This window comes from Streptomyces sp. NRRL F-4489 (assembly GCF_001509485.1).
In the GTDB taxonomy this organism is placed as follows: Bacteria; Actinomycetota; Actinomycetes; order Streptomycetales; family Streptomycetaceae; genus Streptomyces.
In genome coordinates this window covers 1-46,741 of sequence record NZ_LLZI01000241.1, presented here as the reverse complement: position 1 = coordinate 46,741, position 46,741 = coordinate 1, and the positions used below count along the sequence as shown (strand labels likewise).

At 73.1% G+C, this 46,741-nt stretch carries 39 protein-coding genes, 1 CRISPR repeat array and 1 riboswitch; of the genes, 10 read left to right on the top strand and 29 right to left on the bottom strand.

The features are described from left to right. Nucleotides 1-955 (top strand): PQQ-dependent sugar dehydrogenase (locus ADL22_RS22825; RefSeq protein WP_066982871.1); only part of this gene is annotated, 955 nt, incomplete at its 5' end. Nucleotides 956-1,021: 66 nt separating this feature from the next. Further along, a complete protein-coding gene (locus ADL22_RS22820) occupies nt 1,022-1,234 on the top strand; it encodes a DUF6191 domain-containing protein (RefSeq protein WP_066982854.1) in 213 nt (70 codons plus the stop codon). Nucleotides 1,235-1,253: 19 nt separating this feature from the next. On the opposite strand, the gene ADL22_RS22815 is transcribed toward ADL22_RS22820, so the two are convergent. The 17 genes from ADL22_RS22815 to mnmA all read right to left on the bottom strand — a co-directional run bounded on the left by ADL22_RS22815 (nt 1,254) and on the right by mnmA (nt 24,150). Then, the gene (locus tag ADL22_RS22815) at nt 1,254-4,340 is read right to left on the bottom strand and encodes a helix-turn-helix transcriptional regulator (RefSeq protein WP_066982851.1); all 3,087 of its coding nucleotides are present in this window, start codon (nt 4,338-4,340) and stop codon (nt 1,254-1,256) included. A gap of 208 nt (nt 4,341-4,548) precedes the next feature. Next, the gene (locus ADL22_RS22810; protein ID WP_066982849.1) at nt 4,549-4,749 is read right to left on the bottom strand and encodes a hypothetical protein; all 201 of its coding nucleotides are present in this window, start codon (nt 4,747-4,749) and stop codon (nt 4,549-4,551) included. A gap of 313 nt (nt 4,750-5,062) precedes the next feature. Further along, nucleotides 5,063-5,749, bottom strand: a complete 687-nt coding sequence (locus ADL22_RS22805) for a hypothetical protein (RefSeq protein WP_066982846.1) — start codon at nt 5,747-5,749, stop codon at nt 5,063-5,065. Nucleotides 5,750-5,822: 73 nt separating this feature from the next. Further along, nucleotides 5,823-8,024: an MMPL family transporter gene (locus ADL22_RS22800; RefSeq protein ID WP_066982843.1), complete on the bottom strand. Its 2,202-nt coding sequence runs from the start codon at nt 8,022-8,024 to the stop codon at nt 5,823-5,825. Between the two features lie 279 nt (nt 8,025-8,303). Further along, a complete protein-coding gene (locus ADL22_RS22795; protein WP_066982841.1) occupies nt 8,304-9,230 on the bottom strand; it encodes a TIGR03620 family F420-dependent LLM class oxidoreductase in 927 nt (308 codons plus the stop codon). Nucleotides 9,231-9,434: 204 nt separating this feature from the next. Continuing rightward, a complete protein-coding gene (gatB, locus tag ADL22_RS22790; protein ID WP_066982838.1) occupies nt 9,435-10,943 on the bottom strand; it encodes an Asp-tRNA(Asn)/Glu-tRNA(Gln) amidotransferase subunit GatB in 1,509 nt (502 codons plus the stop codon). Between the two features lie 31 nt (nt 10,944-10,974). Then, complete coding sequence (locus tag ADL22_RS22785) at nt 10,975-11,217, bottom strand: hypothetical protein (protein WP_066982835.1); 243 nt, start codon at nt 11,215-11,217, stop codon at nt 10,975-10,977. A gap of 70 nt (nt 11,218-11,287) precedes the next feature. Continuing rightward, complete coding sequence (gene gatA / locus ADL22_RS22780; protein ID WP_066982869.1) at nt 11,288-12,781, bottom strand: Asp-tRNA(Asn)/Glu-tRNA(Gln) amidotransferase subunit GatA; 1,494 nt, start codon at nt 12,779-12,781, stop codon at nt 11,288-11,290. A 5-nt stretch (nt 12,782-12,786) separates the two neighbouring features. Then, entirely contained in the window at nt 12,787-13,083 is a 297-nt protein-coding gene (gene gatC / locus ADL22_RS22775) for an Asp-tRNA(Asn)/Glu-tRNA(Gln) amidotransferase subunit GatC (protein ID WP_016573597.1), read from the bottom strand. A gap of 441 nt (nt 13,084-13,524) precedes the next feature. Continuing rightward, on the bottom strand, nt 13,525-15,633 hold the full coding sequence (locus tag ADL22_RS22770; RefSeq protein WP_066982832.1) for a putative bifunctional diguanylate cyclase/phosphodiesterase: 2,109 nt from the start codon (nt 15,631-15,633) through the stop codon (nt 13,525-13,527). Between the two features lie 156 nt (nt 15,634-15,789). Beyond that, nucleotides 15,790-18,006 (bottom strand): NAD-dependent DNA ligase LigA, encoded by a 2,217-nt coding sequence (gene ligA, locus ADL22_RS22765; protein ID WP_066982828.1) that lies wholly within the window; start codon nt 18,004-18,006, stop codon nt 15,790-15,792. Nucleotides 18,007-18,035: 29 nt separating this feature from the next. Beyond that, nucleotides 18,036-19,049 carry a methionine synthase gene (locus ADL22_RS22760; RefSeq protein ID WP_066982825.1) on the bottom strand — a complete coding sequence of 338 codons (1,014 nt, stop codon included), beginning with the start codon at nt 19,047-19,049 and terminating at the stop codon, nt 18,036-18,038. Nucleotides 19,050-19,167: 118 nt separating this feature from the next. Further along, complete coding sequence (locus ADL22_RS22755; RefSeq protein WP_066982822.1) at nt 19,168-19,857, bottom strand: SDR family oxidoreductase; 690 nt, start codon at nt 19,855-19,857, stop codon at nt 19,168-19,170. Nucleotides 19,858-19,893: 36 nt separating this feature from the next. Beyond that, nucleotides 19,894-20,436, bottom strand: coding sequence for a TIGR00730 family Rossman fold protein (locus ADL22_RS22750; RefSeq protein WP_066982819.1), 543 nt, complete (start codon nt 20,434-20,436; stop codon nt 19,894-19,896). 104 nt (nt 20,437-20,540) lie between these two features. Beyond that, nucleotides 20,541-21,917: an NADP-specific glutamate dehydrogenase gene (gene gdhA / locus ADL22_RS22745; protein ID WP_066982816.1), complete on the bottom strand. Its 1,377-nt coding sequence runs from the start codon at nt 21,915-21,917 to the stop codon at nt 20,541-20,543. Between the two features lie 194 nt (nt 21,918-22,111). Then, complete coding sequence (locus ADL22_RS22740; RefSeq protein ID WP_066982813.1) at nt 22,112-22,831, bottom strand: VC0807 family protein; 720 nt, start codon at nt 22,829-22,831, stop codon at nt 22,112-22,114. Nucleotides 22,832-22,992: 161 nt separating this feature from the next. Beyond that, on the bottom strand, nt 22,993-24,150 hold the full coding sequence (gene mnmA / locus ADL22_RS22735) for a tRNA 2-thiouridine(34) synthase MnmA (protein WP_066982810.1): 1,158 nt from the start codon (nt 24,148-24,150) through the stop codon (nt 22,993-22,995). 222 nt (nt 24,151-24,372) lie between these two features. Between mnmA and ADL22_RS22730 the strand changes: the two genes are divergently transcribed. Continuing rightward, a complete protein-coding gene (locus ADL22_RS22730; RefSeq protein WP_066982866.1) occupies nt 24,373-25,101 on the top strand; it encodes an N-acetylmuramoyl-L-alanine amidase in 729 nt (242 codons plus the stop codon). A gap of 10 nt (nt 25,102-25,111) precedes the next feature. Here ADL22_RS22730 and ADL22_RS22725 read toward each other — a convergent pair whose 3' ends face one another. Further along, entirely contained in the window at nt 25,112-26,281 is a 1,170-nt protein-coding gene (locus tag ADL22_RS22725) for a cysteine desulfurase family protein (RefSeq protein WP_066982807.1), read from the bottom strand. Nucleotides 26,282-26,411: 130 nt separating this feature from the next. Between ADL22_RS22725 and ADL22_RS22720 the strand changes: the two genes are divergently transcribed. Together ADL22_RS22720 and ADL22_RS22715 are read left to right on the top strand one after the other, a co-directional pair. After that, the gene (locus tag ADL22_RS22720) at nt 26,412-26,666 is read left to right on the top strand and encodes a type II toxin-antitoxin system Phd/YefM family antitoxin (protein ID WP_066982863.1); all 255 of its coding nucleotides are present in this window, start codon (nt 26,412-26,414) and stop codon (nt 26,664-26,666) included. Further along, complete coding sequence (locus ADL22_RS22715; RefSeq protein WP_066982805.1) at nt 26,663-26,914, top strand: type II toxin-antitoxin system RelE family toxin; 252 nt, start codon at nt 26,663-26,665, stop codon at nt 26,912-26,914. The genes ADL22_RS22720 and ADL22_RS22715 overlap by 4 nt, the downstream gene beginning before the upstream one ends. 21 nt (nt 26,915-26,935) lie before the next feature. Here ADL22_RS22715 and ADL22_RS22710 read toward each other — a convergent pair whose 3' ends face one another. Next, a complete protein-coding gene (locus ADL22_RS22710) occupies nt 26,936-27,799 on the bottom strand; it encodes a thioesterase family protein (RefSeq protein WP_066982802.1) in 864 nt (287 codons plus the stop codon). A gap of 114 nt (nt 27,800-27,913) precedes the next feature. Between ADL22_RS22710 and ADL22_RS22705 the strand changes: the two genes are divergently transcribed. Next, on the top strand, nt 27,914-28,549 hold the full coding sequence (locus ADL22_RS22705) for a trimeric intracellular cation channel family protein (RefSeq protein ID WP_066982799.1): 636 nt from the start codon (nt 27,914-27,916) through the stop codon (nt 28,547-28,549). Between the two features lie 4 nt (nt 28,550-28,553). On the opposite strand, the gene ADL22_RS22700 is transcribed toward ADL22_RS22705, so the two are convergent. The 9 genes from ADL22_RS22700 to ADL22_RS22660 all read right to left on the bottom strand — a co-directional run bounded on the left by ADL22_RS22700 (nt 28,554) and on the right by ADL22_RS22660 (nt 39,191). After that, on the bottom strand, nt 28,554-29,963 hold the full coding sequence (locus ADL22_RS22700) for a M1 family metallopeptidase (RefSeq protein WP_066982796.1): 1,410 nt from the start codon (nt 29,961-29,963) through the stop codon (nt 28,554-28,556). A gap of 98 nt (nt 29,964-30,061) precedes the next feature. Then, complete coding sequence (locus tag ADL22_RS22695) at nt 30,062-31,138, bottom strand: ABC transporter ATP-binding protein (protein WP_234430813.1); 1,077 nt, start codon at nt 31,136-31,138, stop codon at nt 30,062-30,064. 14 nt (nt 31,139-31,152) lie between these two features. Then, on the bottom strand, nt 31,153-32,274 hold the full coding sequence (locus ADL22_RS22690; protein ID WP_066982790.1) for an ABC transporter ATP-binding protein: 1,122 nt from the start codon (nt 32,272-32,274) through the stop codon (nt 31,153-31,155). Next, on the bottom strand, nt 32,271-33,281 hold the full coding sequence (locus ADL22_RS22685; protein WP_066982787.1) for an ABC transporter permease: 1,011 nt from the start codon (nt 33,279-33,281) through the stop codon (nt 32,271-32,273). The genes ADL22_RS22690 and ADL22_RS22685 overlap by 4 nt, the downstream gene beginning before the upstream one ends. Nucleotides 33,282-33,359: 78 nt before the next feature. Next, nucleotides 33,360-35,108 carry an ABC transporter substrate-binding protein gene (locus ADL22_RS22680; protein ID WP_066982784.1) on the bottom strand — a complete coding sequence of 583 codons (1,749 nt, stop codon included), beginning with the start codon at nt 35,106-35,108 and terminating at the stop codon, nt 33,360-33,362. Between the two features lie 87 nt (nt 35,109-35,195). Continuing rightward, nucleotides 35,196-36,194 (bottom strand): ABC transporter permease, encoded by a 999-nt coding sequence (locus ADL22_RS22675; RefSeq protein WP_066982781.1) that lies wholly within the window; start codon nt 36,192-36,194, stop codon nt 35,196-35,198. 453 nt (nt 36,195-36,647) lie between these two features. Then, nucleotides 36,648-37,439: an enhanced serine sensitivity protein SseB C-terminal domain-containing protein gene (locus ADL22_RS22670; protein WP_079064350.1), complete on the bottom strand. Its 792-nt coding sequence runs from the start codon at nt 37,437-37,439 to the stop codon at nt 36,648-36,650. Nucleotides 37,440-37,491: 52 nt separating this feature from the next. After that, complete coding sequence (locus tag ADL22_RS22665) at nt 37,492-38,334, bottom strand: enhanced serine sensitivity protein SseB (RefSeq protein WP_079064349.1); 843 nt, start codon at nt 38,332-38,334, stop codon at nt 37,492-37,494. Nucleotides 38,335-38,477: 143 nt separating this feature from the next. Beyond that, the gene (locus ADL22_RS22660; protein WP_079064352.1) at nt 38,478-39,191 is read right to left on the bottom strand and encodes an AAA family ATPase; all 714 of its coding nucleotides are present in this window, start codon (nt 39,189-39,191) and stop codon (nt 38,478-38,480) included. Nucleotides 39,192-39,446: 255 nt separating this feature from the next. Then, a riboswitch (glycine riboswitch) is annotated at nt 39,447-39,542 on the top strand. 150 nt (nt 39,543-39,692) lie between these two features. Here ADL22_RS22660 and gcvT point away from each other — a divergent pair. The 4 genes from gcvT to ADL22_RS22640 all read left to right on the top strand — a co-directional run bounded on the left by gcvT (nt 39,693) and on the right by ADL22_RS22640 (nt 44,298). After that, nucleotides 39,693-40,811 carry a glycine cleavage system aminomethyltransferase GcvT gene (gene gcvT / locus ADL22_RS22655; protein ID WP_066982776.1) on the top strand — a complete coding sequence of 373 codons (1,119 nt, stop codon included), beginning with the start codon at nt 39,693-39,695 and terminating at the stop codon, nt 40,809-40,811. 121 nt (nt 40,812-40,932) lie between these two features. Further along, nucleotides 40,933-41,310 (top strand): glycine cleavage system protein GcvH, encoded by a 378-nt coding sequence (gene gcvH, locus ADL22_RS22650; protein ID WP_066982773.1) that lies wholly within the window; start codon nt 40,933-40,935, stop codon nt 41,308-41,310. 77 nt (nt 41,311-41,387) lie between these two features. Continuing rightward, the gene (glyA, locus tag ADL22_RS22645; protein ID WP_066982771.1) at nt 41,388-42,647 is read left to right on the top strand and encodes a serine hydroxymethyltransferase; all 1,260 of its coding nucleotides are present in this window, start codon (nt 41,388-41,390) and stop codon (nt 42,645-42,647) included. 268 nt (nt 42,648-42,915) lie between these two features. Next, nucleotides 42,916-44,298: an L-serine ammonia-lyase gene (locus ADL22_RS22640; protein ID WP_066982770.1), complete on the top strand. Its 1,383-nt coding sequence runs from the start codon at nt 42,916-42,918 to the stop codon at nt 44,296-44,298. 227 nt (nt 44,299-44,525) lie between these two features. After that, a CRISPR array of direct repeats spans nt 44,526-46,205; the repeat unit is 29 nt; unit sequence GTGGTCCCCGCGTGTGCGGGGGTGGTCCC. A gap of 280 nt (nt 46,206-46,485) precedes the next feature. Here ADL22_RS22640 and ADL22_RS22635 read toward each other — a convergent pair. Beyond that, nucleotides 46,486-46,741 (bottom strand): hypothetical protein (locus ADL22_RS22635; RefSeq protein ID WP_066982767.1); only part of this gene is annotated, 256 nt, incomplete at its 5' end.

Genomic DNA, 46,741 nt, shown 5'->3' with positions numbered 1-46,741 from the left:
TCAGGTAGATGTCCCCGGAGGTGGGGATCTGCTGGTCGGGGAGCGGGATACGGGGCGGATCGTGCGCGTCGCGGCGCGTGGGGGGAAGGTCACCGAGGTCGGGTCGGTGCCGGGGGTGGCGGCGGAGGAGGAAGGCGGGCTGCTGGGGATCGCGGTGAGTTCGTCGTTCGGTAGTGATCACCAGGTGTACGCGTACTTCACCACCGCGTCCGACAACCGCATCGCGCGGATGATCTACGACGAGCGGCGCGGCCCGGGCGATCAGCTGGGCGCGCCCGACACCATCTTCAAGGGCATCCCCAAGGGGCGGTTCCACAACGGCGGGCGGCTGGCGTTCGGGCCGGACAAGATGCTCTACGCGACCACCGGGGAGACCGGCGACAAGGCGCTCGCGCAGGACAAGGCGTCGCCGGCCGGGAAGATCCTGCGGATGACGCCGGACGGCGAGCCGGCGCACGGCAATCCGGAGCCGGACTCGGTGGTCTACGACTACGGGCACCGCAATGTCGAGGGGCTGGCCTGGGACGGCGCGAAGCGGCTGTGGGCCTCGGAGTTCGGGCAGGACGCCTGGGACGAGCTGAATCTGATCGAGCCGGGCCGGAATTACGGCTGGCCGCGGGTCGAGGGGAAGCGGCGGGACGGCGCGCCGGTGCCGCCGGGGTACGCCGACCCGGTGCTGGTGTGGAAGCCCGCGGACGCCTCGCCGAGCGGACTGGCGTACGCCGGCGGCTCGTTGTGGATGGCGTCGCTGCGCGGTGAGCGGCTGTGGCGGATCCCGCTGAACGGGACGAAGCCGGCGGCCGCGCCGCAGGCGTTCCTCCAGGGGCGGTACGGGCGGCTGCGGACCGTGGTGGCGGCCGGGGACGGGGCGTTGTGGCTGGTCACCGGCAACACCGACGGCCGCGGTACGCCGCGGAAGGGAGATGACCGGATTCTCCGGCTGGAGGTGAGCTGATCCCCTTTCCGGGCGGTCTGCTTACACTCGGGGCAGGGGGACGGGTGGACCGCCGAAGGGGGCACCGTGTTCAACATCGTGGAAGAGCTGTTCGCGCCCGGCCGGAAGAACACCGAGGAGGAGCGGCAGCGGATGTCGCTCGTGGTGGATGACGTGGGTGAGGGCGGCCCGGGTGAGGGGCCGATAGATCTCGCTTCGGGGGTGGTGGTGGTCCGGGTTCCGGTCCGGGACGTGGCCCGGGGCGAGCGGCCTGCCTCGGAGGAGCCTGGCGCGGCTTAGGGCGCCTGCTTTACGGGCATTACGGGCGTGCCGCCGGCTCCGCGAACAGGCGGAGGCGGTGGGCGACCGCGCCGGCCTCGCCGCGGCCGGAGACGCCGAGCTTGGCGAGGATGTTGGAGACGTGGACGCTGGCGGTCTTCGGGGAGATGAAGAGGGCGTCGGCTATCTGGCGGTTGCTGCGGCCGTCGGCGACCAGGCGCAGCACGTCCCGTTCGCGGGGTGTCAGGCCCAGGGATTCGGCCGGGGCGGCGGGCGGGGGCGAGCCGGCCGGGGTGGCGCTCTCGGTGCGGTCGGCCGCGCCGGGGAGGGGTATGCGGGCGCGCTGGGCGAGGAGTTCCAGCTCGCCGGTGAGCGGGCGGGCGCCCATCTCGGCGGCGGCCGTGTGCGCCTGGCCGAGCAGCAGGACGGCGGCCTCCCGCGGGGTGCGGCCGGCCAGCCCGGCGGTGGCCCGCTCGGTGCCGTGCAGCAGCGCCTCCGCCCAGCGGCAGCAGCACCAGGCCAGCTCGTGCGGCCGTTCCAGCGGCTCGAAGGCGGCGACCGCGGCGGCCCAGGCGTCCGGCGACTGGCGGCCCTCGGCGCGGCGGAGCTCGGCCTCGACGGCGGTGCCGTAGGCGTCCCATACCGGGGAGAGCCGGGACAGCCGCTTGGCGGCCTCCCGGATGCGGGCCAGGATGGCGGGCCGGCCGGGCTCGGCGGCGGGCAGGCCCCGGGCGTCGGCCTCGGCGGTGGTGGCCGACCACAGCAGCGGCCAGGCGTAGCGGTGCAGACCGGGGCCGAAGCCGGCGGGCGGGACGGTCTGGTCGACGATGGCGCGGGCGTCCAGGATCCGGCCCTGGCGGGCGGCGAGCCGCAGGGCGTGCCGCGCCATGGGCAGGGCGTGCTGCGGCTGCGGGTCGTGGGTGCCGTAGTGCTCCTGGGCGACGGCCAGTTCGCGCTCGGCGGCGGCCAGATCGCCGGTGTCCAGCGCGAGGGCGGTCAGGCGGCTGGCGGCCAGCGCGATGGCGCGGGGATTCTGGGCCAGCTCGCGGGCCCGGTCGGTGGCCCGGCCGGCCTCCGCCCAGCGGCCCAGGGACTGGAGGGATTCGGCGCGGTTGCTCAGCACCCAGCTGGTGGTGTCCTTCAGGCCGTAGCGGGTGGTCAGCTCCACGCCCTGCTCGGTGACCTCCACGGCCTCGCGGGAGCGGCCGACGCCTTCCAGGGTGCCGGGGAGATTGACGTGGCCGCGGCCGATGACGGCGAAGTAGCCGCGGGCCACCGCGCGCTCCAGGACCGTACGGAACTCCGCCAGGCCCTCCTCGACCTCGCCGGCGTCCACCCGCAGGCCCGCCAGCGTCACCCGGGAATTGAGCTCGGCCTCCTCGTCGCCCACCAACCGGGCCAGTTCCACGGCCCGTTCGGCGGTGGTGAAGGTGCCGGGTCCTGGCTCGTGCAGCATCTGCCAGCTGGCGACGGCGGCGGTGACGGTGGCGTGCACGGACGACGGCGGGAGGCCGCGCATCAGCTCCTGGGCCTTGCCCAGGTCCTCCCAGCCGTTGCCGCGGCCGGTGCCCTGGCAGAGCCGGGAGCGCTGCACCAGGAACCACGCGGTGCGCAGCGGGTCCGGCTCGTCGCGCAGGGAGCGCAGGGCGCGCTTGGTGATGGTGAAGGCCCGCTCGCTGTCGCCGGAGAGCCGGGCGGCGACCGCGATCTCGGCGAGCAGGTCGATGAAGCGCAGCGCGTCGCCGTGGCCGCCGTCGCAGGCCGGATACGCCTCGGCGTAGTCGACCGGGCGGACGCCCTGGCGCACCTCGGGCGGCGCGTCGTCCCACAGCTCCAGGGCGCGGTCCAGGAGGCGGAGCTGCTCGGCGTAGGCGTGCCGGCGGCGGGCCTGGACGGAGGCGGCGAGGACGGCGGGCAGTGCCTTGGCGGCGTCGTGGGCCTTGTACCAGTAGCTGGCCAGGCGGGTGGCGCAGACCTCGGAGCGGACCAGGGAGCGGTCGGCCTCCAGGGCCTGGGCGTAGCGGCGGTTGAGGCGGGTGCGCTCACCGGGCAGCAGGTCGTCGACGACGGCCTCGCGGACCAGGGCGTGCCGGAAGCGGTAGCCGGTGCCGTCCTGGGTGGGCAGGAGGGTGTTGCTGCCGACGGCGGCGCGGAGCGCCTCGATGAGGTCGTCCTCGGGCATCTCGCAGACCGCGGCGAGGAGTTCGTGCTCGACGGTGGAGCCGCCCTCGGCGGCGATCCGGACCACCCGCTGGGCGTCCTCGGGCAGCGCCTCGACGCGCACCAGCAGCAGGTCGCGCAGCGGGTCGCTGAGGCCGTAGGCGCAGCCCTCGGCCATGCCGCGGGCCAGCTCCTCGACGAAGAAGGCGTTGCCCTCCGAGCGCTTGAAGACGCGGTCGACGGTGTCCTCGCCGGGCTCGCTGCCCTGGATGCCGGCTATCTGGGAGCGGACCTCGTCGCGGTTGAATCGGTCCAGCTCGACGCGGCGGACGGTGCGCATCCGGTCGATCTCGGCGAGGAACGGGCGCAGCGGGTGGCGGCGGTGGATGTCGTCGGAGCGGTACGTGGCGACGAGCAGGATGGCGGCGTCGTGCAGGGCGCGCAGGAGGTAGGCGAGCAGCTCGCGGGTGGAGCGGTCGGCCCAGTGGAGGTCCTCGATGACGATGACGAGGGTGCGGTGGGCGGCCAGCCGCTCCAGGAGGCGGGCGGTCAGCTCGAAGAGCCGGGCCCGGCCGATCTCCGCGCCCTGGGTCTCGCCGGCGGTCTCCCCCAGCTCCGGGAGGATGCGGGCCAGCTCGCCCTCCTGGCCGGCGACGGCGGCGGCCAGCTCGTCCCGCAGGCGGGCGTTGAGGGTGTGCAGGATCGAGGAGAACGGGGCGAACGGCAGGCCCTCGGAGCCGATCTCGATGCAGCCGCCGAGGGCGACCAGCGCGCCCTGGGCGCGGGCGGTCTCGCCGAACTCCTCGATCAGGCGGGTCTTGCCGACCCCGGCCTCGCCGCCGATCAGCAGCGCCTGGGGCTCGCCGGACGCCGTGGCGCGCGCCAGCGCGCCGCCCAGCTCGGCGAGTTCGGCCGCGCGGCCGACGAATACGGGGCTGATGGGTCTGCTCTCCACGCTGCCGAGCATCGCATACGGGTCTGACAGTGCGGCAGTGGTTTCGGGCACAGGGGGGCGGTGGGGGGTCACTCTTCGAGGTGGCGGGGCGGTGGCCCCGGGGCCGGCCGGGGCGGTGGGCCGGCGGGCCGGGGCGGCGGGGCCGCCTCGTCCGGCCGTTCGCCCGGCTCCCCGCCCTTCGCCCCGTACTCCGGTGGCCGCCACGGTTCTTGACTGAGCGTCAGACGGCGGCGCGGCGGGTGCGTCCGCGCCATATCCGGCCCTCCCTCACCCGCCCTTCGGGCTCATCGCTTCCGGAACGGGCGGCGTTCCGGGCGGCCTCGCGGGCGCCCTCGGTGGCCTCGCGGACCAGGCGGCGGCGGTCGGCCTCGCGGCGCAGTTCCTCGTAGCGGACGCGGATTTCGAGTTCGGAGGCGTACACGGGGTCTCCTCGGGTCGGGGCGGAGGAGCGCCCGGCCGTTCGCCGGGCGCCGATGGCCTCCACTTTCGGCCCCGAGGGGGGTCCGGCACATCGGGAGAGTTCCCGATCTTCGGCCGCGTACGGGCCGTGGAAAACGGCGCGGGGGGCGGCCGGGGGCTTAGAAACCGCCGGTCCGCCGCCCCGGGGACTCAGAAACGTCCCCGGGGAGCGCCGGGAAGCCCGTACCGGCCCGCTTCCCGCACCGCACCGCACCTCAGGGGGCCTCAGACGCCGGCCCCGGGTGCCTTATGCCGCCGGGTACGTGTCCGGCTGCCTATTTGGTGAGGCTGGGCATGCTCGCGAACAGGTCGAGGTACATACCGGCCGATACCAGCAGTCCGAGCAGGCCGAGCACCAGCCCGCCCCAGGCGACGGCGCGCACCCAGGCGGGGCGGCGGCCGGTCAGCACGACCGCGGCGACGAGCAGGGCGAGCACCGCGAAGGCGCCGTTGACCAGGGCGGTGGTGTGCCAGGGGGCGCCGTAGACGGCGGCGATCTGGTCGGTGGCCTTACCGGTCTGGAGCTTGATCTGGCCGACCAGGGTCTGCCGCTCGGCGAGCAGGGTGCCGAGCCAGGTACCGGTGAGGGAGGCCAGGCCCAGTCCGGCGGACACCACGGCCCCGGCACCGGCACCGGCGCCCGCACCGGCCCGGGAGGGGGCGGGGGCGCTCTCGTCATCGGCGCTGAGGTCGGCTTCGTCCTCGGTGTCGGGGGCGGTGTCGGCGGCTGCGCCTGCGTCCGCGTCCGCGGCTGCCTCCGCCGCGGGCTTGTCGGCGGCCTTGTCGGCGGCCTTGTCGGCGGCCTTATCCGTGGCCTTGTCGGTATCGGTGGTAGCGGTGGCCTCGCCCTCGGCGGACGCCCCCTGCACGGCCCCGCCGTCAGTCCCCTTCACGGCCCCGCCCTCGTTCGCCGCTTCCTCGTTCGTCGTGTCATCGGTCCGCTTGTCTGTCGTCGTTCCCATGGGCGCGACCGTAGGGGCCGCGTCTGAGAGTCCGATGAGAACGCCGGGCGGCGCCGGGAGCGCGGTCCGGGCCTCAGACCCCGGCCGGCTCCCGCTCCCCGTCCCCGGGGGCCGGCGCGGCCGGCTGCGACGGCGGCGGTTCGATGCTCAGCCGGGGCAGATGCCGGTCCAGCCAGCCCGGCAGCCACCAGTTGGCGCCGCCCAGCAGGTGCATCAGGGCCGGGACCAGCAGCGTCCGCAGCACGAACGCGTCCAGGGCGACGGCCGCGGCCAGGCCGATGCCGAACATGGCGATGAGCCGGTCGCCGCTGAGGACGAACGCCCCGAACACCGCGATCATGATCAGCGCGGCCGAGTTGATCACCCGGCTGGTCTCGGCGAGCCCGGTCCGCACCGCCCGCCGGTTGTCGCCGGTCAGCCGCCACTCCTCGTACATCCGGCTGACCAGGAAGACCTGGTAGTCCATGGAGAGCCCGAAGAGCACCGAGACCATGATCACCGGCAGGAACGGTTCGATCGGCCCGGCCCGGCCCAGCCCCAGCGCCTCGCTCCCCCACCCCCACTGGAAGACCGCCACCACGATCCCCAGGGACGCGGCGACCGCGGCGAGGTTCATCAGCGCGGCCTTCAGCGGGATGCCGATACTGCGGAAGGCGAGCAGCAGCAGGAGGGAGCCGAGGCCGATGACGGCGCCCAGGAAGAGCGGGAGCTTGCCGACGATGACCGCGGCGAAGTCGTCGTACCCGGCGGTCACGCCGCCGACCCGGACCCGCAGGCCGGTGCCGTCCGCGGCCGCCGGCAGCACCTGGGTGCGCAGCCGGTTCACCAGGTCGGAGGTCTGCCGGGACTGCGGGGCGCTGTCCGGGACGACGGTGATCACGCCGGTGGCGTGGCCGCCGTCGAACTCCGGCCCGCTGACCCGCGCGACGCCCGGCGTGGTGCGGAGCGTACGGGGCAGCTTGTCGAACGCGAGCCGGTCGCCGGCGCCGTCGAGCGAACCGACCAGGGTCAGCGGCCCGTTGGAGCCGGGCCCGAAACCGTCCGCGAGCAGGTCGTACGCCTTGCGGGTGGTGGCGGTGGCCGGGTCGTTGCCCTGGTCGGAGGTGCCCAGGCGCAGGCCGAGGGCGGGCAGTGCGAGGACGAGCATCACCGCGGCGGCGAGGGCGCCCAGGAGCCGGTGGCGGCGTTCGACGAAGCCGGACCAGCGGGCGGCCGGCCCGGTGGCGGCGGCGTCGGGCCGGGGCCCTTCGGCGGCCAGCCGGCGCCGCTCCCGGCGGCCCAGCGCCCGGTCGCCGATCAGTCCGAGCAGTGCGGGCAGCAGGGTGACGGCGGCGGCGACGGTGAGGACGACGGTCAGCGAGGCGGCCAGCGCGACGCCGTTGAGGAAGCCCAGCCGCAGGGTGAGCATGCCGAGCAGGGCGATGCAGACGGTGGCGCCGGCGAAGACCACCGCGCGCCCGGATACCGCGACCGCGCGGGCGGCGGCCTCCGGGACGGGCAGGCCGGCGCGCAGTCCCTTGCGGTGCCGGGTGACGATGAAGAGCGCGTAGTCGATGCCCACGCCCAGGCCGATCAGCACGCCCAGCATGGGCGCGAAGTCGGCGACGGTCATGACGTGGCCGAGCAGGGTGATCCCGGCGGCGGCGGTGCCGACCGCCGCCAGCGCGGTGACCAGCGGCAGCAGGGTCGCGGCGAACGAGCCGAAGGCGAGGAAGAGCACCACGGCCGCCGCGCACAGCCCGATGACCTCCGGCAGCCGGTCGTGCGGGGCCTGGGTGACGGCGATCCCGGAGCCGCCCAGCTCGACCTGGAGGCCGTTCCCGGCCGCCGCCCGCGCGGTGCGTACGACCGCCTGCACCTCGTCCGCCGGCAGGTCGTCCGGTGAGCCGCGGAAGGCCAGCTCCGCGTACGCGGTGTGCCCGTCGCGGCTGATCCGGTCGGCGCCGCCCCGCTCGTACGGGCCCTGGACGGACGCGACGCCGGGCAGCCGGGCGGCCTCGGCGAGGGTGCGCTCCATCGTCGTCCGGACGGCGGTGGCGCGGACCGAACCGGCCGCGGTGTGCCAGACGAGGGTGTCGGTGTCGCCGGCCCGGTCCGGGAACGCCTTGGCCAGCAGGGCGCCGGCCTGTCCGGACTCGGTGCCGGGGACCGCGTAGTCGGTGGAGTACGCCGATCCGGCCAGTCCCGCGGCGGTGGTGGTCCCGGCGAGGGCCGCGAGCCAGAGGACGATCACCACGAGGCGGCGCCTGAGGCACCAGCGAGCCAGAGCGGTCACGGGCTGCTTCCCGGTTGTGCGCCGAACTCCCGGGAGCGGGTGGTGCCGAACGCGGACGGACAGGGGGCACTGCACTCGGCAGACCCTTCGCACGCATCGGGGTTTGCCGAGTGCAGGCTGCCAGCCCGGAAAGATCCTTTGTCCCCTTTGTGGACTTCCCCACAAAGAGAGCCGAGGAAGCAACCACCGCCATTTATCGGGCAATTAAGGCACCCAAATGCCCCTTAAGCGGACTTTCCGCCGCACTCCCGTGGCGGGCCGGGCGGCCGTGCGGGACCCTCACCCCCCGATCAACGCCGGTGCCAGCTCCCGGAGTTGGCCGAGGCCCAGGTCGCCGCCGGCGGCGATCGGCTGGAGCGCCACATGGTCCGCGCCCGCGTCGTGGTGCTCCCGCACCCGGCGCCGGATCGCGTCCACGTCGCCCCAGGCCACGATCGCGTCCACCAGCCGGTCGCTGCCGCCGCCGGTGAAGTCGCCGTCCTCGAAGCCGAGCCGCCGCAGGCTGTTCACGTAGTTCGGCAGCGCCAGATAGGAGCCGAGGTGGTGCTCGCGGATCAGGGCGCGGGCGGTCGCCGGGTCGGTCTCCAGCAGGACGGCCTGCTCGGGGGCGAGCACCGGGGTCGCGCCCAGCGCCGCGCGGGCCCGGGCGGTGTGCTCGGGCGTGACGAAATACGGGTGCACGCCCGCCGCCCGCTCGGCGGCCAGCTCCAGCATCTTCGGGCCCAGCGCGGCGAGCACCCGGGCCGGCGGTGTGGGCGCCGGGCCTTCGTACGCGGCCTCGTCCATCGCCGCCAGGTAGGAGCGCATCGCGGCGAGCGGTTTGGCGTAGGCGTGGCCGCGGCCCTCGACCTGCGGGGCGTGGCTGGCGCCCAGCCCCAGCAGGAACCGGCCGCCGTACGCCTCGGCGAGGGTGTGCGCGCCGGCGTTCATCGCGGTGGCGTCGCGGACCCAGATGTTGGCGATGCCGGTGGCGACGGTCAGCCGCTCGGTGGCGGCCAGCAGCAGCCCGGCGTGCGCGAACGCCTCCTTGCTGCCCTTCGCCTCACCGAACCACAGCGCCCCGTACCCCAGCCGCTCGGCCTCGGCAGCGAACTCCCGCGCCGCCGCGGCCGCCGCCCGGCCCAGCCCGCCGTGCCAGACCCCGACCCGCCCGATCCGCGCGGCGACCTCCCGGCCGCCCGGCGCGACCCCGTCCTGCTGCGTCATCGCCACTCCTCCACTCTCCGGTGCCGTCACCGGCCCGGGTCCCGTAATCGGCGGCCATCGCCCCGATGATCTTGATCCTTCACGGGTGACAGCAACGGGACGCGCCGCGGCATTCCATCGCGGCGGAGGAAATTCCCGGTCCCCCTGATACGGCGAAGCGGCCGCCCCCTCCGGAGAGGGAACGGCCGCCTCGCGGGCAGGGGTTCAGCCCTCCACGCCCAGCTTCTCCAGGATGAGTTCGCGGACGCGGGCGGCGTCGGCCTGGCCGCGGGTGGCCTTCATGACCGCGCCGACCAGGGCGCCGGCCGCGGCGACCTTGCCGCCGCGGATCTTGTCGGCGATGGCGGCGTTGGCGGCGATCGCCTCGTCCACCGCGGTGCCGAGCGCGCCCTCGTCGGAGACGACCTTCAGGCCGCGCTTCTCGACGACCGTGTCCGGGTCGCCCTCGCCGGCCAGCACGCCCTCGATGACCTGGCGGGCCAGCTTGTCGTTGAGCGAGCCGTCGGCGACCAGCGCGGTGATCCGGGCGACCTGCTCGGGGGTGATCGGCAGCGCGCCGAGCTCCACGCCGTCCTCGTTGGCGCGGCGGGCCAGCTCGCCCATCCACCACTTGCGGGCCGCGGCGGCGTCCGCACCGGCCTCGGTGGTGGCGACGATCAGGTCCACGGCCCCGGCGTTGAGGATGGCCTGCATGTCCAGCTCGGAGATGCCCCACTCCTCGCGGAGGCGGTTGCGGCGGACCCGCGGCAGCTCCGGCAGACCGGCCCGCAGCTCCTCGACCCACTCGCGGGACGGGGCGACCGGTACGAGGTCCGGCTCGGGGAAGTAGCGGTAGTCCTCCGCCTCCTCCTTGACCCGGCCCGGGGTGGTGGAGCCGTCGTCCTCGTGGAAGTGGCGGGTCTCCTGGACGATCTTGCCGCCGGAGTCGAGCACCGCGGCGTGCCGCTGGATCTCGAAGCGGCAGGCCCGCTCCACGGAGCGCAGCGAGTTGACGTTCTTGGTCTCCGAGCGGGTGCCGAACGCCTCGGTGCCCCGGGGGCGCAGCGAGAGGTTCACGTCGCAGCGCATCTGGCCCATCTCCATCCGGGCCTCGGAGACGCCCAGCGCCTTGATCAGCTCGCGCAGCTCGGCGACGTACGCCCGGGCGACCTCGGGGGCCCGCTCGCCGGCGCCCTCGATCGGCTTGGTGACGATCTCGATGAGCGGGATGCCGGCGCGGTTGTAGTCCAGCAGCGAGTGCCGGGCGCCGTGGATACGGCCGGTGGCGCCGCCGATGTGGGTGGACTTGCCGGTGTCCTCCTCCATGTGGGCGCGCTCGATGTGGACGCGGAAGATCTCGCCGTCCTCCAGCTGCACGTCGAGGTAGCCGTCGAAGGCGATCGGCTCGTCGTACTGGGAGGTCTGGAAGTTCTTCGGCATGTCCGGATAGAAGTAGTTCTTCCGGGCGAAGCGGCACCAGTCGGCGATGGTGCAGTTCAGGGCCAGGCCGATCTTGATCGCCGACTCCACGCCGGTCGCGTTGACGACCGGGAGGGAGCCGGGCAGGCCCAGGCAGGTGGGGCAGGTCTGCGAGTTGGGCTCGGCGCCCAGGGTGGTCGCGCACCCGCAGAACATCTTGGTCTTGGTGCCCAGTTCGACGTGGACCTCCAGACCCATCACGGGGTCGTAGGCGGCCAGCGCGTCCTCGTACGGCACCAGGTCGGTGACAGTCACGGTGAAACTAACCTCTCAAGTCCGGTGCCGGTCAGCCCGCGAGGACGTCGTCGTCGTTCAGACGGCGCAGTTCGCGGACGAGCAGGGCGACACCGGTGACGATGGCGGCGGCGGAGACGACGGCGTCGACCAGCTGGAGCGTGTCGTGCTCCCCCTTGGCCTGCTTCGCCTGCTTGATGACGCTCACCGCGCCGAACAGCGTGGTGCCGATGGACAGGTAGGTGCCGGGCTTGGACTTCTTGAAGTTCTTGGCCTTGGCCAGCTTGCCACTCACAGCGTCTCCTTCGGCGTGTCCTGATGGTCCCCCGGGGCCGGAACGGCCCGGGTGGTGTCCCCTCCGGCGTTCACAGGGCCGGCGCCTCGTCCAGCAGCGGGTGGCCCCACTGCTCGGTGAGCGCGGCCTCGACCGCGGCGCCGACCCGGTAGAGCCGATCGTCGGCCATGGCGGGCGCGATGATCTGGAGACCCACCGGCAGCCCGTCCTCGGGGGCCAGCCCGCAGGGCAGCGACATCGCGGCGTTGCCCGCGAGGTTGGCGGGGATGGTGCACACGTCGGCGAGGTACATCGCCATCGGGTCGTCGGTGCGCTCGCCGATCGGGAACGCGGTGGTCGGCGTGGTCGGCGAGATGATCACGTCGACCTGCTCGAACGCCTTCTCGAAGTCCCGGGTGATCAGCGTGCGGACCTTCTGCGCGCTGCCGTAGTACGCGTCGTAGTAGCCGGAGCTGAGCGCGTACGTGCCGAGCATGATGCGGCGCTTGACCTCGGGGCCGAAACCGGCCTCGCGGGTCAGCGCGGTGACGTCCTCGGCGGACTTCGTGCCGTCGTCGCCGACCCGCAGGCCGTAGCGCATGGCGTCGAAGCGGGCGAGGTTGGAGGAGCACTCGGACGGCGCGATGAGGTAGTACGCGGCCAGCGCGAGGTCGAAGGACGGGCAGTCCAGCTCCACGATCTCGGCGCCGAGCCGCTTGAGCAGCTCCACCGACTCGTCGAAGCGCTGGATGACGCCGGCCTGGTAGCCCTCGCCGCGGAACTGCTTGACGACGCCGACGCGCATGCCCTCGGCGGAGCCGTTGCGGGCCGCCTCGACCACCGGCGGGACCGGGGCGTCGATGGAGGTGGAGTCCAGCGGGTCGTGGCCGGCGATGGCCTCGTGCAGCAGCGCCGCGTCCAGGACCGTGCGGGCGCAGGGGCCGCCCTGGTCGAGGGACGAGGAGAAGGCGACCATGCCGTAGCGGGAGACGCCGCCGTAGGTGGGCTTGACGCCGACGGTGCCGGTGACGGCGGCGGGCTGGCGGATCGATCCGCCGGTGTCCGTGCCGATGGCGAGCGGGGCCTCGTAGGCGGCCAGCGCGGCGGAGGAGCCGCCGCCCGAGCCGCCGGGGATCTTGGTGAGGTCCCAGGGGTTGCCGGTCGGCCCGTAGGCGCTGTTCTCGGTGGAGGACCCCATGGCGAACTCGTCCATGTTGGTCTTGCCGAGGATGACGGCGTCGGCGGCCTTGAGCTTCTTGGTGAGCGTGGCGTCGTACGGCGGGAGCCAGCCCTCGAGGATCTTCGAGCCGACCGTGGTGGGCATGCCCTCGGTGGTGAAGATGTCCTTCAGCGCGACCGGGACGCCGGCCAGCGGGCCGAGCTTCTCGCCCCGCGCGCGCTTCTCGTCCACGGCGCGGGCCTGGGCGAGCGCGCCCTCGCGGTCCACGTGGAGGAAGGCGTGCACCTTCTCGTCGACGGCCTCGATACGGGCCAGGTGGGCCTCGGCCACCTCGACCGCGGTGACCTCGCCGGACGCGATCCGGGCCGCGATCTCGGCGGCGGTGAGCTTGATCAGGTCTGCCATCTCGGTCACTCCTCCCCCAGGATCTGCGGCACCTTGAAACGCTGCTGCTCCTGGGCCGGGGCGCCGGAGAGCGCCTGCTCGGGGGTGAGCGACGGACGGACCTCGTCCGGCCGCATCACATTGGTCAGGGGCAGCGGGTGGGACGTCGGGGGGACGTCTTGGCCGGCGACCTCGGAGACGCGGGCGACCGCGCCGATGATGTCGTCGAGCTGTCCGGCGAAGTGGTCGAGCTCTTCGTCCTTCAGCTCCAGACGTGCCAGCCGGGCGAGGTGGGCGACCTCCTCGCGCGTAATGCCAGGCATGCAGCGATCCTCTGGTGTTTTCGGCGGAGTGTTCTGGGCGGAGTGTTCCGGAAGGAGATTTCTGGGCGATTTCTCCGGTGGAGTATTCCGGCCCAATCCTATGGCGTCCGGGTTCGCCGCCGCGAAACGCTTTCGGCGGCGGGGGCGGCGGGCGGCGCCAGGGCGGCCCGCGACCGGCCCGGTGGGGCCGCGGGCCGGGGTCCGGCCAACGGGGTCAGGACCCGTCCGCGGCGGGGGGCCGGGGCGGGCCGGGGGGCCCGGCCTCGGGCGCGGGGCCGGCGCCGGGCGCCGGGCGGGCCTCGGGCGCCGGGGCGGATGTGCCCGATCCGGACGGGGCCGGGTCGGACGAAGCCGGGTCGGACGGGGCCGGGTCGGGCGGGCCCGTTGGCGCGGGCCGGGCGGGGGTGTCGGAGCGGGGAGTTGGGACGGCCGGTGGCCGGGTCAGTTGAGGACCTGTCCCGAAGGGCGCTCAGCTGCCTTCTCCGCCGCGAAGGCGGACGTCTCCGACGCACGGTGCCACCCGTGCTCACCGCGGGCCCGCAGCCAGGCCGTGGTCTCGTCCGGTGGCATCGCGGCGGCCACCAGCCAGCCCTGGACGGCGTCGCAGCCCAGATCCCGCAGGCGCTCCCAGGTCTCGTCGTCCTCGACGCCCTCGGCGACGACCAGCAGGCCCAGCGAGTGGGCGAGGTCGAGGGTGCAACGGACGATCTCGGCGTCCTCGGTGTCCACGGCCAGCCGGGCGACGAAGGAGCGGTCGATCTTCAGCTCGCTGACCGGGAGGCGCCGCAGGTGGACCAGGGAGCTGTAGCCCGTGCCGAAGTCGTCCAGGGACATCTTCACGCCGTGCGCGGTGAGCCCGGCGAGGGTGTCGGCGGCCCGCTGCGGGTCCTCCAGGAGGACGTGCTCCGTTATCTCCAGCTGGAGGGCGCCGGGTGGGACGCGGTGCCGGGCGAGCCGGGCGGCGACCGCGCCGGCGAAGCCCGGGGAGTGCACATCGCGCGGGGAGACGTTCACCGCGACGGGGACCTCCAGGCCCATCGCGCGCCACCGCGCCACCTGGGCGAGCGCGGTCTCCAGGACGTACTCGGTGAGCCGGGGCATCAGGCCGGAGGACTCGGCGATGGCGATGAACTCGTCCGGTGGCACCCGGCCGCGGTCCGGATGGACCCAGCGGACCAGCGCCTCCAGGCCGGCGACATGGCCGTCGAAGCCGACCTTGGGCTGGTAGTGCAGTTCGACGTCGCCGGCGTCCAGGGCCCGGCGCAGATCGCCCAGCAGGCCGAGCCGGTCGGGGGTGTTGCCGTCGCGCTTGGCCTCGTACAGCTCGACGCCGCTGCGGTCCCGCTTGGCCTGGTACATCGCCACATCGGCGCGGCGCAGCAGCCCTTCGGCGTCCAGGGCGTGGTCGGGGAAGACCGCGACCCCCGCGCTGGCCTCCAGCACGAGGGTCAGACCGTCGAGGTCCAGGGGCGAGCCGAGGGCCGCGACGAGATTGCGGGCGACCCGCTGGGAGCTGGTGAGCGAGTCGGTGGCCGGCAGCAGGACGGCGAACTCGTCGCCGCCGAGCCGGGCGGCCTCGGCGCCGCGCGGCAGGGCGTGCCGCAGGCGGTCGGCGATCTGGAGCAGGAGGCGGTCGCCGGCGAGGTGCCCGAGGGTGTCGTTGACGGACCGGAAGCGGTCCATGTCGATGAGGACGAGGGCGGCGCGGGTGCCGGCCCGCTCGGCCTCCTCCAGGGCCGTCCAGGTGCGCTCCAGCAGCCATTGGCGGTTGGGCAGGCCGGTGAGCGGATCGCGCAGCTGCTCCTCGGCGCGCGCCCGGGCTATCCAGAGCGTGGAGTCCAGTGCGATCAGCGGGACCGCGAACAGCGGCAGCAGCAGGGGGGCGCCCGCCGCGCAGACCGCGATGAGCGGGGAGATGCCGATCAGCGCGATGCCGACCAGGGCCTGCCGGACCACCGCCGGGCGGGCGATGACGGGCAGGCCGCCGCCGAGCGGGAGCTTGCCGAGCCAGAGCAGGCCCCGGCTGACGAGGAGGTAGCCGCCGGCCATCACCAGGACCTCGGGCAGCACCGAGAGGTCCCAGGCGTCGGGCGTCCAGGGCCGGCGGACGGCGGGGTGCACCCCGCAGGCGGCGAGCCCGAGCGCGGCGGCGCCGATGCCGAGGACGTCAACGGCGCCGTGGACCAGCGCCTGCCGCCAGCGCTGCCGGCGGGCGGCGCCGACCAGGGCGACGACGGAGAGGCTGACCAGGACGGCCGGCACCCAGCCGTACAGGAGGAGTACGGCGAGCGCCAGGGCCGCGCCGGAGCCCGTGCCGCCCCACCAGCGGTCCCGGCCCAGGGCGACCAGATGGCCGACGAGGACGCCGGTGAGGATCGCCAGCGACCAGCCGACGCGCCCGGCCGGGAAGAGCGGTTGGGCGCTGCCCAGGGCCTGCAGCACTCCCGCGGCGAGCGTCACACCCGCCGTCATGACGATGGCCGCGGGCAACGCGGGCACCACGAGCCGGCGGAGCCGCGACGCCGGAGCGGCGCTGTCGGTCGGTTTCATTCCGATCCCTCTCACAGCCGGCTGTGCCCGCGCCACGGCAGGCGCACACGTCAACAGTAGGCCGCGGAAGGCCACCGCGGGCAGCGATCCGCAGCGGTTGCCCGAATGCGACCCGGCCTCCCGGATGCATCTGGTATGCGCCGATGGGGTGACACCTCACTCCTCCTCAGGCGGAGTGACCGCTACCGCCCGTGCCGCCTCGGGACCCTGCTCCAGCAGCACAGCGAAGCCGTCGTCGTCCAGCACGGGGACCTTCAACTGCATCGCCTTGTCGTACTTCGAACCGGGGTTGTCGCCCACCACTACGAATCCGGTCTTCTTGGAAACGGATCCGGTCACCTTCGCTCCGCGAGCCTGCAGCGCTTCTTTCGCGCCATCTCTGGTGTGTGAGTGGAGTGTGCCCGTTACCACGACGGTGACGCCTTCCAGGGGGCGCGGGCCCTCTTCACCCGTCTGCTCGTCCTCCATCCGGACGCCGGCGGCCCGCCAGCGGTCGATGATCTCCTGGTGCCAGTCCTCGGCGAACCACTGCTTGAGCGACGCGGCGATGGTGGCGCCGACGCCCTCCACGGCCGCCAGCTCCTCCTCGCTCGCCTCCCGGATCCGGTCGATGGAGCGGAACTCCCGGGCCAGCGCCTGCGCCGCCACCGGGCCGACGTGACGGATCGACAGCCCGGCCAGGATCCGGGCCAGCGGGCGCTCCTTGGCGGCCTGGATGTTCTCCAGCATGGCGAGGGTGTTCTTCTTCGGCTCGCCCTTCTGGTTGGCGAAGAAGGTGACGACCTTCTCCTCGCCGGTCTTCGGGTCGCGCTTGGGCAGGCCGGTGTCCGGGTCCAGGACGTAGGACTTGATGGGCAGCAGCTGCTCGACGGAGAGGTCGAAGAGGCCGCCCTCGTCCTTCAGCGGCGGCTCGGCGGGCTCCAGCGGGCGGCTGAGCGCGGTGGCGGCGACATAGCCGAAGTTCTCGATGTCCAGGCACTTGCGGCCGGCGAGGTAGAACAGCCGCTCGCGGATCTGGGCCGGGCAGGACCGGGCGTTGGGGCACCGCAGGTCGATGTCCCCCTCCTTGGCGGGCTGGAGGGCCGCGCGGCACTCGGGGCACTCGGCCGGCATGACGAACTCCCGCTCGCTGCCGTCCCGGAGGTCCACCACCGGGCCGAGGATCTCCGGGATGACGTCGCCGGCCTTGCGGAGCACGACGGTGTCCCCGATCAGGACGCCCTTGGCCTTGACCACGTCCTGGTTGTGCAGGGTGGCGAACTCGACCTCGGAGCCGGCGACGGTGACCGGCTCGACGACCGCGTACGGGGTGACCCGGCCGGTGCGGCCGACGCCGACCCGGATGTCGAGCAGCTTGGTGTTGACCTCCTCCGGGGGGTACTTCCAGGCGATGGCCCAGCGGGGCGCCCGGGAGGTGGCGCCCAGCCGGCCCTGGAGGCGGATCTCGTCCAGCTTGACGACGACGCCGTCGATCTCGTGCTCGACGGCCGTGCGGCGGGTCTCGGCGTCGCCGTAGTGGGCGATGAACTCCCGTACGGCGGCGAGGGAGTCCACGACGCGGTTGTGCGTCGCGGTGGGCAGGCCCCACTCCTTGAGGAGGCCGTACGCCTCCGAGAGGCGGTCGATCTCCAGGCCCTCGCGGGCGCCGAGGCCGTGCACGACCATGTGCAGCGGGCGGCTCGCGGTGATCTTGGGGTCCTTCTGGCGCAGCGAACCGGCCGCGGCGTTGCGGGGGTTGGCGAACGGGGGCTTGCCGTCGGCCACCAGGCGCTCGTTGAGCTCCAGGAACTTCTCCATGGGGAAGTACACCTCCCCGCGGATCTCGACCAGCTCCGGGACCCGGTCGCCCTTGAGGCGGTGCGGGATCTCGGCGATGGTGCGGACGTTGGGGGTGATGTCCTCGCCGGTGCGGCCGTCGCCGCGGGTGGCGGCGCGGGTGAGGCGGCCGTGCTCGTAGGTGAGGTTGACCGCGAGGCCGTCCACCTTCAGCTCGCACAGGAAGTGGTAGCCGGCCGCCTGCGGGTCGCCGCCCAGCTCGGTGGCGAGCCGCTCGGCCCAGGCCGCCAGCTCCTCGTCGTCGAAGGCGTTGTCCAGCGAGAGCATCCGCTCGCGGTGGGCGACCTCGGTGAACTCCGTGGCGTACGCGCCGGCGACCTTCTGGGTCGGGGAATCGGGGGTGCGCAGCCCGGGGTGCTCGTCCTCCAGCGCCTCCAGGGAGCGCAGCAGCCGGTCGAACTCCGCGTCGCTGATGACCGGGGCGTCCTTCACGTAATAGCGGAAGCGGTGCTCCTCGATCTGCTCAGCGAGCTGCGCGTGCTTCTCCCGTGCCGCGGCGGGCACCTCGGATGCCGTCGCGTGCTGTTCGCCAGCCACCGTAATCGTCCTCCCGTATCCGTCAGTGGTCACTCAGGGTTGTCTGCGAGCGACCTCGCCGCCCGGACGCAGTGGGCCAGCGCCGCGCGGGCGTAGGCGGGCGAGGCGCCCGCCAGCCCGCACGAGGGGGTGACCACCACGGACTCCGCGAGGAGCCCCGGCGCCAGCCCCAGCCTGCGCCACAGCGACCTGACACCCATGACGCTACCGGCAGGGTCTGACAATGGGCCGTCCACGCCCGGCACCACGCCCGCGAACAGCGCGGTCCCGCCCTCGACCGCCTCGCCCAGCGCCTCGTCCTCACGCTCGGTGAGCAGTCCGGCGTCGAACGAGATACCGGCGGCGCCGGCGCGGCGGAGCAGCGCGAACGGCACGCCGGGCGCGCAGGAATGGACCACGACCGGCGCGCCGCCGGCCGCCGCGACCAGATCGCGCAGCCCGCCCTCGACGACCGCGCGGTCCACCGCCCGGTGGGTGCGGTAGCCGCTGGCGGTCGGCACCCGCCCCTGGAGGACGGAGGTCAGCGCGGGCTCGTCCAGCTGGAGGACCACCTCGGCACCCGGTACCCGGCGGCGGACGTCGGCGAGGTGGGCGCGCAGCCCCTCGGCGAGGGAGGCGGTCAGGTCGCGGCAGGCGCCGGGGTCGCCGAGCGCGGCCTCGCCGTTGCGGAGTTCGACGGTGGCGGCCAGGGTCCAGGGGCCGACCGCGGAGACCTTCAGCGGCCCGGCGTACCCCTGGGTGAACTCCTCCAGGGCGTCGAGGTCCTCGCCGAGCCAGGCGCGGGCGCGCCGGGTGTCGCGGCCGGGCCGGTCGCTGATCCGCCAGCCGCTGGGCTCCACATGGGCGTAGAGCTCGACGAGCATGCCCAGGGTCCGCCCGGTCATGTCGGCGCCGGGTCCCCGGGCCGGCAGCTCGGGCAGATGGGGGAAGTCCTCCAGCGATCCCGTCACGGTCTTCGCCGCTTCGCGCGCGTCCCCGCCCGGCATCGACCCGATACCGGTCGCCGCGCCCGCGGCCCACTTGTGCCTGCTGTTCTCGCTCACCCGGGAAGGGTAAGCGGCGGCGGGCGGGGCGGGCCTCCCCAGGCCCGCGCGGGCCGCGCGGGCGGCCGCCCGGCCCGGCGGCGGCGCCCGCCGCGTACGGTCCGGCCCCGGCCCCGCGTCAGCGGCCCGGCCGGACCACCACGTCCTTCAGCTCCGCGTCCCGCGGCAGGTCGATCGCGGTGAGGATCGCCGTGGCCACCGACTCCGGGTCGATCCACCGGGAGGCGTCGTACGCCTTGCCCTCCTGGCGGTGGGTGCTCTCCTGCATGGGCGTGGCGGTGCGCCCCGGGTAGACGGAGGTGACGCGGACGCCGTTGTCGTGCTCCTCGGCGCGCAGCGCGTCGGCCAGCGCCTTCAGGCCGTGCTTGCTCGCCGCGTACCCGCCCCACTGGGCGTTCGCGGCCAGCCCGGCACCGGAGTTGACGAAGACCACATCGCCCTGCGCGACCCGGACCAGCGGCAGCAGCAGCCGGGTCAGCTCGGCGGGCGCGACGAGGTTGACGGCGAGCTGCCGCTGCCACGCCTTGGCCGGGAGGTCGGCGACCGCGCCCAGTTCGATGACGCCGGCGATGTGCTGGAGGGAGTCCAGCCGCTCCGGCAGCCGCTGGTAGCCCAGCGACCGGTCGAGCTTCTCGGGCGTGGACAGGTCACCGACGAGGGTGTGCGCGCCGGGGAAGCGCTCGGCCAGCTCCTTGGCCCGGCCGATGTCGCGGGCCAGCAGCCACAGCTCCTCCCCGCGCTCGGCCAGCCGCCGCGCGACCGCCGCCCCGATGCCCGACCCGGCGCCCGTGATCAAGTGCGTACCCATACCGGCGATCCTACGGCGTACGCTCCGGGCGGCCGGTCAGCCCTGGATGCCGGCCTGCTCCTCCAGGTAGGCGAGCGCGCCCACCCCGTCCTCGGCGAAGAAGACCAGCTCGGAGAGCGGAACGGGCAGGAAGCCCTCGGCCTCCATCCGCTCGAACTGGGTCTTCAGGCCGTCGTAGAAGCCGGCGGTGTTCAGCAGCACGACCGGCTTGCCGTGCATGCCGTGCTTGCGCAGTTCCAGGATCTCGGTGGCCTCGTCCAGGGTGCCGGTGCCGCCGACCATGATGACGATCGCGTCGGCCCGCGCCAGCATCTGCGCCTTGCGCTCGGCGAGGTCCCTGGTGACGATCATCTCGTCCGCGCCGGCCCGCGCCTTGTGCTGCAGGAACTCCACGGAGACGCCGAGGAGCTTGCCGCCCGCCTCCTGGACGCCGTCCGCCATGACCTTCATCAGCCCGGTGTCCGAACCGCCCCATACCAGGGCGTGTCCGCCCTTGCCGATCAGCTCGGCGAAGCGGCGGGCGGGGAGGACGTAGCGGTCGTCGAGGTCGGCGGCGGAGCAGAAGACGCAGATGTTCATGCCGTTCACCCTACGGGCCCGGGCGCGCAAAGCGGTCCGTACCCGGGCAGGGAACGGGTCCGGGCCCGGGCGCGGAAGGCGTCCGCGCCCGGGCCCGGTGGCCGTCAGATCAGGCCCTGGTCCAGCATCGCGTCGGCGACCCGCTCGAAGCCGGCGATGTTGGCGCCCGCCACGTAGTCACCGGGCAGGCCGAAGCGCTCGGCGGTCTCGTAGCAGGTGTCGTGGATGTTCCGCATGATCGCGGCGAGTTCGCCCTCGGCGCGCTCGAACGACCACGACTCGCGGGCGGAGTTCTGCCGCATCTCCAGCGCGCTGGTCGCCACACCGCCGGCGTTGGCGGCCTTGCCCGGGCCGAAGGCGACGCCGGCCTCCTTCAGGAGCGCCACCGCCTCCGGCGTGGTGGGCATGTTGGCGCCCTCGGAGACGGCCTTGACGCCGTTGCGGATCAGGACCCGGGCGGCGTCCGCGGCCAGCTCGTTCTGGGTGGCCGAGGGCAGCGCGACATCGCAGGCGACATCCCACACGCTCCCGCCGGCGACGTACTTCGCCGAACTGCCGCGCCGCTCCGCGTAGTCGCTGACCCGGCCCCGCTCGACCTCCTTGATCTGCTTCAGCAGCGCGAGGTCGATGCCCTTCTCGTCGACGACGTAGCCGCCGGAGTCGGAGACGGTGAGCACGTTGGCGCCCAGCGCCTGGGCCTTCTCGATGGTGTAGATGGCGACGTTGCCGGAGCCGGAGACCACCACCTGCTGGCCGTCCAGCTCCTCACCGCGCCGCTTGAGCATCTCCTCGGTGAACAGCACGTTGCCGTAACCGGTGGCCTCCGTACGGGCCTTGGAGCCGCCCCAGGACAGGCCCTTGCCGGTCAGCACACCGGCCTCCCAGCGGTTGGTGATCCGCCGGTACTGGCCGAAGAGGTAGCCGATCTCGCGGCCGCCGACGCCGATGTCGCCGGCCGGTACGTCGGTGTGCTCGCCGAGGTGGCGGTGCAGCTCGGTCATGAAGGACTGGCAGAACCGCATGACCTCGGCGTCGGACTTGCCGTGCGGGTCGAAGTCGCTGCCGCCCTTGCCGCCGCCGATGTTCAGGCCGGTGAGCGCGTTCTTGAAGATCTGCTCGAAGCCGAGGAACTTCACGATGCCGAGGTTGACGGACTTGTGGAAGCGCAGGCCGCCCTTGTACGGGCCCAGGGCGCTGTTGAATTCGACCCGGAAACCGCGGTTGACCTGGATCCGGCCGGCGTCGTCCTGCCAGGGCACCCGGAACATGATCTGGCGCTCGGGCTCGACGAGCCGCTCCAGGACCTTGGCGTCCGCGAACTCGGGGCGGGCCGCCAGCGCCGGCGCCAGCGTCTCCAGGACCTCCAGTGCCGCCTGGTGGAACTCCGCCTCGCCGGGGTTCCGACGGATCAGCTCGGCGTGCAGCGAAGCCAGCTCGGCGGTCAGACCGCCGTGCGTGACCTCAGATTGAACAGTCGACATGACTTCCGTTCCCTTCGTGGCCGACGAAAGCCGCGTGCCGTCCGGATCGCCGTTGAACCGTCGACGCGGGGCCTTGGATGTCCCGTCGCACGGCGAACCTTATGCTCCGCGGCCCGGCCGATCGAGGGCGGGGGGTGGCCGGGTCGCCGATCTGTACGCGATTTCCCCAACTCCCCCAGGGGCGCTCCGCTCCGTCAGGCGCCGGCGGACGCGGTGGCCGCGGCCGGGACCCGCTCGGCGCCGGGCTCCTCCCCCGCCGCCGCCTCGGCCTCGGCCTTGACCATCCGCTCCATCGGCTCCGCGGCGGCGCCCCCGGCGACCACCATCGCGGCCAGGATGGCCACCAGCGTGAGCACCGTGCCCAGCCACACCATGACGTGCACCGGCAGGACGTAGACGCAGGCGGCCTTGACCACGCACTCGGTCAGCAGCAGACCGCCCCAGATCGCCGTGAACCGCCGCTCCAGCGCGCGGAACCGCCCGCCCCGCTCCCGCAGCCGGTCCCACGCCGCCTCGGCCGCCGGGCCGCCCTTGGTCAGCCACGGCTTGAGCGCCGCGGACATCAGCGGCTTCCGGGACCGCAGGGAGAGCAGCAGGGCGATGCCCGTGACGCTGCTGAAGGCGCTGTCCTTGACCATCATCAGCCGGGCGTCGCCGGTCATCGTGCTGGTCGCCAGGCCCACGGCGTTGACGGCCAGCATCAGCAGCGCGAGGCCGTTGACGGTCCGCTCCCGGACCAGGCCCCAGACCGTGCGCACCGCCGGGACCACACTGCTCCAGGCCAGCGCGGCCACGTCACCGAGGCCGAAACCACTGCTGAGGACGTAGTACAACGCCATCGGAATGCCGGCGTCCACGACCAGCGGCACCAGGGCCTTGGCGAACTGGCCGGCGTCGGACTGCTGCTGACTCACCGCGTACTCCCCCGAGTCGGGCGGAACGGCACGGTGCCGTTCCTGGTGCGTACAGCCTCGTGGACGGGGGTGTACGCACGGCAGCGTCAACTGTCCTGACTCGGGGATGACATTTGTCAGGGGTGGTGCCTACCGGGGCGGCGGGCCGGCCCGGGACGCCGTCAGCCGGCCCGGCGCTGCGGCTCGGGGGTCTCGCCGGCCGTACGCCGCGTCGTGGCGGCGATCGTCGCCGAACCGACCACCCGGGTGCCGTCGTAGAGGACGATCGCCTGGCCGGGGGCGACCCCGCGCACCGGCTCGTCGAACGTGACGCGCAGCTCGGAGCCGTCAACGAGGTCGGCCGTCACCTCCGTCTCGCCGCCGTGCGCGCGGAGCTGGGCGGTGTAGCGGGCCGGGCCGGCCTGCGGCGGGCGGCCGCACCAGCGGGGGCGGATGGCGGTGAGCGCGGTGACGTCCAGGGAGGCGGCCGGGCCGACCGTGACGGTGTTGGTCACCGGGGAGATGTCGAGGACGTAGCGGGGCTTGCCGTCCGGGGCCGGGCGGCCGATCCGCAGGCCCTTGCGCTGGCCGATCGTGAAGCCGTAGGCGCCGTCGTGGCTGCCCAGCACCGCGCCGGACTCGTCGACGATCTCGCCCTCGGCGGTGCCCAGCCGCTTGGCCAGGAAGCCCTGGGTGTCGCCGTCGGCGATGAAGCAGATGTCGTGGCTGTCGGGCTTCTTGGCGACGAACAGGCCGCGGCGGGCGGCCTCTTCGCGGATCTCGGCCTTGGTGGTGGGGGTGTCGCCGAGCGGGAACATGGCGTGCGCGAGCTGGCGGTCGTCCAGGACGCCGAGGACGTAGGACTGGTCCTTGGCCATGTCGGTGGCGCGGTGCAGCTCGCGGGAGCCGTCCGGGCGGACGATGACCTTGGCGTAGTGGCCGGTGCACACCGCGTCGAAGCCGAGGGCCAGGGCCTTGTCCAGGAGCGCGGCGAACTTGATCTTCTCGTTGCAGCGCAGGCAGGGATTGGGGGTGCGGCCGGCCTCGTACTCCGCGATGAAGTCCTCGACCACGTCCTCGCGGAAGCGCTCGGCCAGATCCCAGACGTAGAACGGGATGCCGATCACGTCGGCGGCGCGGCGGGCGTCGTGGGAGTCCTCGATCGTGCAGCAGCCCCGGGCGCCGGTCCGGAAGGATTTGGGGTTCTCGGACAGCGCGAGGTGGACGCCGGTGACGTCGTGGCCCGCCTCGGCGGCGCGGGCCGCGGCGACGGCGGAGTCCACGCCGCCGGACATGGCGGCGAGGACGCGGAGGCGGCGGGGGGCGGCGGCATCAGTCATAACCCCTCCAGAGTAGACGGAACCGGAGGGCGCCCCGAAAGCGTTGTGGAAGGCATGGCGGCGACGGAACGGGCCCGGGACGGGCGAGAGCGGGACGCGCGGCGGCCCGGGGGCGGCGCGGAGCCCGGGGCGGGGTCCGCGGCGGAGCCCGCCGGGGAGCCGGGGGCGGAGCCCGCCGGGGCGTCCGGCGAGGGCGCCGACTCCGGTGAGGCGCCCGCCGGGATCCCCGAGCAGCGCCCCGGCGAGCGCCGCCCCCGGGAGAGCCCCGGGAAGTCCCCCACCCGCCGCCGGGCGCTGCTGATCGGCGGCGGGGCCGTGGTGGCCGCCGGGGCGGGGGCGTTCGCGGCCCGCGAGGAGCTGGCGTCCTGGTGGTACCGCCTGCCGGGGAACGCCCGCCCGCGCAAGGAGGGCGAGGTGGACTTCCCCGGCGCGCAGTGGTCGGCCGCCTCCCCGGCGAACTACCGCGTGGCCAGCCGCCCCGACGACTACGCCGTCGACCGGGTCGTCGTCCACGTCGTCCAGGGCAGCTTCGCCACCGCGCTGAAGGTCTTCCGCGATCCGCTCCACGAGGCGTCGGCGCACTACGTCGTCCGCGGCGACGGCCATATCGCGCAGACCGTCCGCGAGCTGGACGTGGCGTTCCACGCCGGCAACCGCGGCTACAACGAACGCAGCGTCGGCATCGAGCACGCCGGTTTCGTGGACCGCCCGGAGTCCTTCACGGCGGATATGTACGCGGCCTCGGCCCGGCTGACCGCCGCGATCTGCCGCCGCTACGGCTTCCCCGCCGACCGCGAGCACATCGTCGGCCATGTCGAGGTCCCGGGCACCGACCACACCGACCCCGGCTCGCACTGGGACTGGTCCCGCTACCTCACCCTCGTCCGCGCGGAACTGTCCCGCCCGGCGGCCCGCCCCACGGCCGGGAGCACGCGCCCCGCCGCCGGCTGAGCCCGGCCCGTCAGCTGAGCCCGGCCCCCCGCGCCCGCTCGACCACCGGCCCGATGACCTCCGCCAGGGCCGCCACGTCCGCCGCCGTCGAGGTGTGCCCCAGCGAGAAGCGGAGCGTGCCGCGCGCCAGGTCCTGGGACATACCGGTGGCCAGCAGGACGTGGCTGGGCTGGGCGACGCCGGCGGTGCAGGCCGAGCCGGTGGAGCAGGCGATTCCCTGGGCGTCCAGCAGGAGCAGCAGGGAGTCGCCCTCGCAGCCGGGGAAGGTGAAGTGGGCGTTGGCCGGCAGCCGCCCGGCCGGGTCGGGGTCGCCGCCCAGGATGGCGTCGGGCGCGGCCGCCCGGACCGCCGCCACCAGCTCGTCGCGCAGCGCGCCGATCTCGCGGGCGAACCGCTCCCGGTGCGCGACGGCGTGCCGGCCGGCCGCGGCGAACGCGGCGATGGCGGGCGTGTCGAGGGTGCCGGAGCGGACGTGGCGCTCCTGGCCGCCGCCGTGCAGCACCGGCACCGGCGCGTACTCCCGCCCCAGCAGCAGCGCGCCGATGCCGTACGGCCCGCCGATCTTGTGGCCGGAGACGGTCATCGCGGCCAGCCCGGAGGCGGCGAAGTCGACGTCGAGCTGGCCCACCGCCTGCACCGCGTCGGCGTGCAGCGGAATCCCGAACTCCGTTGCCACCTCAGCGAGTTCACGGACCGGCTGAACGGTACCGATCTCGTTATTGGCCCACATGACGGTGGCCAGCGCGACATCGGCGGGGTCGCGCAGCACGGCCTCGCGCAGCGCCTCGGGGTGCACCCGGCCGTAGCCGTCGACCGGCAGCCAGTCGACGGTGGCGCCCTCGTGCTCGGCGAGCCACTCCACCGCGTCCAGGACGGCGTGGTGCTCGACCCGGCTGACCAGGATGCGGGTCCGGGCCGGATCGGCCGCCCGGCGGGCCCAGTAGAGCCCCTTGACCGCGAGGTTGTCGGCCTCGGTGCCGCCCGCCGTGAAGACGACTTCGCTGGGCCGCGCGCCGAGGGAGGCGGCGAGCGATTCTCGCGCCTCCTCGACGGTGCGCCGGGCCCGCCGGCCGGCGGCGTGCAGGGAGGAGGCGTTGCCGGTGACGGTCAGCTGGGCGGTCATCGCCTGCACCGCCTCCGGAAGCATCGGAGTGGTGGCGGCGTGGTCGAGGTAAACCATGGTCCGCTGATTCTACGAGCCGCCCCGCCCACCCGACCCCGCCCGGTGACACCGGCCTCCGGGCCCACGCTCCCGCCGGATCGTGCGCACACCCCGGTACAGCACTCGCCAGAAGTGGACAGTGCTGTACATGAGTGAGACCTACCCGATGACTGAAGCCCGGGCCTGTTTCGGGTCCCTCGTCCGCCGGACCGCCCTCACCCGCGAGCGCATCACCATCACCGACCACGGCCAGCCCGCGGCGGTGTTGATAAACCCACAGGAACTGGCGGACCTCGAGGACGCACTCGCGCTCGCCGAGTACCGCGCCCGACAGGCGGCCGGCACGGTCCGCAGCGTGCCGCACGACGAAGTGCGCCGCCTGCTCGGCCTGGGGGGCGAGTGAGCTACGAAATCATCTGGGACGGCCCCGCGCTGGACGCGGCCACGCTGTTCCTGAAGGACGACCCGGAGGGCTTACGCCAGCTCTTCGCCTCCATCGACCTGCTGGCCGACTCTCCCCGGCCCGAGGGTTCCATCCCGTACGGCTCGCCGGACCCGCGCCGCCTTCACAGTGGCAGGTACCGGGCCCGCTACGAGATCAGCGAGCACACGGTGAGGATCATCGTCCTCCTGGTGGGCCGGACTGGCTGACCGGCCCCGGCGGCGCCGTCCTCAGCCCCCCTCCCCCGCCACCGTGCGGGCCAGTTGGCGGGACTGGGCCACCAAGCGGTCGGCGGAGTCCCAGACCTCGGCGTCCTCCTCCAGGAAGCCGCCGGCGAGGTTGCGGGTGGTGATGGCGACGCGGAGCGGGCCGGGGGCGGGGCGGTGGCGGATGTGGACGGTCAGTTCGACGGTGGGGACCCAGCCGGTGAGGCCCATTTCGAAGGCGGTGGGCGGCAGGGCGTCGACGGTCAGCAGGAGGGAGAGCGGGTCGGGGTCGCGGCCGTCGGCGAGGCCGAACCAGCCGCGCATCTCGCCGCGGCCGGAGGGCGCGCCCACCGCCCAGCCCACGGTCGCCGGATCGAGGCGCAGGTCCAGGCGGCCGGCGATCGCGGTGCTGCCGGAGAGGGCCGGGGCGTCACCAGGGGCGCTGTCGGAGCCGAGGCAGTGCTCGTACGGCGGCAGGGCCGGGGGCTTGGCGGTGGTGCGGACGTCGTCGGGGAGGGCCGAGAGGTCGCCGTAGGTGGCCAGGACCCGCAGGCGCTCGGTCTCGGTGCCGTCCTCGGCGCGCTGGACGAGCGAGGCGGTGCCGGTGGAGAGGGTGCGGCCGGCGCGCACCCGCTCGGTGCGGATGACGGCGGGGCCGGGCACCGAGGCGGTGAGGTAGTGCGCGGTGACGGTGAGCGGGTCGGGGTGCGGCAGCGCGTCGCCGAGGGCGCGGCCCATGAGGGCGAGGAGGTAGCCGCCGTTGACGGCGTTGAAGATCGTCCAGCCCGCGGAGAGGTGGGTGTCGTAGACGCCCGGGGCGCGCCGGATGACCGCGGTGTCGCGGTCGAACTCGCTGGGGGCCGCGGTGTCCGCGCTCGCCTGTGCCATGGCGGCACGGTACACCGAGGTGTTACCGGTGGGTAGTGTCGGTTTCAAGGACTGGACGGATCCCGGTCCGTACGCGGGCGGAGTGGCGGATTCCGCGGCTGTCATGATGACCGCATGCTTCATGTGCTCTACCTGGTCGGGGTCGCGGCCTTCGCCGCGAGCGGTGTGCTGGCGGCCTACCGCGCCAACATGGATCCGTTCGGCGGCCTGGTCCTGGCCTTCGCCGCGTCGATCTCCGGCGGCACGCTGCGCGATCTGATCCTGGACCGCCGGCCGCTGTACTGGACGCACGACTGGGTGCTGCTGACGGTGATCATCTGCGTCGGCGTGGGCACCATGCTCTATCTGCGCTTCTGGTCGCTGCCGCGCAAATCGCTGCTGGTGGCGGACGCCCTCGGGCTGGCGGTGGTCACCGTGATCGGCGCCCGGGCGGCACTCTCGGCCGGTGTCACCCCGCTCGCGGTGATCATCCTGGCGGTGCTGACCGGCGTGACCGGCGAGGTGGTGCGCGATGTGCTGTGCGGGGAGTTCCCGCCGCTGCTGCTGCGCGAGGACGTCTACGCGATCGCCGCGCTGGCCGGCGCCTGCTGCTATCTGGCGATGGACCGGCTCGGCGCCGGGTCCACCCCCGCCGCGGCGGTCTCGGCGGGGGTGGTCTTCGCGCTGCGGATGGGCGCGGTCTACCTGGGGCTGCACCTGCCCCGGCCGCAGCAGCTGCGCGGCCGGGGCCCGGAGCGGGACGCGGACTAGCCGGTCACTCCCCCGGCAGCGCGGGCCGGCCGGTGGTGTCCAGCCAGGTGTGGAAGAAGTCGCCGAGCCGCTGCCCGGAGACCTTCTCGGCCAGTGCGATGAAGTCCGCGGTGTCGGCGTTGCCGTAGCGGTGCTTGGCGGTCCAGGCCGGCAGCAGGCGGAAGAACGCCCGGTCGCCGATGCGTTCGCGGAGCGCCTGGAGGGTCATCGCGCCGCGCTCGTAGACCGCGTCGGAGAACATGGTGTCCCGCTGCGGGTCGGACACCTTGATCTTCCAGAAGGCGTCGTCGGCGGGTATCGCGCGGTACGCCTTGCGGAAGGCGTCGTGGGCGGTGGTGGTGCCGCGGTGCTCGCCCCACAGCCACTGGGCGTAGCTGGCGAAGCCCTCGTTCAGCCAGATGTCCTTCCACTGCCGGACGGAGACCGAGTCGCCGAACCACTGGTGGGCCAGCTCGTGGACGATGGTGCCCTCGCTGCGGACCGCCGAGTACGCCGGCTTGGACTGCACCTCCAGGGAGAAGCCGGCCTGCGGCATATCGTCCACGATCGCGCCGGTCGTCTCGAACGGGTACGGCCCGAAGAGCTTCGACCAGTAGTCGGTGGCCTCGGCGGTGATGCCGTAGACGTCGACCTTGCCGGCCGGGAGGGTCGGGTCGGTGGCGACGTAGATCGGGGTGCCGCCGGGGGTGGTGCCGGTGCGGACGTCGAACTTCCCGATGGTGGCGGTGGCGAGGTACGGCGCCATCGGACGGTTCTCCCGCCAGTGGAACCACGCCCGGTCGCCGCGCTCGCCGGAGGCGATCAGCCGCCCGTTGGAGACGCCGGTCAGGCCCTTGGGGGCGTCGATGCGTATGTCGTAGGTGGCCTTCTCGTCGGGGTGGTCGCTGGAGGGGAACCACGTGGACGCGGCGTTGGGCTCGCAGGCGACGAACACCCCGTCCTTGGTCTTCATCCAGCCGTACTGCGAGCCGAAGACGATCGGGCCGCTGAGCGGCTTGGGGACGCCGTGGTAGACGACGGTGACCGCGAAGCGCTCGCCGCGGGCCAGCGGGCGGGCGGGCCGGACGACGATTTCGTCGCCGGTTCTGGAGAACGCCGCCCGGCGGCCGTTGACCTGCACCCGGTCGACGGTCAGCTGCTGGAGGTCCAGGTCGAAGGCGGAGAGGTCCTGGGTGGCGCGGGCGGTCAGCGTGGTCCGGCCGTCGAGCCGGGCCGAGTCCGGCTGGTAGCTGACGCCGAGGTCGTAGTGGAGGGGGGTGTAGCCGCCGTTCCCCAGATTGGGGAAGTACGGGTCGCCGATGCCGGGGGCGCCCGGGGAGGCCGCGGGGGCGGCGGCGATGGTGGCGGCGGAGGCCACCGCGGTGGCCAGCGCGAGCCAGCGCGAGGAGCGACGCGCAGAACGGGAGAGTGCCATGAGCCGTCCCTTTCGAGAACGCGGGGATGAGATCCGACCGCGCCGACTCTGCACTCTCCCGCCCGCCGCCACCGGCGACTTTGCCAAGTCGTCAGGTGTTACTTGTCACGTGATTCCTTACCGGACGGCTCGGCGGACGAACTCGCCGACGTGGCAGCGGAGTTGACTGCCTCGTCCTCCGGGTGGTGGCAGGCCACCTGGTGCCCGGTGCGCAGCTCGACCAGCGGCGGCTCGGTGGTCGCGCACTCCTCGGTCGCCTTCCAGCAGCGGGTGCGGAAGCGGCAGCCGGACGGCGGGTTGATCGGCGAGGGGACGTCGCCCGTGAGCAGGATCCGCTCGCGCTGGGTGCGCCGCTTGGGGTCGGGCACCGGTACCGCGGACAGCAGCGCCTTGGTGTACGGGTGCATCGGCGAGCTGTACAGCGCGGCGCGGTCGGCCAGTTCGACGATCTTGCCGAGGTACATCACCGCGATCCGGTCCGAGACGTGCCGGATCACCGACAGGTCGTGGGCGATGATGACGTAGGTCAGGCCCAGCTCCTCCTGGAGGTCGTCCATGAGGTTGACGACCTGCGCCTGGATGGAGACGTCCAGCGCCGAGACCGGCTCGTCGGCGACGACCAGCTTGGGCTTGAGGGCCAGGGCGCGGGCGATGCCGATGCGCTGGCGCTGGCCGCCGGAGAACTCGTGCGGATAGCGGTTGTAGTGCTCCGGGCTCAGGCCCACCAGCTCCAGCAGCCGCTGCACCTCCTTCTTCACCCCGCCCTCGGGCTCGACGCCCTGGAGGCGGAACGGGGTGGAGACGATGCCGCCGATGGTGTGGCGCGGGTTCAGCGAGCCGTACGGGTCCTGGAAGATCATCTGGATGTCCCGGCGCAGCGGCCGCAGCCGGCCCTGGGACAGATGGGTGATGTCCTGGCCCTCGAACTCGATGGAGCCGCCGGTCGGTTCGTCGAGCCGGGTGATCAGCCGGCCCATCGTGGACTTGCCGCAGCCGGACTCGCCGACCACGCCGAGGGTCTCCCCGGGCCGGACGTCGAAGTCGATCCCGTCCACCGCCTGGACGGCGCCCACCTGGCGCTTGAGCAGCCCCTTGGTGATCGGGAAGTGCCGGACCAGGCCGCGGACCTTCAGCAGCGGCCCGTCCTGCGGGGTGTTCTCGGTGGTCTCGGTCACAGTTTCCGTCCCGGTCACAGCTTCGGCGCAATCTCTTCGGTCCAGATACGCTCCCGCTCCTCCCGCGGCAGATGGCAGGCCGAGTAGTGCCGGCCGTCGACCTGGCGCAGTTCGGGGCGCACCGTGCGGGTGACGTTGTCCTTGGGCAGGTCCGCGTACGGGCAGCGGGGGTTGAAGGCACAGCCGGACGGCACGTTGATCAGGCTGGGCGGCGAGCCCTTGACCGGGATGAGCCGGTCGGTCTGGTCGCGGTCGATGCGCGGCATGGAGCCCAGCAGGCCCCAGGTGTAGGGGTGCTGCGGGGTGGCGAACACGGTGTCGGACGGGCCGCGCTCCACGCACCGGCCGCCGTACATCACCAGCAGGTCGTCGGCGAGTTCGGCGACCACGCCCAGGTCGTGGGTGATGATGATGACCGCCGAGCCGAACTCCTTCTGCAGATCGCGGATCAGGTCCAGGATCTGCGCCTGGACGGTGACGTCCAGGGCGGTGGTGGGCTCGTCGGCGATCAGCAGCTCGGGGTTGTTGACCAGCGCCATCGCGATCATCGCGCGCTGGCGCATACCGCCGGAGAACTGGTGCGGATGGTCGTCCACCCGCTTGTCCGGCTGCGGGATGCCGACCCGGTCGAGCATCTCGATGGCCCGCTTGCGCGCGGTCTTCTTGTCGACGTCGTGGTGGACGCGGTACGCCTCCACGATCTGGTTGCCGACGGTGTAGAAGGGGTGCAGCGCGGACAGCGGGTCCTGGAAGATCATCGCCATCCGGCGGCCGCGCAGCCGGCGCACCTCGTCCGGGTCGGCGGAGACCAGGTCCTGGCCGTCCAGCCGGATCTCGCCGGTCATCCGCACCTTGTTGCGCTGCTGCCGGGAGACCCGGTGCAGGCCCATGATGGCCAGCGAGGTGACCGACTTGCCGGAGCCGGACTCGCCGACGATGCCGAGCGTCTTGCCCTTCTCCAGGCTGAAGGTCAGCCCGTCGACCGACTTCACCAGGCCGTCGTCGGTGTTGAAGTGCACCTTCAGATCGCGCACTTCGAGGAAGGCGGACGGCTTCCCGGCCGCCGGCTCGCTGGCCGCGGTCTCCTTCGGCGCCGGCTCCGCCGCCGTGGTCTTGTCCTCGGAAGAGTCGGTCACGAGAGCCTCACCCGCGGGTCGACGGCGGCGTACAGAACGTCCACCACCAGGTTGCACAGAACGATGAAGAACGCGGCGAGCAGGGTGACGCCGAGGATGTTCGGCAGGTCGTTGGCGTTGATGGAGTCCACCGCGAAGGCGCCGACGCCCTTGAGCGAGAAGACCTGCTCGGTGATCAGCGCACCGCCCAGCAGCAGGCCCAGGTCCATGCCGAAGACGGTGATGATCGGGGTGAGCGCGGCCCGCAGCCCGTGCCGGACCACCACCCGGCGCTCCCGCAGGCCCTTGGCCCGGGCGGTGCGGATGTAGTCCTCGCTCAGCGTCTCCAGCATCCCGGCCCGGGTGAGCCGCGCGTAGAGCGCCGAGTAGAGGAACGCCAGGGTGACCCACGGCAGGACCAGGGTGCGGGCCCAGCCCACCGGGTCGGTCAGCAGCGGGACGTAGTCGCTGCGCTGGAAGATCGGCCACTGGTAGGTGAACAGGGCCAGCGCCAGGGCGCCGGTGAAGAACATCGGGAGCGAGACGCCGGCCAGCGCCACGCCCATCGTCATCCGGTCGAAGAACGAACCGGGGCGCAGCGCGGAGAGCACACCGGTGGCGACACCGGAGACCACCCACAGCACGGCCGCGCCGGCGGCCAGCGACAGGGTGACCGGGAGCCGGGACTGGATCTCCGGCCAGACCTCGATATGGGTCTTGAACGAGTAACCGAAGCACGGCACGTGGCAGCGCGCCGCGTCCGGGCCGAACTTGTAGTCGACGCCGACGAAAATGCCCTTGAGGAAATCCCAGTACTGCTCGTACACGGGCTTGTCCAGGCCGAGGTTCTGCTTGACCGCGGCGATGTCCGCGGGCGTGGGGGCCTTTCCGATGTACTGCTGGGCAAGCTGGTCGGTGGTCTGCCCGGCCAGTTTCGGCAGCAGGAAGAAGATGCCGAAGGTGACCGCGCTGACGATCAGCAGCAGGATCACTGCGCTGATCAACCTGCGGATGATGTACGAGAACACGGGGATGCGGCGCCGGTGCCGCGGGCCGGGAGCGACCGGCCCGCGGACACCAATGCCTTCACCTGCCTTCCAGGGCTGCTACTTCTTGACGCCGATGTTGAGGTAGTCGTACTCACCGCTGTACGCCGAGGTGGACACCAGGTTGGTGGCCTTGGGCGAGCGGTACATCAGGACCTTGAAGTAGGTCAGCGGGACGAGCGCCGCCTGCTCCATCGCCTTCCGGTCGATCTCCCCGTACGCCTTCTCGCGGGCGGACTGGTCGGTGTTGGCGATGGCGTTGTCCAGGAGGTCGTTGATCTCCGGGTCGTCCAGCTGCGACAGGTTGGTGTTGCCGGACTGGCTGATCGCCTTGCCGTGGAGGATCTGCTGGAGGTAGCCGTAGCCGGTGGGGAAGTCCGAGCCCCACTGCATCATGATCAGACCGACGTTGTTGGTCTTGTCGAACTCCGGCACACCGGCGTAGTCCGAGAAGTACTTGCTGGTCGGGTACGACTGGATCTTGGCGTTGATGCCGATCTTCTTCAGCGAGCCGATCACCGAGGTGGCCGCGTCGATCTCGTCCTGGCGGTCGTTGCGGGCCAGGATGGTGGTGCTGACGTTGCCCGCGCCGCACTTGTCCCAGTGCTTCTTGGCCTCGGTCAGGTCGAGGTTGTCGCCGTTGTACTTCTGCGGGTACAGGTCGAACTTCTGGTAGCCGGCCAGGTCCGTGGGGAGGACCGTGGAGGCGATGTCACCGCGGATCGGGCCGCCGAGCGCGGTCTGCACGGCCTTCTTGTCGATGGCGAACTCGACGGCCTTGCGGCACTCGATGTTGTCGAACGGCGCCTGCTTGGTGTTGATCGCCGTGTAGACCAGGCGCTGGCCGAGCGCGTTGTCGGTGTTGGACTTCTGCGCCGGGTCGGTCAGCAGCTGGGCCTGGGTCTGGCCGTCCACACCGCGGCCGGCCATGTCGATCTGGGTGTTGCCGGCCTGGAGGTCCTTGTCGATGGTCGACTGGGCCACCTTGAGGTTGAGCACGATCTTGTCGGGCAGCTGCTTGCGCAGCGGATCCGTCTTCGCCGACCACTTCGGGTTGCGGACCAGGGTCAGGCGCTTGCCCTCCTGGTAGCTCTCGAACTTGTACGAGCCGGTGGAGACCACGGCCTTGGTGTAGTCCGCGCCCTTGTCCTTGGCCTGCGGCACCGGCGCGGTCTGCGGGGCGCTGACGAGGTAGTCGAACTCCGCGAACGGCTTGTTCAGATGGAAGACGATCGTCTGCTCGTCGGGCGTCTCGATGGACTTGAGCCCTTCCTTGCTCTTGTCCTTGTACGGGCCCTTGTAGCCGCCCTCGTTGTCGACGAGGAGGTGCTGGAAGTAGTTCGGGCCCAGCGAGAGCGTGTCGCGGGCGAAGTTGCTGCGCTCCACCGCGTACTTGACGTCCTGCGAGGTGACCGGCGTGCCGTCCTCGTAGGTGACGCCCTTGCGCAGCTTGTACGTCCAGGTCTTGCCACCGTCGCTCGGCTTGCCCATCGACTCGGCGAGGTCCGGCACCAGCTGGTTGCCCTTGGTGCCGGCGCCCGGCTTGAAGGTGGTGAGCGGGCGCGCGTAGAGCCGGCTGAAGTTGTAGACGAAGGCGTAGTAGGTGTTGCCCGGGTCGAACGACTCGGGGGCGTCGCTCATCGCGTAGGTAAGGGTGCCCCCCTTCTCGTCCGAGGCGTTGACTATCCCCTTGGTGGCGGCGTTGGCCCCGGCCGAACTGTCGGAGGACCCCTTTCCGCTGCAGCCGGCCAGCAGCAGGCCCGCACTCGTGATGGCCGCGACAGTCGCGACCGGAAGTGACCTTCGCATGGTGCTCGGTCTCCCCTTCGTTCGTCGAGAAACGTCAGAAAAGAAACGGCTGAAAGATGAGGCGTCCGGTCAGAATCCGGCGGCCGGTCAGCGGCTGCGCGGGTCCAGCGCGTCCCTCAGTCCGTCACCGAGCAGGTTGAACGCCAGCACGGTGACGAAGATCGCGAGGCCGGGGACGATCATGTACTGGGGGTCGACCTCGTAGTACTTGACCGCCTGGGTGAGCGTGCCGCCCCAGGACGACTGGGGCGGCTGGATGCCCACGCCCAGGAAGCTCAGCGCCGCCTCGAAGAGGATGTTGGAGGGGATCAGCAGCGTCGAGTAGACGATGATGGGCCCCACGAGGTTGGGCAGGAGTTCCCGGAAGAGGATGAACGGGCCGCGCGCGCCCAGGCCGCGGGCGGCGGAGACGAACTCCCGCTCGCGCAGCGACAGGGTCTGGGCCCGCACGATCCGGCCCATGTAGGGCCAGTTGAAGAAGCCGATCACGAAGATCAGCACCGAGATGTGCAGCGGCAGGCCCTCCAGGCCGAACGCGCCGCCCTGCAGCGACGCGGAGATCGCGATGGCGAACAGCAGCAGCGGGAAGGCCAGGAAGACGTCCATCATCCGGCTGATGACCGCGTCCACCCGGCCGCGGTAGAAGCCGGCGACCACGCCGAAGACGGTGCCGATGGCCACCGACAGCAGCGTCGCGCCGAACGCGACCAGCAGCGAGACCCAGGAGCCCTCCAGGATCCGGGAGAGCAGATCGCGGCCGAACTTGGGGTCCACGCCCAGCGGGTGGGACGCGCTCATCCCGCCGAAGTCGCCCTTGGGCAGGGTGGTGTTGGGGTCGATCAGGTCCTGGTGCGGCGCGTTCGGGTCCAGGCCGAAGAGGGCCTGGAGCGGGCGGGAGAAGGCGGCGATCAGGATGAGCAGGATGACAACGATGGCACCCGCCATCGCGACCTTGTCGCGGCGGAAGCGCAGCCATGCGATCTGGCCGAGCGAGCGGCCCTCGATCCGCTTGGCCTCCACGCCCTCCAGCACCGCTTCCGGCTGCGCCTGCGCAGCCGCCCCGGTGGTCTCGATCGGTGCGGTCACGGTGCCTCAGAACCCCTCCCGGCCGACGGTGGCCGGCCTGTGCCCGCCGCGGTAGCGGCCTGGTGTCTTCCTCACTGCTGCTTCCCCTGCCGCCATCTCCTCCGGATCGCGCGGGAGTTGGCACCGCGGACGGGTACAAGCGGTCCGGGCGACGCCGGTGGGGGATGGCGCTCGTACAAAGGACCGAGGTCCTTGCTGCCGGAGTCTTCATCGCGGCTGCGATCACTCACCAGCCCTGACGGGGAAAGGATGCGTAACTGTGATGTGGTCCGCGGCTTTCCGTTATACGAACAGCGGTTCGGTCTGAGCGGTGCGGCGGGGCCCGCGGAAGGGTGTCAACGGCGGTGCGGACAGGGGGAATTCGGCCGAAGACCGGCACCGGCGGGAGGGGGCGCGAGGGCGCGGAAAAGGGGGTGGCGGACGGCGCGCTAGGCGGGCGCGGTCAGGACGCGATCAGTACGGGCGCGGGTAGCCGTAACCGTAGGTGGGGCCCGGCGCCGGTGGCTGGATATAGCCGTCGCGGTCGAAGAACGGCCGGGCGCAGGCCCGCATCCACATCCCGACCGGGTCGTACTCGTCGTTCATCGCGACCGTGGAGACCGGCAGGCCGTCCGGGATGGCGCCCATCGACTGCTGGATCATCAGCCGCGCGGCGTCCACCGACGGCTGGCCGGTGTCGTAGAGGTCCAGGCCGATGGCCAGATACGGGACGCCGAGGGCGGGCTGCACCCAGGCGCGGCGCAGCGAGCGGACCGGGGGCGTGCGGTGGGCGTTCTGCGCGAGCAGGGCGTAGAACTGCGGGATGTCGATGACCGGTTCGGAGATCCGCAGCGGGCCGGCCGGCAGGCGGTCCAGGCCGCCGGCGATCCGGCGCAGGTCGAGCCAGGGGACGCCGACGCCGCCGCCCGGAGCGTGCGGATTCAGCCACAGGCCCCAGCGGTCGGGGAAGAGGGCGGCGGCGATCTCGGGGCCGGTGACCAGCTCGTGGTCGCGGGTCCAGCCGGAGGCGGCCAGCTCGGCGGCGGAGGTCACACAGGGCGCGTAACCGAGCCCGTCCACCTCCATGTTGCCGTACTGGGCGTCGGGCCGGCCGGCCCGGCCGTGCCACAGGAGCATCCAGACCTGCCCGTGCGCGAGGGCGTGCAGCAGCGCCTCGTAGGCGTCGTAGCGCCCGGGCGAGACCTGTCGCAGCATCTGCTCGACCTGGCCGGCCGCCGCCGCTCCCTGTTGCGCACCCGCGCTCACGTGGTCCGTCCCTTCCTCCGGCAGGGCCTGCGCCCGCCCGTCGTCCCCCAGCTTACGAGGGGTGCCTGGTGTAGAAGGGCCGCACGCTCTCCAGCATCCAGTCGGCGACCGGGTCGCCCTGGGCGATGTCCAGCAGCACCAGCTGGACGGGCCAGGGCACCGGCACCGTGCCCAGCGCCCGGCCCAGCGCGGCCAGCACCTCGTCGCGGGCGGTGCCGTCCTGCAGCCGCTCCGGGGCGGTGTCGAGCTGGACGCCGACGAAGAGCGCGGGCGTGTCGCCCTCGACGCTGGCCAGGGTGCGGCGGGCGGTGCGCACCAGGGGCGCGGCGGAGAACTCCAGGCCGGCGGCGGCCAGGAAGTCCACCGGCTCGTCCTGCCAGTCCGGTTCGAAGAGCCGCACCCGGGCGCCGGCGGTCGGCGGGCCCTCCAGCTCGGTGCGGCCGGCCCGGCACAGTTCGGCGACCGCGGGCGGCGGCAGCGGGACGCCGACCGTGCCGTCCGGATTGACCGCGATGCCCAGCAGCGGCGGCAGCCCGCGGGCGAACTCCTGGGCCGGCGCGACGGCGTACGCGGTGTGCGCGCCCATGACCTTCACCAGCTCCTGCTCGGAGCTGAACACCGGGACGTAGGCCGCGCCGCCGATCTCGACGGTGGGCAGGTCGAGTCCGGGACCGCCGGGTCCCGCGCTGTCCGGGCCGCCGCCCTTGGGCAGCGGCACCCACACCCGGCTGCGGCCCAGCGTCTCGACGATCCGCGCGCCGGCGCCCGGGTGCCCGAGGGACGCGGCCAGCACCTCTTCCAGTTCGTTGGCCGGCCAGGCCAGTTGCGGTATCCCCTGGTCGGGGACGTCCCCCGGCACCGGACCGTACTGCGGGACACTGTCCGGATAGTTCATCTCACCCACCCACTACTGGCCGCGCTGCCCGGCCGCCTGACCCTGGGGGCGGTCCCTCGGGCCCGCCCGGTGGCACGACCCTAACGGGCGGACGGCCGGTGATCGAAGCCGGTGGCGGCCGGAGCCCGCGGCGGCCGCCGGGGTCAGCCGAAGTCGAGCCGCTCCAGGGCGCCGGCGGCCGGCCGGTCCAGCAGCACCGCGGAGCCGATCCCGGCCGGCAGGCGGTCCGCCTCGGCCCGGGCCACCAGCCGTCCCACCGCCCGCCGGTGCCGCGCGAACGCGTACCGCGACACCCCGCGCCCACGGGTGCGCTGGCCGGTCAGCGCGGTGTGCGCCGGGACGTCCAGCAGCACCAGGTGCAGCCCGCGCCCGCCGCGCCGGGCCGTACGGGCCAGCCAGCGGCGCACCCAGGGCAGCGTCCCGCAGTCGTGCACCACCACGGCGGCGCCGGAGCGCAGCGCGCGGCGCAGCGCCAGATAGTGCGCGGCCCGGACCAGCGGACGGTAGGCGGCGTACGGGAGGCGGCGCAGCCGGCCGCGCTCCCAGCGGTCCCTGGCGTCCTGGGAGTCGACGCGGTGCACCGGGGCGCCGCGGCCGTCGCGGGCCGGCACCACCCGCCGCATCAGGGTGCTCTTGCCGCTGCCCGGCAGTCCGGAGACCACGACCACGTCGCCGGGCGGGAAGCGCAGGGCGGTGCGGGGCGGGCGGGCGGCGCCCCGGAGGTCGGTGACCGGGGCGGTGCGGGCGGCCCGGGGGCGCTCGCCGCTGCCCGCCCGGGACGGGGCGGTCCGCCGGGGCGGGTGCGGGGGCGCGGCCCCCGCCGTGGTCGCGTACGCCGCTTCGCCGTGCACCGTGATCGCCCCTCCCCGTCGCGGCCGGGTTCGGGACCCGGCCTGCCCCCGCAGAGTGTCAAGAAAAGGTAATGAGCGGCAAGGAGAATCCGCGGTGCGGACGGGTGGTCCGGCGGGCCCGGGGCGCCGAACGGCGCGGGCGGCCGGCCGCGCGGCGGCGGCCGGGACTCCTCCATCCGGCGATCCCGTGCAATGATGTGGCCGCCACGGGCGCACCACCGGTTCACCCGTGCGCAGCCCGTCAACTGCATACCGGCCGCTTGAATCCGCGCGGGAGAGTTCCCGGCCGTCACGGCGGGGCGCCGAAGGAGCAAGTCCTCCCTTGAATCTCTCAGGCCCCTATACCGCGCGGGCGAGGCAGATCTGAAAAGCGAGCCACGGCCCGGCTGCCGGCGGCTCCACCCAAGGTGCAAACCGACGCCCGTCCGCGGGCTCCCGGTGAACCTCTCAGGTTCCGATGACAGATGGGGAGACCGTCTTGTCACCCCTGCCTGGGAGCCCGGAACGATGACTGATGCCCCCCGCCGAACGGCGCTGGACGCCACGCACCGCGCGCTCGGCGCGACCATGACCGACTTCGCCGGCTGGGACATGCCGCTGCGCTACAGCAGCGAACGCGAGGAGCATGTCGCGGTGCGCACCCGCGCCGGCCTGTTCGACCTCTCCCACATGGGCGAGATCACCGTCACCGGACCGCAGGCCGGCGCCCTCCTCGACCACGCGCTGGTCGGCAGCATCGCCGCCCTCAAGCCCGGCCGGGCCCGCTACACCATGATCTGCCGCGCGGACGGCGGCATCCTCGACGACCTGATCGTCTACCGGCTCGCCGACGAGGAGTTCATGGTCGTCGCCAACGCCGCCAACGCCCAGGTCGTCCTGGACGCGCTGGAGGACCGGCAGGCCGGCTTCGACGCCGCGGTCCGCGACGACCGGGACGCGTACGCGCTGATCGCCGTCCAGGGCCCCGAGTCCCCCGGCATCCTCAAGCAGCTCACCGACGCCGACCTCGACGGCCTGAAGTACTACGCCGGCCTGCCCGGTACGGTCGCCGGCGTCCAGGCGCTGATCGCCCGTACCGGCTACACCGGCGAGGACGGCTTCGAGCTGTTCGTCCGGCCGGCCGACGCGGTCGCCGTCTGGGAGGCGCTGACCGCGGCGGGCGCGGGCGCCGGACTGGTCCCGTGCGGGCTGTCCTGCCGCGACACGCTGCGCCTGGAGGCGGGTATGCCGCTGTACGGGCACGAGCTGAGCACCGCGCTGACGCCCTTCGACGCGGGCCTGGGCCGGGTCGTGAAGTTCGAGAAGGAGGGCGACTTCGTGGGGCGGGAGGCGCTGGCGGCGGCCGCCGAGCGCGCCGCGCAGGCCCCGCCGCGCAAGCTGGTCGGCCTGGTCGCCGAGGGCCGCCGGGTGCCGCGCGCCGGCTACCCGGTCACCGCCGCCGGCGGCACGGTCATCGGCGAGGTCACCTCGGGCGCGCCCTCCCCCACCCTCGGCAAGCCGATCGCCATGGCCTACGTCGACGCCGCGTACGCCGCGCCGGGGACGGAGGGTGTCCGGGTGGACATCCGCGGCACCCACGAGCCGTACGAGGTCGTCGCGCTGCCGTTCTACAAGCGGCAGAAGTAGCGGCCGCGGGCGGGAGGAGCCGGGCCCGCCGCGGGCCCGCGCCCCCGCCTGCCGCCCCCCCCCGTCTCACTGCTCAAGACCCGAATCACGATCACACCCTCGCGTACAGGAGAATCGAGCCATGGACAACCCCCAGCAGCTGCGCTACAGCAAGGAGCACGAGTGGCTGTCGGCCGCCGAGGACGGCGTCTCGACGGTCGGCATCACCGAGCACGCGGCCAACGCCCTCGGCGATGTGGTCTTCGTGCAGCTCCCCGAGGTCGGGGCCACCGTCTCCGCGGGCGAGACCTGCGGTGAGCTGGAGTCGACCAAGTCGGTCAGCGACCTCTACTCCCCGGTCGACGGCGAGGTCACCGAGGTGAACGAGGACGTCGCCGCCGACCCGTCGCTGGTGAACTCCGCCCCGTTCGAGGGCGGTTGGCTGTTCAAGGTGAAGGTCAGCGGTGAGCCGGAGGACCTGCTCACGGCCGACGAGTACACCGCCTTCGCCGCCGGCTGACCTCCCCGGCCGGCCTCCGCCACCGCTCGGGCGGGGCCGCGGCGCCCCGCCCGCTCCCCCTCTCTCCAGGAAGTCCCATGTCGCTTCTGAACAGCTCCCTGCACGAGCTCGACCCCGACGTCGCCGCCGCCGTCGACGCCGAGCTGCACCGCCAGCAGTCCACCCTCGAGATGATCGCGTCGGAGAACTTCGCCCCGGTCGCCGTCATGGAGGCCCAGGGCTCGGTCCTGACCAACAAGTACGCCGAGGGCTACCCGGGCCGCCGCTACTACGGCGGCTGCGAGCACGTCGACGTGGTCGAGCAGATCGCCATCGACCGGATCAAGGCGCTCTTCGGCGCCGAGGCCGCCAACGTCCAGCCGCACTCCGGCGCGCAGGCCAACGCCGCCGCGATGTTCGCGCTGCTCAAGCCGGGCGACACCATCCTGGGCCTGAACCTCGCCCACGGCGGCCACCTCACCCACGGCATGAAGATCAACTTCTCCGGCAAGCTCTACAACGTGGTGCCGTACCACGTCGACGAGAAGACCAACCTCGTCGACATGGACGAGGTCGAGCGCCTCGCCAAGGAGCACCGCCCGAAGCTGATCGTCGCCGGCTGGTCCGCCTACCCGCGCCAGCTCGACTTCGCCGCGTTCCGCCGGATCGCGGACGAGGTCGGCGCGTACCTGATGGTGGACATGGCGCACTTCGCCGGCCTGGTGGCCGCGGGCCTGCACCCCTCCCCCGTACCGCACGCCCACGTCGTGACCACCACCACGCACAAGACGCTGGGCGGCCCGCGCGGCGGTGTCATCCTCTCCACCGCCGAACTGGCCAAGAAGATCAACTCCGCGGTCTTCCCCGGCCAGCAGGGCGGTCCGCTGGAGCATGTGATCGCCGCCAAGGCGGTGTCCTTCAAGGTCGCCGCGTCGGAGGAGTTCAAGGAGCGCCAGCAGCGCACCCTGGAGGGCGCGAAGATCCTCGCCGAGCGCCTGGTCCGCGACGACGTCAAGGAGCACGGCGTCTCGGTGCTCTCCGGCGGCACCGACGTCCACCTCGTCCTGGTGGACCTGCGGGACTCGCAGCTCGACGGCCAGCAGGCCGAGGACCGCCTCCACGAGGTCGGCATCACCGTCAACCGCAACGCCATCCCGAACGACCCGCGGCCCCCGATGGTCACCTCCGGCCTGCGGATCGGCACCCCGGCCCTGGCCACCCGCGGCTTCCAGGCGGAGGACTTCCGCGAGGTCGCCGACATCATCGCCGAGGCGCTGAAGCCGTCGTACGACCGCGAGGCCCTCAAGGCCCGGGTCACCGCGCTGGCCGGGAAGTACCCGCTGTACCCGTCCCTGTGACGGACCGGTCACCGGGGCACCACGGACCCCGGTGACCCCGTGGCGCCCCGGGCCGCCGATCCGGCCCGGGCGCGCGCCCACTCCGACCGCGCCACCCCGCGCCGGCACCTTGGGAACAGGTAGTCACCCCTCCTTCCCCTCCCCGCCACCTCCCGTCCGGCGGCATTCCCCCGCGAGCGGGTTACGCTCGACAGCTGGGCCGGAAACACCCCGTCCTGCCCCGATGTGCTCCTCCGTCCACCACGAGCAGACAAGGGAGTCAGCCCCCGTGGCCATCTCCGTCTTCGACCTCTTCTCCATCGGCATCGGCCCCTCCAGCTCGCACACCGTCGGCCCCATGCGGGCCGCCCGGATGTTCGCCCGCCGGCTCAAGAAGGACGGTCTGCTCGCCCAGACGGTCTCGGTCCGCGCCGAGCTGTTCGGCTCGCTGGGCGCCACCGGCCACGGCCACGGCACCCCCAAGGCCGTCCTCCTCGGCCTGGAGGGCCACTCCCCGCGCACCGTCGACGTCGAGACCGCCGACGACGAGGTCGCCCGCATCCGCACCACCGGCCGCCTGCGGCTGCTGGGCGCCGAGATAGGCGCCGCCCACGAGATCGCCTTCGACGAGTCCACCGAGCTGATCCTGCACCGCCGCCGCTCGCTGCCGTACCACGCCAACGGCATGACGCTCTTCGCCTACGACGCGGCCGGCGCTCCCCTGCTGGAGAAGACGTACTACTCGGTCGGCGGCGGTTTCGTCGTCGACGAGGACGCGGTCGGCGAGGACCGGATCAAGCTCGACGACACCGTGCTGACGTACCCCTTCCGCACCGGTGACGAGCTGCTGCGGCTCTCCGGCCAGACCGGCCTGTCGATCTCCGCGCTGATGCTGGAGAACGAGAAGGCGTGGCGCACCGAGGACGAGATCCGCGCCGGCCTGCTGGAGATCTGGCAGGTCATGCGGGCCTGCGTGAGCCGCGGCATGGCCCGCGAGGGCATCCTGCCGGGCGGCCTGAAGGTCCGCCGCCGCGCCGCGAACGCCGCCCGCGCGCTGCGCTCCGAGGGCGACCCGGCGGCCCGCGCCATGGAGTGGGTCACCCTCTACGCCATGGCCGTCAACGAGGAGAACGCGGCCGGCGGCCGGGTCGTCACCGCCCCCACCAACGGCGCGGCCGGCATCATCCCCGCCGTCCTGCACTACTACATCAACTTCGTCCCCGGCGCCGACGAGGACGGCGTGGTCCGCTTCCTCCTCGCCGCGGGCGCCATCGGCATGCTCTTCAAGGAGAACGCCTCCATCTCCGGCGCCGAGGTCGGCTGCCAGGGCGAGGTCGGCTCCGCCTGCTCGATGGCCGCCGGCGGCCTCGCCGAGGTCCTCGGCGGCACCCCCGAGCAGGTCGAGAACGCCGCCGAGATCGGCATGGAGCACAACCTCGGCCTGACCTGCGACCCGGTCGGCGGCCTCGTCCAGATCCCCTGCATCGAACGCAACGGCATGGCCGCCGTCAAGGCCGTCACCGCCGCCCGCATGTCCCTCCGCGGCGACGGCCGCCACCACGTCTCCCTCGACAAGGTCATCAAAACCATGAAGGAAACGGGCGCCGACATGTCCGTCAAATACAAGGAGACCGCGCGGGGCGGGCTGGCGGTGAACATTATCGAGTGCTGAGGGGGGCCTTGCGGCGCTGGGGGGGCTGACCGGAGGGCGGGCGGTTGCCTTGGTTTCCTGGAGGGGGCTGGGGCTAGGTGACCACGGGGCGAGGGTTGGGAGGGACACCGAGGGAGAGGTGTTTGCGCGGTTCTGCTGGGATTGCGCTGATTGAGGGCGGAATGTCGCTCTCTGTGGAAGTGAGTAAAATTCGCTCGCTGGCGGCATGAAGCCGCAGGTGGTGGAGTGTGGTCCCCGCGTGTGCGGGGGTGGTCCCATGATCGCCCGCAGGTCGTTGCAGTAGCGGCGGTGGTCCCCGCGTGTGCGGGGGTGGTCCCGGCCTGTCCTTCGGGGCACGTTCCGGCGTCCGGTGGTCCCCGCGTGTGCGGGGGTGGTCCCTACGTCCCCCAGCTCAATACGGGGGTCGGGGAGTGGTCCCCGCGTGTGCGGGGGTGGTCCCTGGTGTCGACCAGCCCGAGCTTCGCCAGTACCGTGGTCCCCGCGTGTGCGGGGGTGGTCCCCTGGAGGCCGCCCACGCCCGGCGGAGGAAGCTGTGGTCCCCGCGTGTGCGGGGGTGGTCCCGCGACTCGGGCCCTAGGTGCTGTGTAGCGTCAGTGGTCCCCGCGTGTGCGGGGGTGGTCCCTGGGCCCAGTTCGCACTAACTCGCTGTCGCCTCGTGGTCCCCGCGTGTGCGGGGGTGGTCCCGCACCGTCCGCGCCGAATGCTGGGTGTGTGGTGTGGTCCCCGCGTGTGCGGGGGTGGTCCCGCGACCAAAATGGGCACCGGTGGGGGTACGTCGTGGTCCCCGCGTGTGCGGGGGTGGTCCCTGGGACAAGGTCAAAAATGCCACGGCGGCTGTGTGGTCCCCGCGTGTGCGGGGGTGGTCCCCACGATGCGTCCCGGTCCATCGACCGGGGGCTGTGGTCCCCGCGTGTGCGGGGGTGGTCCCGACCATCCAGGGGCCGACCCAGATGCGCTTGTGTGGTCCCCGCGTGTGCGGGGGTGGTCCCCGTCAACTCCTCCTGTAGGGCCGCCGTCACCTGTGGTCCCCGCGTGTGCGGGGGTGGTCCCGTTCACCGTCCAGCACCGGCCCGGCCCCGGGGGTGGTCCCCGCGTGTGCGGGGGTGGTCCTCGACCGCCGGGGGCGGGCTGGAGAGCCGGCGGGTGGTCCCCGCGTGTGCGGGGGTGGTCCCGGCAAGTTGAGCGTTAAGGCGCCCTATCACCCGTGGTCCCCGCGTGTGCGGGGGTGGTCCCGGCTGGCACAGCCACATCCACACCCTGATCTGGTGGTCCCCGCGTGTGCGGGGGTGGTCCCTTGCCGTTGGCCGTGGTGATCGTGACGTTGCTCGTGGTCCCCGCGTGTGCGGGGGTGGTCCCAAGGGTGATCACGCGGACGCTCCCTCAAGAGTGTGGTCCCCGCGTGTGCGGGGGTGGTCCCTCTCCGCCATGGCACAGCCGATCACCTCCGATGTGGTCCCCGCGTGTGCGGGGGTGGTCCCTGCGGCAGCTTCGGTTCGAGGCGGAGGGCCAGGTGGTCCCCGCGTGTGCGGGGGTGGTCCCTCGCGCAACAGCAGCACCTTCATCGTCCCGCAGTGTGGTCCCCGCGTGTGCGGGGGTGGTCCCAGCGCGCCGATGACCTCCGCTCCCGCCAGCTGGTGGTCCCCGCGTGTGCGGGGGTGGTCCCTGGGGGAGCCACTGGCGTACGACGGTGCCGCCGTGGTCCCCGCGTGTGCGGGGGTGGTCCCAACGCGACCATCGGAGTAGCGCTGGACGGAGAGTGGTCCCCGCGTGTGCGGGGGTGGTCCCCGGGTTGCGGAAGGGCTCCTGCTGCGGCGCACGTGGTCCCCGCGTGTGCGGGGGTGGTCCCAATCCGCTGCCCCTCGACACAACGATCCCGGAGTGGTCCCCGCGTGTGCGGGGGTGGTCCCGCGTCGCCGGGCAGCCCGTCGCACGAGGAGGGGTGGTCCCCGCGTGCGGGGGGTCCCCCGAACTCGCTGCCGAGACCGTCGTGCAGGTCGTGATCCCGCGTATGCGGGGTGGTCCCTCGCATGCGGCGGCCTTCACCTTCATGTGCGTATTGCCCCCCGCATGCGGGGCCCCCTTCGTTGGCCTAACCCTTCGTCCTCACGGGGGTGGTCCCGGCGCCTGCGGGGGCCCGTCGGCGCGCTCGGCCGGATGGTGTTCGCCTTGTGGTGCGCTGCTGGGGCGCTACTTGCCGATCTCCCAGGGAAATGGGGGGAGTTCGCTGGCTCGGGAGTAGATGTCCAGGGCGTGGGGGGCGGGGACGAAGGGGTGGACGCGGGCGCCGTCGAGGCCGGGGAGGAGGCGGGCGCAGTGGTGGACGCAGCCGGCGGTCTCGCGGCCGTCGCGGTCGATGAGGGTGGCGGCGTCGGGCGGGCCGTCGCACGGGGTGGGGTCGGCGGGCGCGGCGGCGGGGCAGCGGTGCCGGGCGGTGGGTGGGAGG

What these genes read in the sequence shown, in the direction of transcription:
- ADL22_RS22705 (WP_066982799.1), top strand. Translation starts at nt 27,914, where the DNA reads ATGCTTCATGTGCTCTACCTGGTCGGGGTCGCGGCCTTCGCCGCGAGC.
- gcvH (WP_066982773.1), top strand. Translation starts at nt 40,933, where the DNA reads ATGGACAACCCCCAGCAGCTGCGCTACAGCAAGGAGCACGAGTGGCTG.
- ADL22_RS22680 (WP_066982784.1), bottom strand. Translation starts at nt 35,108, where the DNA reads ATGCGAAGGTCACTTCCGGTCGCGACTGTCGCGGCCATCACGAGTGCG.
- ADL22_RS22755 (WP_066982822.1), bottom strand. Translation starts at nt 19,857, where the DNA reads ATGGGTACGCACTTGATCACGGGCGCCGGGTCGGGCATCGGGGCGGCG.
- ADL22_RS22805 (WP_066982846.1), bottom strand. Translation starts at nt 5,749, where the DNA reads ATGGGAACGACGACAGACAAGCGGACCGATGACACGACGAACGAGGAA.
- ADL22_RS22750 (WP_066982819.1), bottom strand. Translation starts at nt 20,436, where the DNA reads ATGAACATCTGCGTCTTCTGCTCCGCCGCCGACCTCGACGACCGCTAC.
- mnmA (WP_066982810.1), bottom strand. Translation starts at nt 24,150, where the DNA reads ATGACTGATGCCGCCGCCCCCCGCCGCCTCCGCGTCCTCGCCGCCATG.
- ADL22_RS22665 (WP_079064349.1), bottom strand. Translation starts at nt 38,334, where the DNA reads ATGAACTATCCGGACAGTGTCCCGCAGTACGGTCCGGTGCCGGGGGAC.
- ADL22_RS22720 (WP_066982863.1), top strand. Translation starts at nt 26,412, where the DNA reads ATGAGTGAGACCTACCCGATGACTGAAGCCCGGGCCTGTTTCGGGTCC.
- ADL22_RS22700 (WP_066982796.1), bottom strand. Translation starts at nt 29,963, where the DNA reads ATGGCACTCTCCCGTTCTGCGCGTCGCTCCTCGCGCTGGCTCGCGCTG.
- ADL22_RS22725 (WP_066982807.1), bottom strand. Translation starts at nt 26,281, where the DNA reads ATGGTTTACCTCGACCACGCCGCCACCACTCCGATGCTTCCGGAGGCG.
- gatC (WP_016573597.1), bottom strand. Translation starts at nt 13,083, where the DNA reads ATGCCTGGCATTACGCGCGAGGAGGTCGCCCACCTCGCCCGGCTGGCA.
- ADL22_RS22770 (WP_066982832.1), bottom strand. Translation starts at nt 15,633, where the DNA reads ATGAAACCGACCGACAGCGCCGCTCCGGCGTCGCGGCTCCGCCGGCTC.
- ADL22_RS22710 (WP_066982802.1), bottom strand. Translation starts at nt 27,799, where the DNA reads ATGGCACAGGCGAGCGCGGACACCGCGGCCCCCAGCGAGTTCGACCGC.
- gatA (WP_066982869.1), bottom strand. Translation starts at nt 12,781, where the DNA reads ATGGCAGACCTGATCAAGCTCACCGCCGCCGAGATCGCGGCCCGGATC.
- ADL22_RS22815 (WP_066982851.1), bottom strand. Translation starts at nt 4,340, where the DNA reads ATGCTCGGCAGCGTGGAGAGCAGACCCATCAGCCCCGTATTCGTCGGC.
- gdhA (WP_066982816.1), bottom strand. Translation starts at nt 21,917, where the DNA reads ATGTCGACTGTTCAATCTGAGGTCACGCACGGCGGTCTGACCGCCGAG.
- ADL22_RS22795 (WP_066982841.1), bottom strand. Translation starts at nt 9,230, where the DNA reads ATGACGCAGCAGGACGGGGTCGCGCCGGGCGGCCGGGAGGTCGCCGCG.
- glyA (WP_066982771.1), top strand. Translation starts at nt 41,388, where the DNA reads ATGTCGCTTCTGAACAGCTCCCTGCACGAGCTCGACCCCGACGTCGCC.
- gcvT (WP_066982776.1), top strand. Translation starts at nt 39,693, where the DNA reads ATGACTGATGCCCCCCGCCGAACGGCGCTGGACGCCACGCACCGCGCG.